Origin of the sequence: Actinoplanes awajinensis subsp. mycoplanecinus, assembly GCF_001509495.1 — a bacterium.
GTDB classification, from domain to species: Bacteria; Actinomycetota; Actinomycetes; order Mycobacteriales; family Micromonosporaceae; genus Actinoplanes; species Actinoplanes palleronii.
This window is the reverse complement of the sequence record NZ_LLZH01000025.1, coordinates 1-55,530: the sequence shown is the minus strand read 5'-3', so window position 1 is coordinate 55,530 and position 55,530 is coordinate 1. Positions and strand designations below refer to the sequence as shown.

58 protein-coding genes and 3 tRNA genes are annotated in these 55,530 nt (G+C 71.1%); 34 read left to right on the top strand and 27 right to left on the bottom strand.

The annotated features are described in order from the left end of the window. Positions 1-103 precede the first annotated feature (103 nt). Positions 104-844 (bottom strand): tyrosine-protein phosphatase, encoded by a 741-nt coding sequence (locus tag ADL15_RS06365; protein WP_067685668.1) that lies wholly within the window; start codon positions 842-844, stop codon positions 104-106. Positions 845-1,038: 194 nt separating this feature from the next. Between ADL15_RS06365 and cimA the strand changes: the two genes are divergently transcribed. Then, complete coding sequence (gene cimA / locus ADL15_RS06360) at positions 1,039-2,613, top strand: citramalate synthase (protein ID WP_067685667.1); 1,575 nt, start codon at positions 1,039-1,041, stop codon at positions 2,611-2,613. Here the strand turns inward: cimA and thrS are convergent. The 5 genes from thrS to ADL15_RS06335 form a co-directional block, all read right to left on the bottom strand. Next, the gene (gene thrS, locus ADL15_RS06355) at positions 2,592-3,797 is read right to left on the bottom strand and encodes a threonine--tRNA ligase (RefSeq protein WP_067685924.1); all 1,206 of its coding nucleotides are present in this window, start codon (positions 3,795-3,797) and stop codon (positions 2,592-2,594) included. The genes cimA and thrS overlap by 22 nt on opposite strands. A 134-nt stretch (positions 3,798-3,931) precedes the next feature. After that, positions 3,932-4,468 carry a GNAT family N-acetyltransferase gene (locus tag ADL15_RS06350; RefSeq protein ID WP_067685666.1) on the bottom strand — a complete coding sequence of 179 codons (537 nt, stop codon included), beginning with the start codon at positions 4,466-4,468 and terminating at the stop codon, positions 3,932-3,934. Further along, positions 4,465-5,460 carry an endonuclease/exonuclease/phosphatase family protein gene (locus ADL15_RS06345; RefSeq protein ID WP_067685665.1) on the bottom strand — a complete coding sequence of 332 codons (996 nt, stop codon included), beginning with the start codon at positions 5,458-5,460 and terminating at the stop codon, positions 4,465-4,467. The genes ADL15_RS06350 and ADL15_RS06345 overlap by 4 nt, the downstream gene beginning before the upstream one ends. A 203-nt stretch (positions 5,461-5,663) precedes the next feature. Further along, entirely contained in the window at positions 5,664-7,004 is a 1,341-nt protein-coding gene (locus tag ADL15_RS06340; protein WP_067685664.1) for a M16 family metallopeptidase, read from the bottom strand. After that, positions 7,001-8,347 carry a M16 family metallopeptidase gene (locus ADL15_RS06335; protein WP_067685663.1) on the bottom strand — a complete coding sequence of 449 codons (1,347 nt, stop codon included), beginning with the start codon at positions 8,345-8,347 and terminating at the stop codon, positions 7,001-7,003. Before ADL15_RS06335 ends, ADL15_RS06340 begins: the two co-directional genes overlap by 4 nt. A 65-nt stretch (positions 8,348-8,412) precedes the next feature. Here ADL15_RS06335 and arfB point away from each other — a divergent pair, with 65 nt between their 5' ends. Beyond that, positions 8,413-8,853 carry an alternative ribosome rescue aminoacyl-tRNA hydrolase ArfB gene (gene arfB, locus ADL15_RS06330; RefSeq protein WP_067685662.1) on the top strand — a complete coding sequence of 147 codons (441 nt, stop codon included), beginning with the start codon at positions 8,413-8,415 and terminating at the stop codon, positions 8,851-8,853. Between the two features lie 90 nt (positions 8,854-8,943). Here arfB and ADL15_RS06325 read toward each other — a convergent pair whose 3' ends face one another. Continuing rightward, positions 8,944-9,885 carry a 3-methyladenine DNA glycosylase gene (locus ADL15_RS06325; protein WP_067685661.1) on the bottom strand — a complete coding sequence of 314 codons (942 nt, stop codon included), beginning with the start codon at positions 9,883-9,885 and terminating at the stop codon, positions 8,944-8,946. A gap of 280 nt (positions 9,886-10,165) precedes the next feature. Here ADL15_RS06325 and ADL15_RS06320 point away from each other — a divergent pair, with 280 nt between their 5' ends. From ADL15_RS06320 to ADL15_RS06285, 8 genes are all read left to right on the top strand, one after another. Next, complete coding sequence (locus ADL15_RS06320; RefSeq protein ID WP_373873081.1) at positions 10,166-11,089, top strand: ABC transporter ATP-binding protein; 924 nt, start codon at positions 10,166-10,168, stop codon at positions 11,087-11,089. Beyond that, the gene (locus tag ADL15_RS06315; protein WP_067685660.1) at positions 11,086-11,925 is read left to right on the top strand and encodes an ABC transporter permease; all 840 of its coding nucleotides are present in this window, start codon (positions 11,086-11,088) and stop codon (positions 11,923-11,925) included. The genes ADL15_RS06320 and ADL15_RS06315 overlap by 4 nt, the downstream gene beginning before the upstream one ends. Before the next feature lie 7 nt (positions 11,926-11,932). Next, positions 11,933-12,175, top strand: coding sequence for a helix-turn-helix transcriptional regulator (locus ADL15_RS06310; protein WP_067685659.1), 243 nt, complete (start codon positions 11,933-11,935; stop codon positions 12,173-12,175). Positions 12,176-12,215: 40 nt separating this feature from the next. Next, positions 12,216-13,010, top strand: coding sequence for a fumarylacetoacetate hydrolase family protein (locus ADL15_RS06305; RefSeq protein ID WP_083970956.1), 795 nt, complete (start codon positions 12,216-12,218; stop codon positions 13,008-13,010). Positions 13,011-13,143: 133 nt separating this feature from the next. Beyond that, positions 13,144-13,215 (top strand) — tRNA-Gln (locus ADL15_RS06300). A 59-nt stretch (positions 13,216-13,274) separates the two neighbouring features. Continuing rightward, positions 13,275-13,347, top strand: a tRNA-Glu gene (locus ADL15_RS06295). Between the two features lie 165 nt (positions 13,348-13,512). Beyond that, positions 13,513-13,585 (top strand) — tRNA-Glu (locus ADL15_RS06290). Positions 13,586-13,688: 103 nt separating this feature from the next. Further along, on the top strand, positions 13,689-14,357 hold the full coding sequence (locus ADL15_RS06285) for an N-acyl homoserine lactonase family protein (protein WP_067685657.1): 669 nt from the start codon (positions 13,689-13,691) through the stop codon (positions 14,355-14,357). A gap of 339 nt (positions 14,358-14,696) precedes the next feature. Here the strand turns inward: ADL15_RS06285 and ADL15_RS06280 are convergent, their stop codons facing one another. Continuing rightward, on the bottom strand, positions 14,697-15,383 hold the full coding sequence (locus ADL15_RS06280; protein WP_014447202.1) for an IclR family transcriptional regulator: 687 nt from the start codon (positions 15,381-15,383) through the stop codon (positions 14,697-14,699). A 49-nt stretch (positions 15,384-15,432) separates the two neighbouring features. Between ADL15_RS06280 and leuC the strand changes: the two genes are divergently transcribed. The 4 genes from leuC (at position 15,433) to ADL15_RS06260 (ending at position 18,944) form a co-directional block, all read left to right on the top strand. Further along, on the top strand, positions 15,433-16,887 hold the full coding sequence (gene leuC / locus ADL15_RS06275; RefSeq protein WP_067685656.1) for a 3-isopropylmalate dehydratase large subunit: 1,455 nt from the start codon (positions 15,433-15,435) through the stop codon (positions 16,885-16,887). A gap of 15 nt (positions 16,888-16,902) precedes the next feature. Continuing rightward, a complete protein-coding gene (gene leuD / locus ADL15_RS06270) occupies positions 16,903-17,493 on the top strand; it encodes a 3-isopropylmalate dehydratase small subunit (protein WP_067685655.1) in 591 nt (196 codons plus the stop codon). Positions 17,494-17,653: 160 nt separating this feature from the next. Then, on the top strand, positions 17,654-18,424 hold the full coding sequence (locus ADL15_RS06265) for an HU family DNA-binding protein (RefSeq protein ID WP_067685654.1): 771 nt from the start codon (positions 17,654-17,656) through the stop codon (positions 18,422-18,424). Positions 18,425-18,518: 94 nt separating this feature from the next. Next, positions 18,519-18,944, top strand: a complete 426-nt coding sequence (locus ADL15_RS06260) for a hypothetical protein (RefSeq protein ID WP_067685653.1) — start codon at positions 18,519-18,521, stop codon at positions 18,942-18,944. Here ADL15_RS06260 and ADL15_RS06255 read toward each other — a convergent pair. Genes ADL15_RS06255 through cofC form a run of 4 tightly spaced genes read right to left on the bottom strand, consistent with a single transcriptional unit; the run spans position 18,901 to position 22,942 of the window. Beyond that, positions 18,901-19,779, bottom strand: a complete 879-nt coding sequence (locus ADL15_RS06255) for an NUDIX hydrolase (protein ID WP_067685652.1) — start codon at positions 19,777-19,779, stop codon at positions 18,901-18,903. The genes ADL15_RS06260 and ADL15_RS06255 overlap by 44 nt on opposite strands. Continuing rightward, positions 19,779-22,043 carry an RNA degradosome polyphosphate kinase gene (locus ADL15_RS06250; RefSeq protein WP_067685651.1) on the bottom strand — a complete coding sequence of 755 codons (2,265 nt, stop codon included), beginning with the start codon at positions 22,041-22,043 and terminating at the stop codon, positions 19,779-19,781. Before ADL15_RS06250 ends, ADL15_RS06255 begins: the two co-directional genes overlap by 1 nt. Before the next feature lie 55 nt (positions 22,044-22,098). After that, entirely contained in the window at positions 22,099-22,296 is a 198-nt protein-coding gene (locus ADL15_RS06245) for a cold-shock protein (protein WP_067685650.1), read from the bottom strand. Positions 22,297-22,306: 10 nt separating this feature from the next. Next, positions 22,307-22,942, bottom strand: a complete 636-nt coding sequence (gene cofC, locus ADL15_RS06240; RefSeq protein WP_083970954.1) for a 2-phospho-L-lactate guanylyltransferase — start codon at positions 22,940-22,942, stop codon at positions 22,307-22,309. A 173-nt stretch (positions 22,943-23,115) separates the two neighbouring features. Between cofC and ADL15_RS06235 the strand changes: the two genes are divergently transcribed. Genes ADL15_RS06235 through ADL15_RS06220 form a run of 4 tightly spaced genes read left to right on the top strand, consistent with a single transcriptional unit; the run spans position 23,116 to position 26,316 of the window. Continuing rightward, positions 23,116-23,838, top strand: a complete 723-nt coding sequence (locus ADL15_RS06235) for a lysophospholipid acyltransferase family protein (RefSeq protein ID WP_067685648.1) — start codon at positions 23,116-23,118, stop codon at positions 23,836-23,838. Continuing rightward, positions 23,835-24,827: an NAD(P)H-dependent glycerol-3-phosphate dehydrogenase gene (locus ADL15_RS06230; protein ID WP_067685647.1), complete on the top strand. Its 993-nt coding sequence runs from the start codon at positions 23,835-23,837 to the stop codon at positions 24,825-24,827. The genes ADL15_RS06235 and ADL15_RS06230 overlap by 4 nt, the downstream gene beginning before the upstream one ends. After that, a complete protein-coding gene (locus ADL15_RS06225) occupies positions 24,824-25,927 on the top strand; it encodes a cystathionine gamma-lyase (RefSeq protein ID WP_067685646.1) in 1,104 nt (367 codons plus the stop codon). Before ADL15_RS06230 ends, ADL15_RS06225 begins: the two co-directional genes overlap by 4 nt. Next, positions 25,924-26,316 carry a hypothetical protein gene (locus tag ADL15_RS06220; RefSeq protein ID WP_067685645.1) on the top strand — a complete coding sequence of 131 codons (393 nt, stop codon included), beginning with the start codon at positions 25,924-25,926 and terminating at the stop codon, positions 26,314-26,316. The genes ADL15_RS06225 and ADL15_RS06220 overlap by 4 nt, the downstream gene beginning before the upstream one ends. A gap of 433 nt (positions 26,317-26,749) precedes the next feature. On the opposite strand, the gene ADL15_RS06215 is transcribed toward ADL15_RS06220, so the two are convergent. Further along, entirely contained in the window at positions 26,750-27,142 is a 393-nt protein-coding gene (locus tag ADL15_RS06215) for a hypothetical protein (protein WP_232343930.1), read from the bottom strand. A 162-nt stretch (positions 27,143-27,304) separates the two neighbouring features. On the opposite strand from ADL15_RS06215, the gene ADL15_RS06210 reads away from it, so the two are divergent. Then, entirely contained in the window at positions 27,305-28,402 is a 1,098-nt protein-coding gene (locus tag ADL15_RS06210) for a D-alanine--D-alanine ligase family protein (protein ID WP_067685643.1), read from the top strand. A gap of 7 nt (positions 28,403-28,409) precedes the next feature. On the opposite strand, the gene ADL15_RS06205 is transcribed toward ADL15_RS06210, so the two are convergent. Continuing rightward, positions 28,410-29,063: a DUF3515 family protein gene (locus ADL15_RS06205; protein ID WP_067685642.1), complete on the bottom strand. Its 654-nt coding sequence runs from the start codon at positions 29,061-29,063 to the stop codon at positions 28,410-28,412. A 2-nt stretch (positions 29,064-29,065) separates the two neighbouring features. Beyond that, positions 29,066-29,299, bottom strand: coding sequence for an Lrp/AsnC family transcriptional regulator (locus ADL15_RS06200; RefSeq protein WP_067685920.1), 234 nt, complete (start codon positions 29,297-29,299; stop codon positions 29,066-29,068). A 99-nt stretch (positions 29,300-29,398) separates the two neighbouring features. Here ADL15_RS06200 and ADL15_RS06195 point away from each other — a divergent pair, with 99 nt between their 5' ends. Continuing rightward, positions 29,399-30,343 (top strand): thiamine-phosphate kinase, encoded by a 945-nt coding sequence (locus tag ADL15_RS06195; protein ID WP_067685917.1) that lies wholly within the window; start codon positions 29,399-29,401, stop codon positions 30,341-30,343. A 9-nt stretch (positions 30,344-30,352) separates the two neighbouring features. Continuing rightward, positions 30,353-30,832 (top strand): GNAT family N-acetyltransferase, encoded by a 480-nt coding sequence (locus ADL15_RS06190; protein ID WP_067685641.1) that lies wholly within the window; start codon positions 30,353-30,355, stop codon positions 30,830-30,832. Between the two features lie 55 nt (positions 30,833-30,887). Here the strand turns inward: ADL15_RS06190 and rpmB are convergent, their stop codons facing one another. Then, a complete protein-coding gene (gene rpmB, locus ADL15_RS06185; RefSeq protein ID WP_067685640.1) occupies positions 30,888-31,079 on the bottom strand; it encodes a 50S ribosomal protein L28 in 192 nt (63 codons plus the stop codon). Positions 31,080-31,239: 160 nt separating this feature from the next. On the opposite strand from rpmB, the gene ADL15_RS06180 reads away from it, so the two are divergent. From ADL15_RS06180 to ADL15_RS06170, 3 genes are read left to right on the top strand one after another with little or no spacing between them, the layout of a single operon-like run. Next, positions 31,240-32,832, top strand: coding sequence for a DAK2 domain-containing protein (locus tag ADL15_RS06180; RefSeq protein WP_067685639.1), 1,593 nt, complete (start codon positions 31,240-31,242; stop codon positions 32,830-32,832). After that, a complete protein-coding gene (gene recG / locus ADL15_RS06175; RefSeq protein ID WP_067685638.1) occupies positions 32,829-35,051 on the top strand; it encodes an ATP-dependent DNA helicase RecG in 2,223 nt (740 codons plus the stop codon). Before ADL15_RS06180 ends, recG begins: the two co-directional genes overlap by 4 nt. After that, positions 35,048-35,395 (top strand): DUF952 domain-containing protein, encoded by a 348-nt coding sequence (locus ADL15_RS06170; RefSeq protein WP_067685637.1) that lies wholly within the window; start codon positions 35,048-35,050, stop codon positions 35,393-35,395. Before recG ends, ADL15_RS06170 begins: the two co-directional genes overlap by 4 nt. A 32-nt stretch (positions 35,396-35,427) precedes the next feature. Here ADL15_RS06170 and ADL15_RS06165 read toward each other — a convergent pair whose 3' ends face one another. Both ADL15_RS06165 and ADL15_RS06160 read right to left on the bottom strand, forming a co-directional pair. Next, entirely contained in the window at positions 35,428-36,627 is a 1,200-nt protein-coding gene (locus ADL15_RS06165; protein WP_067685636.1) for a hypothetical protein, read from the bottom strand. Between the two features lie 93 nt (positions 36,628-36,720). Further along, a complete protein-coding gene (locus ADL15_RS06160; RefSeq protein WP_067685635.1) occupies positions 36,721-37,752 on the bottom strand; it encodes an LPXTG cell wall anchor domain-containing protein in 1,032 nt (343 codons plus the stop codon). A gap of 324 nt (positions 37,753-38,076) precedes the next feature. On the opposite strand from ADL15_RS06160, the gene rsmD reads away from it, so the two are divergent. The 8 genes from rsmD (at position 38,077) to ADL15_RS06120 (ending at position 43,459) form a co-directional block, all read left to right on the top strand. Further along, positions 38,077-38,637 (top strand): 16S rRNA (guanine(966)-N(2))-methyltransferase RsmD, encoded by a 561-nt coding sequence (gene rsmD / locus ADL15_RS06155; RefSeq protein WP_067685634.1) that lies wholly within the window; start codon positions 38,077-38,079, stop codon positions 38,635-38,637. Next, positions 38,634-39,113 (top strand): pantetheine-phosphate adenylyltransferase, encoded by a 480-nt coding sequence (coaD, locus tag ADL15_RS06150; RefSeq protein WP_067685633.1) that lies wholly within the window; start codon positions 38,634-38,636, stop codon positions 39,111-39,113. The genes rsmD and coaD overlap by 4 nt, the downstream gene beginning before the upstream one ends. A gap of 101 nt (positions 39,114-39,214) precedes the next feature. Next, complete coding sequence (locus ADL15_RS06145; protein WP_067685632.1) at positions 39,215-39,712, top strand: SPFH domain-containing protein; 498 nt, start codon at positions 39,215-39,217, stop codon at positions 39,710-39,712. A 74-nt stretch (positions 39,713-39,786) separates the two neighbouring features. Beyond that, positions 39,787-40,389: a YceD family protein gene (locus ADL15_RS06140; RefSeq protein ID WP_067685915.1), complete on the top strand. Its 603-nt coding sequence runs from the start codon at positions 39,787-39,789 to the stop codon at positions 40,387-40,389. 5 nt (positions 40,390-40,394) lie between these two features. Continuing rightward, a complete protein-coding gene (gene rpmF / locus ADL15_RS06135) occupies positions 40,395-40,568 on the top strand; it encodes a 50S ribosomal protein L32 (protein ID WP_067685631.1) in 174 nt (57 codons plus the stop codon). A 111-nt stretch (positions 40,569-40,679) separates the two neighbouring features. Then, complete coding sequence (locus ADL15_RS06130) at positions 40,680-41,546, top strand: phosphate acyltransferase PlsX (RefSeq protein ID WP_232343935.1); 867 nt, start codon at positions 40,680-40,682, stop codon at positions 41,544-41,546. Next, positions 41,539-42,276, top strand: a complete 738-nt coding sequence (gene rnc, locus ADL15_RS06125) for a ribonuclease III (RefSeq protein WP_067685629.1) — start codon at positions 41,539-41,541, stop codon at positions 42,274-42,276. Before ADL15_RS06130 ends, rnc begins: the two co-directional genes overlap by 8 nt. Beyond that, complete coding sequence (locus ADL15_RS06120; RefSeq protein WP_067685628.1) at positions 42,254-43,459, top strand: mannosyltransferase family protein; 1,206 nt, start codon at positions 42,254-42,256, stop codon at positions 43,457-43,459. Before rnc ends, ADL15_RS06120 begins: the two co-directional genes overlap by 23 nt. Here the strand turns inward: ADL15_RS06120 and ADL15_RS06115 are convergent. The 6 genes from ADL15_RS06115 to ADL15_RS06090 are packed head-to-tail and all read right to left on the bottom strand — an operon-like array spanning position 43,434 to position 47,450. Then, positions 43,434-44,468, bottom strand: a complete 1,035-nt coding sequence (locus ADL15_RS06115; RefSeq protein ID WP_067685627.1) for a hypothetical protein — start codon at positions 44,466-44,468, stop codon at positions 43,434-43,436. The genes ADL15_RS06120 and ADL15_RS06115 overlap by 26 nt on opposite strands. After that, complete coding sequence (locus ADL15_RS06110) at positions 44,465-45,526, bottom strand: hypothetical protein (RefSeq protein ID WP_067685626.1); 1,062 nt, start codon at positions 45,524-45,526, stop codon at positions 44,465-44,467. The genes ADL15_RS06115 and ADL15_RS06110 overlap by 4 nt, the downstream gene beginning before the upstream one ends. Then, positions 45,523-46,506 carry a hypothetical protein gene (locus ADL15_RS06105; RefSeq protein WP_067685625.1) on the bottom strand — a complete coding sequence of 328 codons (984 nt, stop codon included), beginning with the start codon at positions 46,504-46,506 and terminating at the stop codon, positions 45,523-45,525. Before ADL15_RS06105 ends, ADL15_RS06110 begins: the two co-directional genes overlap by 4 nt. After that, positions 46,503-46,829, bottom strand: coding sequence for a hypothetical protein (locus ADL15_RS06100; RefSeq protein WP_067685624.1), 327 nt, complete (start codon positions 46,827-46,829; stop codon positions 46,503-46,505). The genes ADL15_RS06105 and ADL15_RS06100 overlap by 4 nt, the downstream gene beginning before the upstream one ends. Further along, positions 46,822-47,202, bottom strand: a complete 381-nt coding sequence (locus ADL15_RS06095) for a YbaB/EbfC family nucleoid-associated protein (protein WP_067685623.1) — start codon at positions 47,200-47,202, stop codon at positions 46,822-46,824. Before ADL15_RS06095 ends, ADL15_RS06100 begins: the two co-directional genes overlap by 8 nt. Next, complete coding sequence (locus ADL15_RS06090) at positions 47,199-47,450, bottom strand: YbaB/EbfC family nucleoid-associated protein (RefSeq protein ID WP_067685622.1); 252 nt, start codon at positions 47,448-47,450, stop codon at positions 47,199-47,201. Before ADL15_RS06090 ends, ADL15_RS06095 begins: the two co-directional genes overlap by 4 nt. Positions 47,451-47,562: 112 nt before the next feature. On the opposite strand from ADL15_RS06090, the gene mutM reads away from it, so the two are divergent. Beyond that, the gene (mutM, locus tag ADL15_RS06085) at positions 47,563-48,408 is read left to right on the top strand and encodes a bifunctional DNA-formamidopyrimidine glycosylase/DNA-(apurinic or apyrimidinic site) lyase (RefSeq protein ID WP_067685621.1); all 846 of its coding nucleotides are present in this window, start codon (positions 47,563-47,565) and stop codon (positions 48,406-48,408) included. Positions 48,409-49,276: 868 nt separating this feature from the next. On the opposite strand, the gene ADL15_RS06080 is transcribed toward mutM, so the two are convergent. The 3 genes from ADL15_RS06080 to ADL15_RS06070 are packed head-to-tail and all read right to left on the bottom strand — an operon-like array spanning position 49,277 to position 54,314. Further along, a complete protein-coding gene (locus ADL15_RS06080) occupies positions 49,277-49,846 on the bottom strand; it encodes a spherulation-specific family 4 protein (RefSeq protein ID WP_067685620.1) in 570 nt (189 codons plus the stop codon). After that, positions 49,843-52,803, bottom strand: coding sequence for a hypothetical protein (locus tag ADL15_RS55045; RefSeq protein WP_232343929.1), 2,961 nt, complete (start codon positions 52,801-52,803; stop codon positions 49,843-49,845). Before ADL15_RS55045 ends, ADL15_RS06080 begins: the two co-directional genes overlap by 4 nt. Before the next feature lie 2 nt (positions 52,804-52,805). Next, a complete protein-coding gene (locus ADL15_RS06070; protein ID WP_067685619.1) occupies positions 52,806-54,314 on the bottom strand; it encodes a DUF3492 domain-containing protein in 1,509 nt (502 codons plus the stop codon). A gap of 756 nt (positions 54,315-55,070) precedes the next feature. Here ADL15_RS06070 and ADL15_RS06065 point away from each other — a divergent pair. Further along, complete coding sequence (locus tag ADL15_RS06065) at positions 55,071-55,265, top strand: hypothetical protein (protein ID WP_067685618.1); 195 nt, start codon at positions 55,071-55,073, stop codon at positions 55,263-55,265. Positions 55,266-55,530: the final 265 nt, after the last annotated feature.

The following is a 55,530-nucleotide window of genomic DNA, read 5'->3' as shown; positions in this document are numbered from 1 at the left end:
GACGCGTAGCGGCCAGCGAAGCCCGCAGGGGTCCCGGCGGGAGCGGCGGTCTGTACCCCGGCGGACGCACGACAAAAAGACCTTGAATGTGATCTTCGCGCGGTCAGGCGAGCAGGTGGCGGCGCAGACTGGCGAGTTCGGTTTCGGTCAGGCCGAGCTCGCGGACATAGCCCTCGACCGAGCCGTGCAGCGCGCGCAGGTCGTCGAGGAACAGCAGCATCGCGGCCGGCGGCGAGTCGAACATGTGCTCGTTGCCGCGGATCGTCTCCGGGTTCGACGCGAGCAGGGACGCGGTCAGCGGCGCCATCGCCGCGGTGGTCAGCGCGTAGTCGGTGGCGATGTCCTCGTCGGAGACACCGAGCAGGGACAGGGTCAGCGCGCAGATCGTGCCGGTGCGATCCTTTCCGGCCATGCAGTGCACGACGACCGGTCCGGCGGCCGGGTCGGCGATCAGGCGCAGCGAGTCGAGGATGCCCTCGCGGCCGTCCTCGGCGAAGTTCAGGTAGCGGTCGGCGAGCCAGCGCTCGTGCACCGTGCCCTCCGGGTACGCGATCTGCTCCCAGTCCACATGGTTGATCACCAGGTTGCGGTAGTCGAGGCCGTAGCGTTCGTGCACCCGGCCGAACTTCTCCACCTCGAACGGGCGGCGCAGGTCGATCACGGTGCGGATGCCCAGCGCGGTGAACGCGGCGGTGTCGGCCTCGCCGATCCGGTGCAGTGAGTCGGCGCGGAACAGCCGGCGCCAGCGCACCGTCCGCCCGTCGGACCCGAGATAACCCCCGACGTCGCGGAAGTTGTAGGTCGCGGAGAAGCCCAGGTTTCGTGAGTACGATTCGGCAACCACGAGGTAGAACCTAGTCTCGATAGGTGGAACACCGCCTCCCGCGAACCCGGATAGTGGCATGCTTCATCTCGTGACCCACCTTGTGCTGATTATTCGCACCTAGCGCGCCGGCTGACTTCCGCCGACGCGCAGACCTCCCGCAACCGCGGGGGGTCTTTTTGTTGTGTGGGTGAACGACTGAAAGGACCTCCCCGATGGACTACCAGGTGTTCGACACGACGCTGCGCGACGGTGGGCAGCGCGAGGGAATCAGCTACACGGTCGCCGACAAGCTCGCCGTCGCGCGGCTGCTCGACGAGTTCGGCGTGGGGTTCATCGAGGGCGGCTGGCCGGGCGCGATGCCGAAGGACACCGAGTTCTTCGAGCGCGCGAAGACCGAGCTGGACCTCAAGCACGCGGTCCTCGTCGCGTTCGGCGCGACCCGCAAGGCCGGTGTGGACGTCGCGACGGATCCGCAGGTGCAGGCACTGCTGGACGCCGGCACCCCGGTGGTCTGCGTGGTGGCCAAGTCGGACATCCGGCACGTGGAACGAGCGCTGCGCACCACCGGCGACGAGAACCTGGCGATGGTCCGGGACACCGTGCGGCACCTGGTCGCCAACGGCCGCCGCGCGTTCGTCGACTGCGAGCACTTCTTCGACGGGTTCCGGCACGACCCGGCCTACACGGCGAGTGTGGTCAAGACCGCGATCGACGCCGGCGCCGAACGCGTGGTCATGTGCGACACCAACGGCGGCATGCTCCCCTCGATGATCACCAAGGCGATCACCGAGGTCGTCGAGCGCACCGGGGTGAGCCCGGAGCTGCTCGGCATCCACTGCCAGAACGACACCGCCTGCGCGGTTGCCAACACGGTCGCCGCGGTCGAGGCCGGTGTCCAGCACTTCCAGTGCACCGCGAACGGGTACGGCGAGCGCCCCGGCAACGCCGACCTGTTCGCCGTGGTCAGCAACCTGCAACTCAAGCTCGGGCGGAAGGTCCTACCGGACGGATGCCTGGAGAAGGCGACGCGGGTCTCCACCGCGCTCGCCGAGATCGCGAACATCGCCCCCGACACCCACCAGGCCTACGTCGGGGCCGCCGCCTTCGCCCACAAGGCCGGGCTGCACGCGAGCGCGATCAAGGTGGATCCGCTGCTGTACAACCACGTCGACCCGGCGGTTGTCGGCAACGACATGCGGATCCTGGTGACCGAGATGGCCGGCCGGGCCAGTATCGAGCTCAAGAGCCGCGAGCTCGGGATCGACCTGGCCGGCCATCCGGACACGCTGTCCACGGTCACCCGGCGGGTGAAGGACCTGGAAGCGGTCGGCTGGTCCTTCGAGGCCGCCGACGCCTCGTTCGAGCTGCTGGTGCGCGGTGAGCTGCCGGGCGCCGAGTACGCCCGCCCGTTCGCCCTGGAGTCCTACCGGGTGCAGGTCGAGCACCGCGAGGACGACACCGTGCTGTGCGAGGCGACCGTGAAGGTACGGGTGCACGGCGAGCGGGTGATCGCCACCGCCGAGGGCAACGGCCCGGTCAACGCCCTCGACGAGGCGCTGCGCACCGCGCTCGCCAACCACTACCCGCAGCTGAAGACGTTCGAGCTGGCCGACTTCAAGGTGCGCATCCTGGAGGGCAGCCACGGCACCAACGCGGTCACCCGGGTGCTCGTCGGCACGAGCGACCACAACCGCCGCTGGACCACGGTCGGCGTCCACGAGAACGTCGTCGAGGCGAGCTGGACCGCCCTCGTGGACGCGCTGACCTACGGGCTGGGCAAGAGCTGACCGGGCCGGCGGGCGGCGGCGACCTCGCTGATCAGCGCGATCGCCGCCGCCCCGGGCATCGGTTCGAGCCGGCGGCCGTCCCGCAGGCGCAGTGACACCAGGCCGGCCGCCGCCTCCCGCTCGCCGATCACCGCGACGTACGGGACCTTGGCGTTCGCCCGGATCCGCGCACCGAGCGAGCCCTCGCGGCTCTCCAACGCGCGCAGCCCCGCGGCGACCGCCTCCCCGGCGAAGGAGGACTCCGCACCGGCGAGCGGGAGCACGGCCACCTGGACCGGCGCGTACCAGACCGGGAACGCCCCGCCGTGCTCCTCGATCAGCAGCCCGAACAGCCGCTCCATCGACCCGGCCAGGCTGCGGTGCACCATCACCGGCCGGGCCTTGGCGCCGGACGCGTCGACGTAGGAGAGGTCGAACCGCTCCGGCTGGTGATGATCGATCTGGACGGTGGCGATGGTCCACTCCCGGCCGGCCGCGTCCACCACCTGCACGTCGATCTTCGGGCCGTAGAACGCGGCCTCGCCGGCCACCTCGTCGTACAAAATCTCCTGGGAATCGAGCGCGCCGCGCAGCAACGCCTCGGATCTCAGCCAGTCGGCGTCCCGGCCGCCGTACTTCTTGCCCGGCCCGCGCAGCGACAGCTGGTACGACGCCGGCCGCAACCCGAGCGCCGCGTGCGACTCCCGCATCAGCCGCAGCACCCCGGCCACTTCGCCGGCGGCCTGCTCGACCGGGCAGAAGATGTGCGAGTCGTTGAGCGCGATGGACCGCACCCGGGACAGCCCGCCGAGCACGCCGGAGCGCTCCTGCCGGTACATCTGGCCCAGCTCGGCGACCCGCAGCGGCAGGTCCCGGTACGACCGCTGCCGGGCCTTGAAGATCAGTGCGTGGTGCGGGCACATGCTGGGGCGCAGCATCAGCTCGTCCTCGCCGACGGCCATCGGCGGGAACATGTCGTCGGCGAAGTTCGCGAGATGGCCGGAGATCTCGTACATCTGCCGTTTGCCCAGCGCGGGCGAGTAGACGTGCTGGTAGCCGTTGCGGCGCTCGAGGTCGTACAGGTACGACTCGACCTCGTGGCGGGCGGCCGCGCCGGCCGGCAGCCAGAACGGCAGTCCCGCGCCGATCAGCGGGTCGGAGTCGAAGAGGTCCAGCTCACGGCCGAGCCTGCGGTGGTCGATCATCGGGGTCTCCTTGAAGAGCCCGGACGTCCACCCCACACCCCCGGGCAGATCGCCCGGGGGTCGGTGGTCAGTGCGACACGACGCCGGGACTTGCCGGCGTGGTCGTGTACGCGCTGATCTGCATGCCACTGAGGTTAGGACGGCGGCGGCACGTCCTCCACCCAGTTTTCCGCGGTGATCTGGAACAGGTAGTGGTCCTGCCACTCACCGGCGATCTGCAGGTAGCGCGGGGCCAGGCCGAACCGCTGGAAACCGTTCTTCTCCAGCACCCGCTGCGAGCGCACGTTGCTGAGGATGGTGCCGGCCTCGACCCGGTGCAGGGCGTAGTCGGTGAACGCGAGCCGCAGGATCTGCGCGACCGCGGCGGTCGCCAGCCCCCGGCCGGCCCGGTCGGCGGCCACCCAGTAGCCCAGGCTGCTGGACTGGAACGGGCCGCGGACGATGTTGTTCAGGTTGACCCGGCCGGCAATCTCCCCGTCGTCGAGGATCACGTGCGGCAGCGAACCGGTCGAGGCCAGCGCGCCGGCGATCATGGTCCGCTGCCCCGCCTCGGTGTAGAAGCTGTCCTCGCGGACCGGATCCCACGGGGCGAGGTGGGCCCGGCTGGCGGCCAGGACGGCGGTCAGCTCCGGGACGTCGTTCAGGGTCAGCGGGCGGATCGTGGCGGTCATGAGGCCGCCGGGAAGGTCAGCTCGGCGATCACCGCGCGGTGATCCGAGTTCGTCACGTCGTGCACGGACACGTCTCGTACTCCGATCTCTTCATCGACCAGTACATGATCGATGGTGACCGGCGGGATCGGGTCCCCGTCGTACGGCCCCCACGTGCCGATCAGCCCCTTGCCGACCGCGTCGGCGGAGTCCCGGTAGCCGTGCGAGACGAGTTTCCGCAGCGCACCGTGGTCGAGCGTGGAGTTGAAGTCGCCGAGCAGGATTCTGCGCGGATTGTCGCCGTCCGACTTCGGCTCGTTCGCCAGGTCGGTGCGCCAGCCGTCGAAGGTGTCCGGCGCGGACGGCGCGAGCGGGTGGACCGACTCGATGAAGACCGGGACGCTGCCGGGCGGCTGGACCGTGCCGTAGGTCTGCTGGAACCCGCCGTCGTTGCGCTTGGTGCCCGGCTCGGTCAGCGGATACCGCGAGTAGAGCCCGGTGCCGCTGGCCCACTCCTCCGGTGCGAGCTGGTGATAGGGGAGCAGGTCACCGAGACCGGCCGCGGCCAGCGAACTCTCCGCACGCGGGGCGAACTCCTGCACGGCCAGCACGGCCACGTCGTTCTCCCGGACCAGGCGGACGATCTCGCTCGCGTCGGCGCCGCCGAACAACAGGTTCGCCGTCATGATCTGGATCTTGACGCCCTCGGTGGCGCCGCGGTCCAGGTCCGGGAGGGCCCGAGGCAGGACGCACGCGGCGAGGGCGGCGGCGATCAGGGCCGCTGTCGCGCCGACGGTCCAGCGTCGCAGGATCAGCGCGAGGAGGGCGGGGATCCAGGCCGCCGCTGCGGCGTACGGGGTGAAGGCCAGCAGCTGGATCACCCGGCCGGGCTCCCAGCCACTGAACCGGAACACGGACCAGCAGAGCCCCGGCAGCACCGTGAGCCACAGGAAGACCGTGACACCGGTGCGGCGGCTTGCCCTGGTCTTGGCCGGCGCGTCGGTGATCGTCATGGCGCGACGTTATCCGGCCTTGGCTACCCCAGATGAGTGAACGCGGCCCAGCTCACAGTGCCAACTGGCTCCGCTTCGCTCCGCGGCAAAAACGCCTTTGGAGCCGACGTGTCGGTAGTTGATTTGCCGCCGCCCGCAAACCCCGCGGGCGTCGGAAAATCACCTGCCGACACGTCGGCGGCGTTTTTGCGGGGGTTGACGGGTTAGACGGTCGGTTCGGAGACCTCGCCGAACTCGGCCAGTTCCTTGCGGACGGCGTCGCCGTCGCCCTCGACGACCAGGGTCAGGCCGTCGACGGCGAGGTGCCGTTCGGCGGCCGCGGAGACCTGCTCGACGGTGGCCTCGAGATACTCCCGGCGCAGCGACTCGTAGTAGTCGTCGGGCAGGCCGTGCACCACCAGGGTGGCCAGCGCCCCGGCGATCGCGCCCGGCGTCTGCATCTCCACCGACAGCTGACCGGCCCGCCACGACCGCGCCACCGCCAGCTCCGCCTCGGTGACACCCTCCTGCTGGGTACGCCGGATCTCCCCGAGCGTGTCCCGGATCGCCGGCCCGGTCACCGCGGTCTGCACCCCGGCGGCCACCTCGAAGCGCCCGGCCCGGCGGGTCATCGCGTACGACCCCCGGATCCCGTACGTATAGCCCTTCACCTCGCGGATCAGGTGGTTCAGCCGGGACGTGAACGCCCCGCCGAGCACCGTCGCGGCCAGCGTCATCGGCACGTAGTCGGCGGTGGCCCGCTCCGGCGCCCGATGCCCGATCCGCAGTGTGGACTGCACCGAACCGGGCCGGTCCACCAGGATCACGTGCGGTTGTGCCGGCACGGCCAGCCCGAGCGGCCCGTCGGCGGCCAGCCCCTGCCCGGTGGTGCCGGCGAACGCGGCCTCGGCCAGCACGGCCAGGTCCAGCCCGTCCAGGTCACCGGCGACCAGCAGCACGCCGGGCCGGAGCATCCACTCCTGGTGGAACGCGAGCACGTCGTCGACGGTCACCGCGGCCACCGAGGCCGGGTCGCCGTGCAGCGGCCGGCTGTACCGGCCGTCCGCGGCGAACAGGTCGGCGCGCAGCGCGGCGTCGGCCCGCGGGCCGGGCTGCGCCCAGTCCATCCGCAGCGCGGTCACCTCGTCGTCGCGGACCCGGGCGACGTCCGCCGCGTCCAGCTTCGGGGTGCGTGCCGCCTCGGCGGCCAGCCGCACCGCGTCGGCCAGTTGCGGGGCCGGCGCGGAGACACCGATCCGGAACGCGTCCCAGTCCACCGACGGGACCAGCTCGGCGCCGAGACCCTCGAGCGCCAGCGCGTACGCCGCCGAGTCCCGCTGCTTCGTCCCCTCCTCCAGGGACTTGGCCAGCACCGTGGCGGTGCCCTCACGGCCCTGCGACTCCCGGGCCGCGCTCGCGTCCAGCAGCAGCACCGCGGTGGCCAGCACCTGGCCCGGCAGGTGTGCGGCGATCACGGTGCCGCCGTGCGCGGTGACCCGGCGGACCGCGGGGAAGGCGTACGGCCGGGCGGTGCCCGGCTCGGGACGGCTGGTGACGAGGCTCATGCCTTCTCCTCCTCGGGCAGGTAGGTCAGGGTGACGCGGGAGTCGGGCTGCAGCGTGCGGGTGGCCGCCTCGGTGACGTCGTCGGCGGTGACCGCCTGCCACGCCGGAAGGCGGTACCCGGCGGTGGCCGGGTCACCGAACTGGGTGGTGTAGCGCCCCAGCGTGTCGGCCCGCCCGCCGACCGTGGACACCTGCCGCCACCAGCTGGTGGTCAGCAGCGCCTTGGCCCGGTTCAGCTCGTCGTCGGTGACCGGCTCGTCGACCAGGCTCTGCACCACCTCGACCAGCCCCTGCTCCAGCTGCTCCACCGGCACGCCGTCCTTCGCGGTCGCCGTGATGATCAGCGGGGCCGGCGCGTGTGCCAGATCGACACCGTACGACCCGATGTAGTCCGGCTGGGCGATCCGCTTGCCGTCGGCCAGCCGCTGGTAGAGCCGGCTGCCCCGGCCGCTGCCCAGCACGGTGGCGAGCACGGTGATCGCGTCGTACCCGGCCGTGCCGAACGGGAACGTCCGGTGGGACAGGTAGAGCCGCGGTGCCGGCACGGCGGCGGTGACCGTCTCGCGGACCGCGCTGGTGGCCGGCCCGGCGAGGTGCCCGGCCGGCGCCGGCGGGATGTCCGCCACCGGGTCGATCACGCCGAAGTACTTCTCGGCCAGCGCGAACACCTCGGCCGGCGACGCGTCCCCGGCCACCGTGAGCACACAGTTGTTCGGCGCGTAGTACTGCTGGTGGAAGGCCTTGAAGGTGTCCAGCGCCGCCCCGTTCAGGTCTTCCATCGACCCGATCGTGGAGTGGTGGTAGGGGTGGCCCTCCGGGTAGAGCAGCGGGAGCAGGCGCAGCCAGGCATCCCCGTACGGCACGTTGTCGTACCGCTGGCGGCGCTCGTTCTTCACCACCTCGCGCTGGTTGTCCAGGGTCTCCTGGGTGAGCGCCGGGACCAGCCCGCCCATCCGGTCGGCTTCCAGCCAGAGCGCCAGCTCCAGGTGCTCGGACGGCATGCTCTCGAAGTAGTTCGTCCGGTCCGGGTTGGTGGTGGCGTTCAGCGAGCCGCCGTTGCCCTGCACCAGTTTCATGTGCTCGGTCTTCTTGACGTGCTGCGAGCCCTCGAACATCAGGTGCTCGAAGAGGTGCGCGAAACCGGTCTGACCGGGCGGTTCGTGGCGGGAGCCGACGTCGTACCAGAGATTGACGCAGACGACCGGAGCGGTCCGGTCCTCGCTGACGACGACACGCAGGCCGTTCGCCAGCCGCGTGGTTTCGATGGGCCACGGATACCCGGTCGTGGCGACCGGTGCGGTTGGGGACGTCACCCCACCCACTATGCCCTGTCCGCTTTTCATTTCGGCCCCGCTGCGCGGGTCCGTTCGATCGATAACCCCATGGCGGTCCGCCGGTTCCGGGTGGGATGCTGGTCGACGTGCTTGAGGACGTACGGGTGAACGACCGCCTGACCATCCCCGCGGCGGAGCTCTCCTGGCGATTCTCCCGTTCCAGCGGTCCCGGTGGTCAGGGCGTCAACACGACCGATTCCCGCGTCGAGCTGTCCTGGGACATGCTCGGCTCCGACCTGCTGCCCGCGTCCCTGAAGGACCGTGCGGTCGAGCGCCTCGGTGCCCGCCTGCTCTCCGGCGTCCTCACCGTGACCGCCTCGGAGCACCGCTCCCAGCTGCGCAACCGTGAGGCGGCGGCGGCCCGGCTGGGCGCCCTGATCGCCTCGGCGGTCGCCGCGCCGCCGCGGGCCCGCCGGGCGACCCGCCCGACGAAGGGCTCGGTGGAGCGGCGCATCGGCGCCAAGAAGCGCCGCGCCCAGACCAAGAACAACCGCCGGGTCGACCCCGGCGACTGACCGCGGCCCGGTCACCCTCTCCGGCTGGTTCTCAGGTGTGCTTCCGGTGCCGCGAGGCACCCCTGAGGGCCAGCCGCTGCGTTGCGCCGGTCAGCGGTGGTTGTGCGGTGCGACGGCTTCGCGGTTGCGGGCGGCGTCCTCCGGGCCGAGCAGGGCGTCGCAGACCCGGATCAGGCGGCTGCGCAGGCCGGCCGCGCGGCGGGCCAGTTCCCGCTGGCGGGCGACGTACTCCGCCTTGCCCTCCGGTGTCTCGATCTTCACCGGCGGGTGGCCGTAGGAGGCCAGATCGTACGGGCTGGCCTGCATGTCCAGCAGGCGGATCTCGCCGGCCAGGGCGAAACAGTCCAGGGCCAGCGCGCCGGGGACGGCCGGGCCGAGCTTCTGCGCCCACTTGTGCACGTCCATCGCGGCGTGCAGGCAGCCCGGCTGGTCCAGGTCGACCTGGGTGGCGCGGGTCGGCTGGAGACGGTTGAGGCCGACCGCCTCCGGGGTGAAGAAGCGGAACGCGTCGAAATGCGTGCAGCGGATGGTGTGCCCCTCGACCACCTTGTCGGTCTCGGACTGGCCCAGGCGCAGCGGCAGCGCGTGCCGGTGCTCCGGGTCGCGGTAGACCATGGCCCACTCGTGCAGGCCGAAGCAGCCGGAGAAGACCGGGCGGGACGCGGTCGCGGTGAGCAGGCCGTGGATGTACCGCACGCTCTCGCCGCGGGCCTGCATCAGGGCGTCCTCGTCGAGCGCGACGATGCCGTCCTCGTGGGTGGCGTAGAACTTCCACCCGGCGTGCTCGGCCAGGCCGTCGGGCGCCGAGGCCAGGCCGGCGCCGACGCCCGGGTGCCATCGCCGCAGCATCGAGGGCCGGGTGCTGTAGTAGTCGTACAGAAAATCTTCGATCGGATGTTTCTCGCCGGCCGCCCGGCGGGCGCGGTGGTCCGCGGTCATCTGATCGGCGCGCTCGGCGTGCGCCCGGGCCAGGGAAATCCAGGTGACCGAGGGCAGCGTGGTGGTGAGTGCCCTCACCTGCTTGATCCCCATGGCACCAATGTATCTAGCCGAAGCGATCAACACGATCACCGTTAGGCGCGAATGAGGTCCGCCACGGCAGGTTCTTGGGATACGGCCGCGGCGATGTTTCGTTTTTCTTCGGATATAGCAGGATTTGCCGCAGCGGGCCGGGGTCGCACCGGCCAGCCGAACCCGGGCGCGCCGGGCAGTGCGAAGCCCCACCGGGGACCGAGTCCCAGAGACAGGGCGACTACAGAAGGCATGCTCAGCAATGTAGTACATCTACTACGACTTTGATAGCTTGATGGACATGACGGAGACCGCACTGACGAGCGCGGGCCAGGAGCTTCCGGTCGGCGATCCGGTCCTCGAGGTCCGCGACCTGCGGATGAGTTACGGGCCGAAAGAGGTTCTCGGCGGCATCGGGTTCACCGCGCGTCCCGGCGAGGTGATCGCGCTGCTCGGGCCGAACGGTGCGGGCAAGACCACCACGATCGAGATCCTGGAGGGCTTCCGGCGCCGGTCGGCCGGCCACGTCCGGGTCCTCGGCGTCGACCCGGAGCACGGCGACGAGCGGTGGCGGGCCCGGCTCGGCGTGGTCCTGCAGTCCTGGCGCGACCACGGCAAGTGGCGGGTCCGTGAGCTGCTGGAGCACATCGGGTTGCACTACGCGGCGTTCGGCACCGAGCGGACGCCCCGGCCCTGGCCGGTCGACGACCTGCTCGAGGCGGTCGGCCTGACCGCCGCCGGCAAGACCCGGGTGAACCGGCTCTCCGGCGGCCAGCGCCGCCGGCTGGACGTGGCGATCGGCATCGTCGGCCGCCCCGAGCTGCTGTTCCTGGACGAGCCGACGGTCGGGTTCGACCCGGCCGCCCGGCGTGAGTTCCACGACCTGATCCACGAGCTGACCGACCTGGCCGACACCACGGTGCTGCTCACCACCCACGACCTGGACGAGGCGGAGAAGCTCGCCGACCGGATCCTGATCCTGTCCGGCGGGCAGATCATCGCGAGCGGCTCGGCCGACGAGCTGTCCCGGCGGGTGGCCGGCGAGACCGAGATCCGCTGGACCCGGGACGGGCAGCGGTTCGTGCACTCCACCGCGGACGCCACGGCGTATGTGCACGACCTCTTCCGGCAGCACGGTGCGGCGATCGGCGACCTCGAGGTGCGCCGGTCCAGTCTGGAGGACACCTACATGAAGCTGGTCCAGGACTCGGAGCGGGACCGATGACCCCGATCACGGCGGGCCTGCGCCGCGGCTGGATCGAGCTGCGGCACACCGTCACCACGCCGATGGACCTGTGGTCCTATCTGTTCCCCGCGCTGCTGCTGCTCGGCACGATCTTCTTCATGCGGGACGCGCAGGTGCCCGGCACGTCGTTCTCGCTCGGCGCCCGGACGCTGCCCAGCGTCTTCGGGATGAACTTCGCGCTGGGCGGCCTGATGACCACGGCCCAGCTGCTGATCATGGATCGGGAGGACGGCACGCTGCTGCGCGCCAAGGCCCTGCCGCGCGGGATGAGCAGCTATCTGATCGGCAAGGTGGTGCTGGTCGGCGGGATGTCGCTGGTCGTGTTCCTGCTCCAGTTGGTCCCCGGCCTGTTCCTGGTGAGCGGGCTGCACGTCGGTCTGACCGGCTGGCTCACCCTGCTCTGGCTGGTGCCGGTCGGCTTCGCGGCGACCCTGCCGCTCGGTGCGGCGATCGGCTCGATCTTCGACGACCCGCGGAACGTCGCCCTGGTGAACCTGCCGATCTTCGGGCTGATCGCGGCCTCCGGCATCTTCTACCCGATCACCGGCTTCCCCGGCTGGCTGCAGGGCCTGGCGCAGGCCTTCCCGATGTACTGGCTAGGGTTGGGCATGCGTTCGGTCTTCCTGCCCGATTCCCTGGCAGCGGTGGAGATCACGCACTCCTGGCGGCACCTGGAGACGTTCGGGGTGCTGACCGCCTGGGCGATCGTCGGGCTGCTGCTGGCGCCGATGCTGCTGCGCCGGATGGCCGCCCGCGAGTCCGGCTCGGCGGTGGCCGCCCGGCGCGAGCGGGCCCTGTCCCGGATCGGGCGCTGAGCCGGTCATGGCGAGTGAGATCACGTACAACCGGATCGCCATGCTGCGCGCCGAGCGGGGCATCTCCCGGCGCCAGCTGGCCGACGCGCTCGGTGTGCACTATCAGACAGTCGGCTATCTGGAACGCAGTGAGTTCAGTCCCAGCCTGCACCTCGCGTTGCGGATCTGCGCGTACTTCGAGGTGCCGGTCGAGGTGGTGTTCGCCCTGGAGCCGTTCCCGCGACTCGGCGCGGAGTCCCGCCCGGCGTAGATTCCAGGGGAATCCGTCCTTGTGGAAGTTGGGGTTACCCGTGCGTTTCGCCCGTTTTGTTCATGCCGCTGGGGTGTCGTTCGGCGTCGTCGAGGGTGACGGCGCCTCCGGCCTCACGGTGGCCGAGATCAGCAGCCTGCCGTTCGAGAAGGTGGTGCCCACCGGTCAGCGGTGGGCGCTGCCGGACGTCCGCCTGCTCGCGCCGATCTTCTCCAGCAAGGTGATCGGGGTCGGCCGCAACTACGCCGAGCACGCCGCCGAGATGGGCAACGAGGTGCCCAAGGAGCCGCTGATCTTCATCAAGCCCTCCACCTCGGTGATCGGCCCGAACGACGCGATCCGGATTCCCTCGGTCACCACCCAGGTCGAGGAGGAGGCCGAGCTCGCCGTCGTGATCGGCGCCACCGGCGCCCGCCGGGTGGACCGGGCCGGCGCCGAGAAGGCGATCTTCGGCTACACCGTCGCCAACGACGTCACCGCGCGCGACCTGCAGCGCAAGGACCCGCAGTGGACCCGGGCCAAGGGGTTCGACTCGTTCTGCCCGCTCGGCCCGTGGATCGAGACCGAGCTGGACGTCAGCGACCTGGAGGTGCGCTGCGAGGTCGGCCGCGACCCGAACAACATGGAGGTGCGGCAGATCGGCCGGACCAAGGACATGGTGTTCGACATCCCGACCCTGGTTTCGTACGTCTCGCACGTGATGACCCTGCTGCCCGGCGACGTGATCCTGACCGGCACGCCGGCCGGGGTGAGCCAGATCGTCCCCGGCGACACCGTGTCGGTGAGCGTGCAGGGCATCGGGGAGCTGCGCAACACCGTGGTGGCCCTGGACTGAGCGGGTCTCGCAGGCGCTGACATCGGGTTACCCGGAGTTGTCGCGGAGTCACGCAGACGAGTTTGGGTAACCCGATTTGGTGGGACGGGAGGGCTCAGGTAAAGTTCTCCACGGCCCGGCAAACAGGGCCGAATGGGGTATGGGGTAATTGGCAGCCCAACTGGTTCTGGTCCAGTTAGTCTAGGTTCGAGTCCTGGTACCCCAGCGTTACCAATCCTCGGGTTGGTTTCGCTGGAACGTGAAGTTTAGCGTGACAGCAGTTCTGGTCCCATCGTCTAGTGGCCTAGGACGCCGCCCTCTCACGGCGGTAGCGCGGGTTCGAATCCCGCTGGGACTACGCTCTTGAAACGGCCCGCATCTCTGGATGTGGGCCGTTTTGCGTGGTGGGTCCCGATCCGGGTGGGGTGGATCACGGACTGCCCGTGCCGCGCAGCCGATTCGAGGAATCCGCCGGGCGGCTGATAGAGTTCATCCGTCGCCGAGCAAGATCGCGGTGACATGAGGTCCCATCGTCTAGTGGCCTAGGACGCCGCCCTCTCACGGCGGTAGCGCGGGTTCGAATCCCGCTGGGACTACCGAGAAACACCGGCCCGCACCGATCACGGTGCGGGCCGGCGTCGTTTCTGCTGCCCGCAGATTTTCGCCGCCGGGCTGAGCCGGCGTGCGGATACTGCGACGATGACCGACATCACTGTCCGGCGCGTCGACTACGGGTACTTCGTGCGGCCGGCCGAGGAGACCGGTGCCGGAGCGCCCCGCGTCGAGCCGGCGCTCGGCTATCTGATCGACCATCCCGGCGGCCGGATCCTCGTCGACACCGGAATGGGACACGACCCCGGCGTCGACGCCCACTACCGGCCGCGGCGGGTCCCACTGCAGGCGGCCCTCACGGCCGCGGGGACCAGGACCGACGAGATTTCGTACGTGGTGAACTGCCACCTGCACTTCGACCACTGCGGTGGCAACGCCGAGCTGCCGGGGGTGCCGGTCTTCGCCCAGCGCGCCGAGCTGGCGGTGGCCCGGAGCTCGGAGCAGTACCTGCCCGGCCTGGTCGACCATCCCGGCGCGGTGCTGCAGGAGCTGGACGGCGACGCGGAGATCTGCCCCGGGGTGCTGATCGTGCCGACTCCCGGCCACACGCCCGGTCACCAGTCGGTGGTGGTCACCACCGGCGACGGCACGGTGATCGTCGCCGGTCAGAGCCACGACCACGCGACCGCGTTCACGAGTGACGTCCTGGGCCGCCGGGCCGGGGTCGGCCTCACGCCGGCCTGGCTGGACCGGTTGCTGGCCCTGGACCCCCGCCAGGTCCTCTTCGCCCACGACAACGCCATCTGGACCCCGTGAGCGCGCGAACCGCACCGAAAGTCCCCACGCACCGCGCCAACCCCGTGTGCGTGTGAAGTTGGGGTGCGGTGCGCGCCGAAAGTCCCCACGCAGCGGGTCAGCCCTGTGTGCGTGTGAAGTTGGGGTGCGGTGCGCGCCGTAAGTCCCCACGCAGCGGGTCCGCCCTGTGTGCGTGTGAAGTTGGGGTGCGGAGCGCGCCGAAAGTCCCCACGCAGCGGGTCAGCCCCGTGTGTGTGAAGTTGGGGTGCGGAGCGCGCCGAAACTTCACACGGGCTGGGCGTGGAACCGCCCGGTCGGCGGGTGGGCCGGACCGGGCGGGGAAGGCGGGGGAGGGTTCTGCTACAGGCCGGACAGGCGCTGACCGGCGCGGACGACGGCCATCGCGTGACGCTCACCGGGACGGCGGCCGAGTCGTTCGATCGGACCGCTTATCGAAATCGACGCGATCACGCGTCCGGTCCGGTCCCGGATCGGCGCCGAGACGCTCGCCACACCGGGCTCGCGCTCGGCCACGCTCTGCGCCCAGCCGCGCCGGCGCACCTCGGCCAGCGTGCGGCCGGTGAACTTGCAACGCGGCAGCAGCGGCATCACGGCCTCCGGCGGCTCCCAGGCGAGCAGGATCTGCGCGGCGGACCCGGCGACCATCGGCAGCACCGAACCGACCGGCACGGTGTCCCGCAGACCACTGGCGCGCTCGGCCGCGGCGACGCAGATCCGTTCATCGGCCCGACGCAAGTAAAGCTGCGCGCTCTCTCCGGTCGCGTCCCGCAATGCGGAAAGCAGGGGCTCCGCGGCGGTCAGCAGAACGTCCGGCGCCGCGTTCGCCAGCTCGCCCAGACGAGGCCCGGGACGCCACCTTCCCTGGGTGTCCCGGACCAGCATCCGATGGATCTCCAAGGCCTGGGCCAGGCGATGTGCTGTTGCCCGCGGAAGCTTCGTGCGCTCTACCAATTCGGCCAGACTGGCGCCGTCAACACATGCGGCGAGGATGACAACCGCCTTGTCGAGAACGCCTACACCGCTCATACTGTGTCCCACAAGCCGAAACATACATTCCAGAATTTAGGATGTCCAGATGGTGGGAGTCACTCCCCAGGGCGGGAAACCCAGGACCCTGGCCGAGAAGGTCTGGGATGACCACGTGGTGCGCACGGCCGACGGCGAGCCCGACCTGCTCTACATCGACCTGCACCTGCTGCACGAGGTCACCAGCCCGCAGGCGTTCGACGGTCTCCGGATGGCCGGCCGCCCGGTCCGCCGGACCGACCTCACGCTCGCGACGGAGGACCACAACACCCCGACCGGGTATGCGGATCCGGCCTTCAACACCCGCCGTGGCGACCTGCTGACCATCACCGACACCGTCTCGCGCACCCAGATCGAGACGCTGCGGAAGAACTGCGCCGAGTTCGGCGTCGAGATCCGCCCGCTCGGTGACGTGAACCAGGGCATCGTGCACGTGATCGGCCCGCAGCTGGGCCTCACCCAGCCGGGCACCACGATCGTCTGCGGTGACTCGCACACCGCGACGCACGGCGCGTTCGGCGCGCTGGCCTTCGGCATCGGCACCAGTGAGGTCGAGCACGTGCTCGCCACGCAGACGCTGCCGCAGTCGAAGCCGAAGACGATGGCCGTCACGGTCGTCGGCGAGCTGCGTCCGGGCGTGAGCGCGAAGGACCTGATCCTCGCCCTGATCACGCAGACCGGCACCGGCGGCGGCAACGGCCACATCGTGGAGTACCGCGGGTCCGCGATCCGGGAGCTCTCCATGGAGGGCCGGATGACGATCTGCAACATGTCGATCGAGTGGGGCGCCAAGGCCGGCATGATCGCGCCGGACGAGACCACGTACGCGTACCTCAAGGGCCGCGCGCACGCCCCGCAGGGCGCGCAGTGGGACACCGCGCTGGCGTACTGGAACACCCTCGCCACCGATGAGGGCGCCGAGTACGACACCGAGATCATCCTGGACGCGTCGGCGATCAGCCCGTTCATCACCTGGGGCACCAACCCGGGTCAGGGCGCCGCGCTGGACGGCGTCGTGCCGAGCCCGGACGACTTCGTGGACGAGCAGGAGCGTGGCGCCGCCGAGCGCGCGCTGGCGTACATGGATCTCACCCCGGGCACGCCGTTCCGGGACGTCCCGGTGGACGTGGTGTTCGTCGGCTCGTGCACCAACGGCCGGCTCGAGGACCTGCGGGCCGCCGCCGACGTGATCCGTGGCCACAAGGTCGCCGACAACGTCCGGATGATGATCGTCCCCGGCTCCTACGTGGTGCGCGAGCAGGCCGAGGCCGAGGGCCTGGACAAGATCTTCACGGAGGCCGGCGCCGAGTGGCGGTTCGCCGGTTGTTCGATGTGCCTCGGCATGAACCCGGACACGCTGAGCCCCGGGCAGCGCGCAGCGTCCACCTCCAACCGCAACTTCGAGGGCCGGCAGGGCAAGGGTGGGCGTACCCACCTGGTCTCGCCGCAGGTCGCCGCCGCCACCGCCGTGGTCGGCAAGCTGGCCGCCCCCGCCGACCTCTGAGTTAGGGGATCAGACATGGACAAGTTCGTCACCCACAGCGGCAAGGTCATGCCGCTGCGCCGTTCCGACGTGGACACCGACCAGATCATCCCGGCGGTCTACCTGAAGCGGGTCACCCGTACCGGCTTCGAGGACGGCCTGTTCAGCGCGTGGCGCGAGGACCCGGGCTTCGTGCTGCACAACCCGGCCCACGCGGGCGCCACGATCCTGGTGGCCGGGCCGAACTTCGGCACCGGCTCGTCCCGGCAGCACGCCGTCTGGGCGCTGCGCGACTGGGGTTTCAAGGCGGTGATCGCGGCCCGGTTCGGTGACATCTTCCGGGGCAACGCGCTCAAGGAGGGCCTGCTGCCGGTCCAGCTCGACCAGAAGGTCGTGGAGAGCCTGTGGGACCTGGCCGAGAGCGAGCCGGAAAAGCTGATCACCGTCGACCTGGCCGAGCGGGTGGTGCGCGTGGACGACGCCGCGTACCCGTTCGCGATCGACGATTTCAGTCGCTGGCGCCTGTTGGAGGGGCTCGACGACATCGGACTCACGTTGCGCCACGAGGACGCGATTAGCGCGTACGAGAAGGACCGCCCGGCTTTCAAGCCGGTCGTCGTCCTTTAGTCCGCGACGTTGATTTCGCCCCCGCCGGGTAACTGGTGGGGGCGAATTTCGTTGGGACACAACGGATTTTTGCCGCGAATGTTTGTGTAACCAGGTCACAGGGCATACCGTGCGCGCAGAATGGCCTGCGTGGGCCAGTTCTCACGTCCGGGAGGAAACCGTGAACAAGGCCGAACTCATTGAGGCGCTCGCCGTCAAGCTGGGCGACAAGAAGACGGCGACGATTGCGCTGGACGCGTTCATCAGTGAGGTGCAGAACGCGGTCGCCAAGGGAGACAAGGTCTCCCTCACCGGCTTCGGATCGTGGGAGAAGCGGACTCGCAATGCGCGGACGGCGCGGAATCCGCGCACCGGCGAGGCCGTGAAGGTGAAGAAGACGTCGGTCGCCGCATTCCGGCCCGGCAACACCTTCCGCGAACTCGTCGCCGCGGGCAAGCCGGCAAAGGTGGCCAAGGCGGCCACGGTCAAGAAGGCGGCCGCCACACCGGCGGCGAAGAAGACCACGGCGACCGCACCGGCGAAAACGACGTCCGCCACGGCGGCCAAGAAGACCGCGGCCACCAAGACCGCGGCGGCCAAGACGGCACCGGCGAAGACCACCGCGGCGAAGAAGACCGCGACCTCCGCCAGCAAGGCGACGCCGGCCAAGGCCACCAAGACCGCTACCGCCACCAAGGCGACGGCGACCAAGGCCACGGCTCCGGCGTCGAAGAAGAGCGCGCCGGCCGCGGCGAAGAAGACCACGGCGGCGAAGACGGCACCGGCGAAGACCACGGCGGCCAAGAGCACGGCCACCAAGGCCGCGGCGACCAAGACCGCTGCTCCGGCGAAGAAGACCACCACCCGCAAGACCGCGACACCGGCGGCGGCTCCGGCCCGGGCCAAGGGCGCCGCGACGGCCAAGGCCGCTTCGACCCGCAAGGCCCGCTGAGCACCAGGTTCTCCGGAGAAAAGGCGTCCATCGTACGGGTGGACGCCTTTTCGTTCCCCGGGAGCGAAACGCCTACCGGGCCTACCGTGCGGGCATGGAACGCAGACCGCGGGGCCTGGTCGCCCGCGCGAGCATCGCCGCCGGCCTGTTCGCGGTGGCGGTCGTGCCGGGCTGGACGCTCGGCGACCTGGCCGAGCAGGCGACCGGCTGGCCGGCGCTGGACTGGCTGCTCACCTGTGGCTGGTCCGGCCTGGTGGTGGCCGCCGTCGCCCCGCGGACCTCACACCGCGCCCGGGACGGCCTGGCCGGCGCCGTCCCGCTCTACGGCTGGTATCTGGCCGGCGTGCTGAGCTGGCGGTTCGCCCTGCTGCCCTATCGGGACTGGGAGCCGCGCCGGGACGAGCTGTGGCGGGCCCGCTGGCTCAGCGGCGACCTGGTCGGGTACTGGCGGGCCGACCACGCGCCGGCCCGCCCGGTCACCAGGGCGACATCCCCAGCAGGCGCTCGCCGGACCAGGTGAGCAGCCAGCCGTCGCCCTTACGGGTGGTGTACGGCTCGGCGTCGTCGTCCGCGTTCAGCAAGGCCAGCAGCGGCGGCATCACCTTGCCCTGGCTGCACACCACCACACGCTCGGTGGAGCGCAGCTCGGCCAGCCGGTTCCGGGCGGCGGCCAGCCGGGCGGGCAGCCCGGCCGCGTCCTCCGGCTCGGCGAACGCGTTGTCCACCACGATCGGCAGCCGGGTCGCGGCGGCCAGCGGCTGCAGGGTCTGCGAGCAGCGCAGCGGGGTGGCCGCGACCAGCCGCTGCGGCCGGAACGTGGCGAGCCGCTCGGCGACCTGTTCGGACTGCCGGCGGCCCTTCGCGCTGACCGGGCGCAGCGCGTCCGGCCCGGACCAGGTCTTGCGCTCGCCGGCGTGCGCGTGCCGGACGAACGCGGTCACCGACGTGATCGGCGGCAGACCGGCCACCAGGGCGAGCAGCGTGCGCTCGTCCGGATAGGTGAGCCGTTCGGCGGCCTCCGGCAGCGGCAGCCAGGCGGTCGCGTCCACCTCGGCGGTGTCCTGCACCGGGCCGTCGCCGCCGGCACGCATCAGCCAGAACCGCACGGTCTTCGGCCGCCCGTCCGGCAGCCGGTACGCCACCTCGGGCAGCCCGAACTCCGGCAGGCCCGGCGAACCGGTCTCCTCGGCCACCTCCCGGATCGCGGCGGCCAGAGCCGGCTCGTCGGGTTTGAAGGTGCCCTTGGGCAGACTCCAGTCGTCGTAGCGCGGGCGGTGCACGAGGCAGATCTCGCGCACGCCGTTCGCGCCCGGGCGGTAGAGGACCCCACCCGCGGCGCGTTCCGGTTCGAGCATCAGCTCCCCTTGATGACCCGCTTGAGCAGAGCCGCCTGCAGATGGACCTGCGGCTTGCCGGGGGTGCCGTTGTTGCGGTGCCAGATGCCGTCGGCGTCCAGGTCCCAGCCCTCGGTGCCCTCCGCCATGGACAGCTCCAGGACGTTGCGCATCTCGGCGCGGGCCGACGGCAGGGTGACCCGGACCAGCGCCTCGACCCGGCGGTCCAGGTTGCGGTGCATCAGGTCGGCCGAGCCCATCCAGTATTCCGCGTCGTCGCCGGCACCGAACCGGAAGACCCGGGAGTGCTCCAGGAACCGGCCGACGATCGAGCGGACCCGGATGTTCTCCGACAGGCCGGGCACACCCGGGCGCAGCGCGCACATCCCGCGGATGATCAGGTCGATCTTCACGCCGTCCTGCGAGGCGCGGTACAACGCGTCCGCGGTCTCCTCGTCGACGAGCGAGTTCACCTTGAACTGGACCAGGCCCTGGCCGCCCGCCCGGGCGATCTCGGCCTGCTGCTCCAGTCGCTCCAGCAGGCCCCGGCGCACGCCGTGCGGCGCCACCAGCAGCCGCCGGTACGTGGTCTGCCGGCTGTACCCGGTGAGCACGTTGAACAGGTCGGTGACGTCCGCGCCGACCTCGGGATCGGCGGTCAGCATGCCGAAGTCCTCGTAGAGCCGGGCGGTCTTCGGGTGGTAGTTGCCGGTGCCGATGTGGCAGTACCGCCGCAGCTGGTTGCCCTCCTGCCGGACCACCAGCGAGGTCTTGCAGTGCGTCTTGAGCCCGACCAGGCCGTAGACCACGTGGCAGCCGGCCCGCTCCAGGGTGCGTGCCCAGGCGATGTTGGCGACCTCGTCGAACCGGGCCTTCACCTCGACCAGCACCACCACCTGCTTGCCGGCGGCGGCCGCGTCGACGAGGGCGTCGACGATCGGCGAGTCACCCGACGTGCGGTACAGCGTCTGCTTGATGGCCAGCACGTTCGGGTCGGCGGCCGCCTGCTCGATGAACCGCTGCACACTCGTCGAGAACGAGTGGTACGGGTGGTGCACCAGGATGTCCGACTCGCGCAGCCGGTTGAAGACGCTGCGCGGCACCTCCCCGTCCGCCAGCTGCGGATGGGTCGCCGGTACGAAAGGGCGGTCCTTCAGATCGTCGCGGTCGCACTCGCCGAAGACCTGCCACAGCGCGGACAGGTCGAGCAGGCCGGGCACCCGCAGCACGTCGTGACTGTCCATGTCGAGCTCGCGGACCAGCAGGTCGAGCACGTGGTCGCTGATCGAGGCGGCGACCTCGAGCCGGACCGGCGGACCGAACCGGCGCTGCGCCAGCTCCCGCTCGAGGGCCTGCAGCAGGTCCTCGTCGCGGTCCTCGTCGACCTCGAGCTCGGCGTTGCGGGTCACCCGGAACGCGTGCACCTCGAGGATCTGCATCCCCGGGAAGAGCTGGTCCAGGTGGTTCGCGATCAGGTCCTCGATCGGCAGGAAGCGCACCCCGCGACTGTCGTTCTGCACGGTCACGAAGCGGGGCACGTTGTTCGGCACCTTGATCCGCGCGAACAGCTCCGGGTTGTCGCCGTCCGGGTAGCGCAGCGCCACGGCCAGGTTCAGCGACCGGCTCGAGATGTAGGGGAACGGGTGCGCCGGGTCCACCGCGAGCGGGGTCAGCACCGGGAACACCTTCTCCCGGAAGAAGGCGCGCAGCCGGCTCTGCTCCGGCGCGTCCAGCTCCTTCCAGCCGACCAGCTCGATGCCCTCGGCGGCGAGTTTCGGCCGGACCTCGTCGGCGAAACAGGCGGCGTGCCGGGTGACCAGATCGGCGGTGCGCGCGGTGATCATCTCGATCTGGTGGCGCAGCGGGGAGCGGTCACCGCCACGGACCGGAAGACCGGCGCTCAGCCGTCGTTTCAGCCCGGCGACCCGGACCATGTAGAACTCGTCGAGATTGCTGGCGAAGATCGCCAGGAATTTTGCGCGTTCCAGCAGCGGGGTGCCCGGATCCTCGGCGAGTGCCAGCACCCGCGCGTTGAAATCGAGCCAGGACATCTCCCGGTTCAGGAAACGATCATCCGGAAGGTAGTAGCCGTCCTCGGCCACGACGGATTCGTCCTCGACATCTGCGGAGATCTCAACCACCTCGGTGCTTTCCACTTCGACCTCCACCACTGGTTCGGCGATCGGCTCGGTTACGTCGACGGCCTCGCCGGGCGTGGCAGGGGGGAGAAAGCGGCCGTTCGGGCCACGCCGGCGGGTCTCGGGGGTCCGGGGCGGGGTTTGCATGGGTCCATCATTGCCGGTTCGAGCGGAACGTGAAACGAACTAGCTAATGATCAACTTAGACGATTCCAGGAATTAACACCCGGTGTACCTGCCCGCCCGGTTCGGCCTCGATCGAGACCCGCTGCCCGAGTCGCAACAGCCGGAGTCCGGAGCGGCCGAAGGCCTCCGACCCGAAGGCCAGCTCAGAGCCGTCGTCGAGGAGGAGGGTGCCGCTGCGGGTGCCGGCGTCGAAGGTGGCGATGGTGCCCTGCATGTGGTTGACGCTACCCGGAGCATGCGGCCGGTGTGCAGGCCTGGCTGAGTCCGAGATCACCCAGCAGCGCCCGGGTCCACTCCCCGGCGCCCAGATCGAGCACCGCCGCCAGGTCCGCGGCGGTGTCCACGTCCTGCCGGAAGCCCGGCCAGTCACCGGGCAGCGCGGTCGCGCCGGAGGCCCGGTGCGCGGCCGCCGAACCCGGTCCGAAGCGCGGGTCGAGCAGCTCACCGGGCGGCACGGCCAGCAGGACGGTGCCGGTGCCGGCCGCGTCCGGCACGAAGCTGCGGGACCGGGCCGCGCCGAGGGCGGCGTCCAGCTGCCCGGGCCGCAGGGCCGGCAGGTCGCCGGTCAGCACCACGCGGTGCGCGGCCCGGCCGGCCACCTCGTCGGCGCCGAAGCGCAGGGCAGCGTTGAGCCCGGCGCCGGGATCCGGCGCGACCTCGCCACCCAGCTCCCGCACGACCGCGGCCACCACCGGATCGCCGGTCACCACGATGAGGCCGGCCACCGAGCCGGCGCCCAGCACCGCCGCGGCCGTGTCGCGCACCATGGCGAGCACGAGATCGGGATGCCGGTCCTCCGGCACCGCGCCCCGCAGCCGGCTCTTGGCCGCATCGAGCCCTTTGACCGGGATTACGGCCATCCACTTCCTTGCCACCCGGCAAGTCTGCCGTATCCATGGCTCCGCCTCGCTCCGCCGGCGGCGGCTTGCGGGGTAACCGGTAACACCCCTACCTGGTACGCGGGGCGGTGAGGGGGCATGATTTCGTCGCAGACGACGGGCGACGTGGTCGCCGACGAGGGACGGGGGAAACCGTGGCGCAGCAGAGGCTGGGATTCTGGCAGCGCTTCGCGGTGGCGCTGGTCGTCCCGACCATGACCCTCTGGTCCAAGCGCAGCTGGCACGGCATGGACAAGATCCCACCCGGCGGTGTGATCCTGGTCCCCAACCACGTCTCGCATTTCGACCCGCTGGTCGTGGCGCACTACGTCTACAAGGCCGGCCGCTGGCCCCGGTTCCTCGGCAAGGCCAGCCTCTGGCGGGTGCCGATCATCGGGCCACTGTTGCGCAAGACCCGGCAGGTCCCGGTCGAGCGGGGCAGTGTTGAGGCGGTGAAGTCGCTGGAGGCACTGGCCGAGGCGTTGCGCGAGGGCGGCGTCGTGGTGGTCTACCCGGAGGGCACCACCACCCGGCACCCCGACCTGTGGCCGATGCGCGGCAAGACCGGCGCGGCCCGGCTGGCCCTGCTCACCGGCGCCCCGGTGGTCCCGGTCGCGAACTGGGGCGCCCAGGACGTGTTCGACCCGCGGACCAACAAGTTCAAGTTCACCCGGGCGGCCGTCACGGTCACCACCGGCGACCCGGTCGACCTGAGCCGGTGGGCCGGCGCCGAACCGTCCCGCGCGGTGCTCGAGGCGATGACCGAGAAGATCATGCTGGACATCCGGGACCTGCTCGGCACGATCCGCGACGGCGAACCGCCGGCGCTCTACGACCGGCCCGCTCGGCGGGCCACGACTGCGGAGGACGCGTCATGAAGGCGGCCGTCATCGGATCCGGTGCCTGGGGCACGGCGTTCGCCAAGGTGCTCGGCGACGCGGGTTCGGAGGTGACCATGCGGGCCCGGCGCGAGCAGGTGGCCGCGGAGATCCGCGACCAGCACGGCAACGAGGGCTCGCTGCCCGGCATCCGGCTGTCGAAGCGGATCACCGCCACCACCGACCTGGCCGAGGCGGTGGACGGCGCCGAGCTGATCGCGATCGCGGTGCCGTCGCAGACGCTGCGCGCCAACCTGGCCGACTGGGCCGGGTTCTTCCCGAAGGACGCCACGGTCGTCTCCCTGATGAAGGGCATCGAGCTGGGCACGCTCAAGCGGATGAGCGAGGTGATCGTGGACACCGCCGGGGTGGCGGCCGACCGGGTGGTGGTGGTCTCCGGCCCGAACCTGGCTCCCGAGATCGCCGCCGAGCAGCCCACCGCGACCGTGGTGGCCTGCCTCGACGAGGACCGCGCCCGGCAGGTGCAGCACGCCCTGGCCACGCCGTACTTCCGGCCGTACACCAGCGACGACGTGCTCGGCTGTGAGCTGGGCGGCGCGGTGAAGAACGTGATCGCGCTGGCCTACGGGATGGCCTCGGCGATCGGGCTCGGTGACAACACCAAGGCGTCACTGATCACTCGCGGTCTGGCCGAGACGTCCCGGCTCGGGGTGGCGCTCGGCGCCGACCCGCTCACCTTCGCCGGGCTGGCCGGTCTGGGTGACCTGGTCGCATCCTGCTCCTCGCGGCTGTCCCGGAACCGTACGTTCGGTGAGCACCTGGGCCGCGGCGAGAGCCTGGAACAGGCGCAGGTGGCCACCCGGCAGACCGCCGAGGGCGTGAAGAGCTGCCTGTCCATCCGGGACCTGGCCCGCGCACACGGCGTCGAGATGCCGATCGTGGAGCAGGTCGAGAAGGTCTGCCACGAGGGCGCCGACCCGCGGGTCGCGGTCAAACTGCTGATGACACGAGAGATGAAACCCGAGTGAGCTACTCCGACGGGACCCGATCGGTCCATGCCGGCCTGCCCGAGCCGGTGGTGGGCGAGCCGTTCCTGCGCGGCCCGGTCTTCGCCGCGCCGTACCACCTGGACCCGGTCACCGGACCCGGCGAGAACGGTTACGCCCGGACCGAGCACCCCACCCGGGAGGCCCTCGAGGCCGCGATCGGCGAGCTGGAGGGTGGTCCGGCGCTGGCTTTCGCCAGCGGTCAGGCGGCGATCACCGCCATGCTGTTGTCGCTGGTCAAGACGGGCGATCGGGTCGCGCTCCCGGGCGACGGCTATTTTCCGGTACGAGCGTTCGCCGGTGGCGCGCTCGCCGATCTCGGTGTCGGGAGTGTGCTGGTGCCGACGGCCGGCCCCTACCCGGATCTGACCGGGCTGCGGCTGGTGCTGCTGGAGACCCCGGCCAACCCGGGCCTGGACGTAGCCGACATCCGGGCGCTGGCCGACGCCGCGCACGCCGCCGGGGCGTTGCTCGCCGTGGACAACACCGCGGCCACCCCGCTCGGGCAGACCCCGCTCGCGCTCGGCGCGGACCTGGTCGTGGCGTCCGGGACCAAGGCCCTGACCGGTCACTCCGACCTGCTGCTCGGCTACGTGGCGGCGCGCGACACCGCCCTGCTGGACAAGGTGGAGAACTGGCGGAAGCTGACCGGCGGGGTGCCCGGCGCGTTCGACTGCTGGCTGGCGCACCGGTCGATCGCCACCATGGACCTGCGGCTGGCGCGGCAGAGCGCCAACGCCGCCGCGATCGCCGAGCTGCTGGCCGGACGCTCCGATGTGACCGGGGTTCGCTGGCCGGGGCTGCCGTCCGATCCGTCCTATCCGGTGGCCAGCAAGCAGATGCGCCGGATCCCCGGGATCGTGGCGTTCGACCTGGGCAGCGCGGAGCGGGTGGCCCGGTTCCTGGAGGCCGCGTCGCTGGTCTTCGCGGCCACCTCGTTCGGCGGGGTGCACACCAGCGCCGACCGGCGGGCCCAGTTCGGTGACGACACCGCGCCGGGCTTCGTCCGGTTCTCCTGCGGCATCGAGGACACCGCTGACCTGGTGGCCGACGTCAGTCAGGCCCTGGACAAGTCGCGGTGACCGCCTGGAGCAGTTTCGACGGTGACCAGGTGGCGGCGCTGACCCAGGGCGAGAGCTTCTTCGCGGCGCCGGGGGAGCGGGACTGCCCGTCCTGCGGGGAGCGGCGCCTGCGGGCCTACTTCACGGCGCCGGCGAACGCCCGCCGGCCGACGCTGGTCAGCTACGTGTGGTGCGCCGGCTGCGACAAGTTCGTCGGCACCCGGGCCAAGCACCCGGAGGGCCTGGTCATCTCCGACCCGCTGGCCACCCTCTCCACCGACGAGCGCCGCGAGCTGGAACGCAGCCTGACAGGCTTCCTGGCGCATCTCGACGAGCTCTGGGACGCCGGCGTGCTGCCCCAGACGGTGTCCGATGGCCGCGCCTCCGGCACGGCGGCATTGCGCCCCTGAGAGTCGGTGTCGAGTGCACCGAAAACGACCACGGCTTCGCCTAGCCGTTTCGGCACCCTCGACACCGGCGGGCGCAATGCGCGCTGCCTGACGGCCGCCGGTTGTCGGCGAGACAACCCTCAGCACCAGCCGAAGACCTGGCGGCGCGCTGGGGTCCGGGGTGGGCGCGGTTTGGCGGCTGGGCCTCGGGGGTGTCTCACGGGACGTGAGGCACCCCCGAGCGCCAGCTGGGTTTTGATCTTTGGGTGAAACCGCTACCACGCACGGGCAGTGAAGGGGCCGGCGATCGTTCGGGACGCGCCAGCGGCCTGATCGCCGGGCCCGGCCCGCGCGGGAGCAAACGGTCCGGACCACGGCGGACGCGCGTATATGACGTTCTTGAAGTTGATCTTCGGGTTGGCCGGCTACGAAGGGTTGGCCGGCGACGAAGGGCCTATCCGGCGACGAAGTCGTGCAGCCAATCCTGGGGGACCGGTTGGCCGGGGGTGATGCCGATGCGGCGCAGGGCCTCGCCCGGACGGATGCCGAGAAGCGCCAGGGTCATCGTCGCGAGCAGGGTCGTCCGGCCGAGATCGGCGGCGGACTGGGTGACCACGAAGCGACCGGAACGGACCTCCCGCGCCAGCCGGGTGGCCAGCGCGACCATCTCGGTGGCCTCCTTGCGCGGGGCCGACGTGTCCGGAACCGGGTAGGCGACCAGCTCGATGCCGGCGCTGTCCGCGTCCGGCGGCCGATGAGCGGTGGTGCAGACCAGGACGTGGACGCCGGCCCGGGCCAGCGCGCCCAGTTCCTGCGATGACCACGGCTCGTCACGGGGCCGTGCCATGGTGGCCAATTGCCCCGGTCCCGGGCCCGCGATCACGTGGAGTGCTGGTCCCATTTACTGTTCGTCTCCCCCTGCCTAGGGCAGCGCCGCCGCATCCCGAATCTGGCCTACGCAGAGTAGGGTCACCCCCGGCTAACCCGCTAGCGAGAGGCGCAGAGAAGAGTGACAACCCCCCGGAAGACCCGTGTGGCGATCGTGTTCGGCGGACGCAGCACTGAGCACGCCATTTCCTGCGTGAGCGCGGGTGCCATCCTGGGTGCGCTGGACCCTGATCAGTACGAAGCGGTCCCGGTCGGAATCACCCGGGAGGGTCGCTGGGTGCTCGCCGGTGGGGACCCGTCGTCGTTCGCCATCGCCGGTTCCACGCTGCCCGAGATCACCGCGGCGTCCGGCAACTCGGTGGTGCTCGCGGCCGACCCGACGACGACCGAGCTGATCGTGCGCGACCCGGCCGAGGGCGTCTCCGAGCTGGCCGGTGTCGACGTGGTCTTCCCGGTGCTGCACGGCGCGTACGGCGAGGACGGCACGATCCAGGGGATGCTGGAGATGGCCGGTATCCCGTACGTGGGCGCGAACGTCTTCGCCTCGGCGGCCGCCATGGACAAGGAGTTCACCAAGAAGCTGGCGGTGGCCGAGGGCATTCCGGTCGGGCCGTACGCGGTGCTCCGGGCCGGTGTCTCGCTCGCCGACGAGGACAAGGAGCGGCTCGGGCTGCCGGTCTTCGTGAAGCCGTCGCGGGCCGGCTCGTCGCACGGGATCACCAAGGTCAGCGACTGGGCCGACCTGGACGCCGCGATCGCCACGGCACGGGAGATCGACCCGAAGGTGCTCGTCGAGGCCGCGATCGTGGGCCGCGAGATCGAGTGCGGCGTGCTGGAGGGCGAGGCCGGTGGCGCGCCCGAGGCGTCACTGCTCGCCGAGATCCACGTGGACGAGGCCGCCGACTGGTACGACTTCGAGACGAAGTACCTGGTCGGCAGCCGGTACACGATCCCGGCCGGCTTGCCGGACGAGGTCACCCGGCAGGTCCGGGAGTTCGCGCTGCGCACCTTCACCGCGCTGGACTGCGCCGGTCTGGCCCGGGTCGACTTCTTCGTCACGGCCGACCACCAGATCTACCTCAACGAGATCAACACGATGCCGGGCATGACGCCGACCTCGATGTTCCCGCAGATGTGGGCGGCCACCGGGCTGGAGTACCCGAAGGTCGTGGACCGGCTGATCCGTACCGCGCAGCGGCGTGGCACCGGCCTGCACTAGCCCGCGGTCAGGGGAAACATCCGCTCGGCACGCCCTCGGTGATCGACTTGTCGGTCTCGACGACCGTGTCGGAGAACTCGTTGGCCCACTGCGCCCGCTTGTCGTAGGTCGCCGGCACGATCACCTGCACCGGGATCTCGCGGTCCATCGTGGTGAAGGTGCTCTTGCCGGCGCCGTCCGAGTAGTACCAGCAGACCCGGTTCATCAGCAGCAGGTCGGCGACCAGCGGCACGCACGAGCCGGACGTGTCGTCGACGGTCTCGCACATCTTCGGCTGCGGTACGCCGCAGGAGACCGTGATCGGCGGTTCGCCGTACGCGGCGTTCTGCTCCGGGCCGGCGCTGACCTTGCGGGGCGGCAGGTTCCGGACCTGGGCCGGCAGCTGCGCGGTCACCGCGAGGCAGACCTGGGCGGCGCGCGCGGAGAGCTTGGGCGCGGCGACCTCGACCGCCGTGCCGGGCACGACGATCGGGCCGCTCGCGGCCGGCGCCGGGTCGGCCGCCGGCCGTGCCTTGTCGATCTGCAGGAACGCGACGAGACCCACGATGATCACCACCGGCACGGCCACCACGGTTGCCCAGATCGCGGCGATCCGCGTGGTGTTGTCCGGCTCGGTGGCCCCCTTCTCGGGGGCGTCCTTCGGGGTGTCTACGTCGACCATGCTCAGAGATTTACCACGGAGCAGGTGAGCGTCCTGGTGATGCCCGGTACGTATTGGACCTTGCTCACAATCAGGCTGCCCAGTTCGTCAACGGTGTGTGCCTCGGTCAGTACCACCACGTCGTACGGCCCTGTCACCGCGTCGACCCGGACCACCCCCGGTATTTTCTCGATCGCGGCGGCCACGTCACGGGCCTTCCCGACCTCCGTTTGAATGAGGATGTATGCCTGGACCACGATCCGACTCCTATCCGCCACCGCGTCGGTGATCCCCGATCGTGAAACTACCGTACGAAGCGACCCGGCAGCGGGCCGCCACCATCGAAGGACGTGGACGTGAGCATCGCAGAGTCCGGTGAATTCGGGCTGATCGGACGAATCGTATCCCGACTCGACTCCGGCACGGCCACCATCCTGGGACCGGGCGACGACGCCGCCGTGGTCCGCGCCGCCGACGGGCGGGTGGTGGCCTCCACCGACGTGCTCGTCGAGGGCCGCCATTTCCGCCGTGATTGGTGCGGACCGATCGACGTCGGCCACCGGGCCGCCGCCGCCAACCTGGCCGACATCGCGGCGATGGGCGCCACCCCGACCGCGCTGCTGGTCGCCCTGTGCGTGCCGCCGACCCTGGACAGCGCGTGGGCCGAGGGCCTGGCCGACGGGCTGACCGCCGAGGCCGCGCTCTGCGGCGCCGCCGTGGTCGGGGGGGACACCTCGTCCAGCCCGACCCTGACCATCGCGGTCACCGCGCTGGGCGACCTGGGCGGGCGGGAGCCGGTGCGCCGCAACGGCGCCCAGCCGGGCGACATCCTCGCGCTGTCCGGCCGGATCGGCTATGCCGCGGCCGGATACACCATCCTGTCCCGGGGCTTCCGGACGCCGAAGATGCTCGTCGAGGCGTACCGGCGGCCGGAGATCCGGTACGCGGCCGGCCCGGAGGCGGCCCGGCTCGGCGCCACCTCGATGATCGACGTGTCGGACGGGCTGCTGCAGGACGTCGGGCACCTGTCCACCGCCAGCCTGGTCGGGATCGACATCCGGACCGCGGCGTTCGACATGCCGGACCAGATGCGCGACACCGCCACCGCGCTCGGGCTCGACCCGTACCAGTGGGTGCTGGCCGGCGGCGACGACCATCCGCTCGCCGCGACGTTCCCGGCCGGGACCCGGCTGCCGGCCGACTGGCGGGAGATCGGCTCGGTGCACGACGGCTCCGGCGTCACGGTCGACCGCAAACCGTGGAGCGGGCCGCTGGGCTGGGACCACTTCAAGGTGAATTAATCTGGCGGCGTGGTTCAGATCAAGATCAGACAAGCACGGTACGACGAGCCGGCCGTGGTGGAGCTGGTCGCGGAGAACATGCGCGACCTCTCCGAGCGGTACGGCGGCACCGGCGACGACACCCCGATCGCGGCCGCCGACTTCCTCCCGCCGGACGGCGCGTTCTTCGTGGCCGTCCGTACCGGCGACGACGGCTCTGATGGTCCTTTGGTGGGCAGCGCGGGCTGGCGGCGGCACGGGACCGACGCCGAGCTGAAGCGGATGTTCACGCTGTCCGCGGCGCGCGGGCACGGTGTGGCCCGGCGGATGCTGGCCGTGATCGAGGAGTCCGCCCGGGACGCGGGGTGCACGCGGGTGATCCTGGAGACCGGTGACAAGCAGCCCGAGGCGATCGCCCTCTACCTGTCCGCGGGGTACGAGCGGATCGAGGACTTCGGGTATTACCAGGGGCACGAGGGCGTGCTGTCGTACGCGAAAAAGATTTTGTGACAGCAAAAGGCCGCCGGGTCAGTGACTCGGCGGCCTCTTTCACGCTTGGATCAGGTCAGGCGCGGACAACCTTGCCGGCCTTGATGCACGAGGTGCAGACCTTGAGCTTCTTGGTGGTCCCGCCACCGGCCGGGGTACGCACCGACTGGATGTTCGGGTTCCAGCGGCGGTTGGTCCGCCGGTGCGAGAAGGACACGTTGTGGCCGAAGCCCGGTCCCTTGCCACAGACGTCACACACGCTAGCCACGGGATACTCCTGGGTTTGATTCGAAGAACAGAAGACGCCCAGGAGCGAGACTCGCCCAGGCAACCCAGCGAGCTTACCCGACTCGACGAGTTCTCGACCAATCGCCCCCGGTCAGGGTGCGTACCCAGCGATTGTCGGGGGTGGTTAGTACGATTTTCGCGTGCTGGAAACCCTCGATGCCGCTGCCGTGCACCGCTGGTGCGACGGTGGGCTGGAGGCGCTCCGGGCCCACCAGCGTGAAATCGACGACCTGAACGTCTACCCGGTGCCCGACGGCGACACCGGGACCAACCTCGTCCTGACCCTCACCGCCGCGCAGGAAGCCGTCGTGTCCTTGCTGCACGAGGAGCCACGCACCCCGATCGGCGGGCTGATGAGCCGGATGGCGCGGGGCGCCCTGCTCGGCGCCCGGGGCAACTCCGGCGTGATCGTGTCGCAGATCCTGCGCGGCATGGCCGACTCGTTCGCCACCGCGGTCGCGGTCCGGGGTTCCGAGCTGGCCAGCGCCCTGCGGGAGGCCACCGACGCGGCCTACGCGGCGGTCGCCCGCCCGGTCGAGGGCACCGTGCTGTCCGTGGTGGCGGCCGCCGCCGAGGGTGCCGGGCGGATCAGGTCCGACAGCCTGGTCGCCGTCGCCCGGGCCGCCGCGCGCGCCGCCACCGAGGCGCTGGCCCGCACCCCGGAGCAGCTGCCGGTGCTGGCCCGGGCCGGCGTGGTCGACGCCGGCGGGCGCGGCCTCTGCCTGCTGCTGGACGCGCTGGTCGACACCGTGGAGGAGAACGAGTTCGTGACCCGTCCCCGGCCCGTGGCCGTCGTCACCCCGGCCGCCGAGCACGACCACGAGCACGAGCCGGAGGACTGCTCCGGCCTCGGTTACGAGGTGCAGTACCTGCTGGACGCCCCGCCGGAGGCGCTGCCCGGGCTCCGCGCCACCCTGGCCGGCCTGGGTGACTCCCTGGTGGTGGTCGGCGACCCCCCGACGTGGAACGTGCACGTCCACGTGGAGAGCGCCGCCATCGGCCCGGCGGTCGAGGCCGGTGTCGAGGCCGGCCGGCCGTTCCAGATCCGGGTCACCCCGCTGACCGAGAAACGGCCCGGCGCCGACTCGCGGGGCGCCGTGGTGGTCGCCGACGGCGACGGGCTCACCGCGCTCTTCGAGGCGGAGGGCGCGGTGGTGGTCGACCACAACCCGTCCACCGCCGAGATGCTGGCCGCTGTGCACGCCTGTGGGGCCTCCGCGGTGGTGCTGCTGCCCAACGACACCAACACCCAGGCGGTGGCGGTCTCCGCGGCCCGTGAGGCCGAGGCGGCGGGGGTCAGGGTCAGCGTGGTGCCGACCCGGTCGCCGGTGCAGGCCCTGGCCGCGCTCGCGGTGCGCGATCACGGCCGCCCGTTCGCCGACGACGTGATCGCGATGGCCGAGGCGGCCGGCGCCTGCCGGTACGGCGAGGTCTGCACCGCCCAGCGCGACGCCCTGACCGTGGCCGGCCCGTGCCGGGCCGGTGACCTGCTCGGCCTGGTCGACGGCGAGGTGCACGTGATCGGCAGCGACCTGACCGACGTCAGCCACCGGCTGCTCGACCGGATGCTCGGCGGCGGCGGCGAGCTGGTCACCCTGGTGCTCGGCGCGGCCGTCCCGCCGGGCATGGAGGACGACCTGCGCGGTCACGTGCACCGCACCTGGCCGTTCATCGAGTTGCAGTGCTACGCCGGCGGCCAGCCGCGTTACCACCTGTTGGCAGGAGTCGAATGACCACGACCGACACCCCGTTGACCAAGGTCACCACGGAGGTCCCGCTGACCAAGGTGCTCGGCGCGAAGACCGCCAAGGCCCTGGAGGAACACCTCGGCCTGGTCACCGCGGGCGACCTGATCTACCACTTCCCCCGGCGCTACGACGAGCGCGGCGAGCACACCGACCTGCGCCAGCTCGAGGTCGGCGAGCAGGTCACCGTGCTGGCCCAGGTGCAGGGGATCGGCGTCAAACCGATGCGCCAGCGCAAGGGCAACATGCTCGAGGTGACCATCGGCGACGGCTCCGGGGCGACCCTGACCTGCACGTTCTTCAACCAGGCGTGGCGCGAGCGGGAGCTGACCCGGGGGCGCTGGGGGCTGTGGGCCGGCAAGGTCACCGACTTCCGCGGCAAGCGCCAGCTGAACGGCCCGGCCTATCAGCTGCTCAAGGCGGACGCCACGCAGGACGAGGCGGCCGAGGAGATCGAGGAGTTCGCCGGCGCGCTGATCCCGGTCTATCCGGCCGCGCAGGCGGTGCCCACCTGGACCATCGCCAAGTGCGTGCGGACCCTGCTCGACGTGTTCGAGCCGCCCGCCGACCCGATGCCGCCGGAGGTCCGGGCCGGCCGCAACCTGATCGGCATCGGCACCGCGCTGCGTGAGATCCACCGGCCCAGCGCCGAGCCCGCGCTCTACTCGGCGAAGCACCGGCTGAAGTGGGACGAGGCGTTCGCCGTGCAGCTGACCCTGGCGCAGCGCCGGGCCCGGGCCGCGGCGTCGCCCGGCACCGCCCGCCCGCGCCGCCCCGGCGGCCTGCTCGACAAGTTCGACGCCGGCCTGCCCTACGAGCTGACCGAGGGCCAGGCCACGGTCGGCGAGGAGATCGCCGAGGACCTGACCCGGGCGCACCCGATGCACCGGCTGCTGCAGGGCGAGGTCGGCTCCGGCAAGACGCTGGTCTCGGTGCGCGCCATGCTCCAGGTGGTCGACGCCGGCGGGCAGGCCGCGCTGCTGGCGCCCACCGAGGTCCTGGCCACCCAGCACTTCCGCGGGATCGGCGCGCAGCTCGGCGCCCTGGGCCGGGCCGGCGAGCTCGACGGTGACCTCTCCGGCACGCAGCTCACCCTGGTCACCGGCTCTCTGGGCGCGGCGGCCCGGCGTGCGGCGCTGGCCAAGGTCGCCGACGGGACCGCCGGGATCGTCGTCGGCACACACGCCCTTCTGTACGAGGGTGTCGACTTCCACGACCTCGGACTGGTCGTGGTCGACGAGCAGCACCGGTTCGGGGTGGAGCAGCGCGACGCGTTGCGCGCCAAGGCGAACCGTCCGCCGCACGTGCTGGTCATGACGGCGACCCCGATCCCGCGCACGGTGGCGATGACCGTCTACGGCGACCTGGAGACGTCGATCCTGTCCCAGCTGCCGCGCGGCCGGTCGCCGATCGCCACCCACGTGGTCCCGGCCCTGGAGAAACCGGCCTATCTCGACCGCGCCTGGCGCCGGGTCAAGGAGGAGGTCGCGGCGGGCCATCAGGCGTATGTGGTGTGCCCCCGGATCGGCGACGGTCCCGAATCTTCCTTCGAGGACGGTGGCGAGCCGCCGCCGGAGACCGAGTCGGCCCGCCGCCCGCCGCTGGCCGTCACCGAGGTGCTGCCGGCGCTCCAGCAGGAATATCTCAAGGGCCTGCGGATCGAGATGCTGCACGGCAAGATGCCGGCCGACGAGAAGGACGCGGTGATGCGCCGGTTCGCCGCCGGCGACGTCGACGTGCTGGTGGCGACCACGGTGATCGAGGTCGGTGTCGACGTGCCGAACTCCACCGTCATGATCATCATGGATGCCGACAGGTTCGGGGTGTCCCAATTGCATCAGCTGCGCGGCCGGGTCGGCCGGGGCTCGGCGCCCGGGATCTGCCTGCTGCACACCGAGGCCGTGGAGGGCTCCGCAGCCCGCGAGCGACTCGACGCGGTGGCCTCCACCACCGACGGCTTCAAACTCTCCGAGATCGACCTGGAGCAGCGGCGGGAGGGTGACGTGCTGGGCGCCTCACAGTCCGGCAAGCACTCGCACCTGCGGCTGCTGTCCCTGCTGCGGGACGAGAAGTTGATCAAGGAGGCCCGGGTCGAAGCCGCCGAGCTCGTCGGCGACGACCCCGACCTGTCCCGCCATCCCGCGCTGGCCGCCTCGGTGGCCGCGCTGGTCGACGAGAACCGCGCCGAGTACCTGGAGAAGGGTTGATCCTGCACCTGTGCCCACGAGACGACTGGGCGACTGTTTCTGATCACTACGAGCCGGCGTCGCTGGGTGTGGAGGGCTTCATCCACTGCTCGGATCCGGCGTGGGTGCACGTGCCGGCGTCGCTGTTCTACCGCGGCCGTACCGACCTGGTGCTGCTGGAGATCGACGAGGCCGCTGTCGACGTCCCGGTGGTCTGGGAGGACGGCAGTCCGCCGGACCCTTCGGGCCGCCAGTTCCCCCATGTGTACGGCCGGCTGCCGGCCCTGGCGGTGACCGCGGTGCACGAGTACCAGCCCGCGGCTGACGGGTCGTTCCCCCCATGGCAAGGGGGCGCCGACCGTTAGGTCGACGCCCCCTTGTTCAGGGCCTAGGCGGATCAGGCCTTGAAGTTCACCTTGCGGCGACGGGCCATGAAGAACAGGCCGGCGCCGACGATGAGCAGCAGGACCGCGCCACCGGCGATCGAGCCGCCGGCGGCGCCGGTCAGGGCCAGCTCACCGCCCGGGGTCTTGCTGGCGCTCGGGGTCGCGGCGGCCGGGGAGGTCGACGTGGACGCGCTCGCCGAGGGCGAGGTGGCGGCGGTCGGCGGGAGGCTCACCGGCGGGGAGGTGCTGGCGCTGGTGCTCGGCTGCGGCTCGGCGCACTCGCCCAGCGTGACCTCGACGGTGATGTCCTGCAGGCGGGTCTCGGGGAACTTCACCGTCGCGCTGGTGGTGGCGGTGGCGGAGTCGAACGTGACGGTCTGCGACTTGCCGGACGGCACGGTCACGGTCTTGGTCTTGCCGTTGTAGGTGACCTCGGCCGGGACGTCACCGTTGCCAGCGGGGTTGTTCACCGTGACGGTGGTGACCTTGCAGTCGTTCACGGCGGTGGCCGACGGCTTGCAGTTCTCCGGCAGCGCCCAGTCGATCGTGGTCGTCTCGAGCTTGTCGGCGGTCACCGTGATCTTGCCGCTGCCGGCCGGGACGGTCAGGTCCTCGCTGGCGCCCTTGGCGACCTTGACGACCTTGGTTTCGGTGCCGTACTTGACGGTGAAGTCGACGCCGTAGGCGCTCAGCGTGCCGTTGTTGCTCAGGTTCAGCAGCGTGCTGCCGTCACAGGCCGTCGTGTACTGCACGGCGGGCTGGACACAGTTGCTCGTGCCGCCGTTCCAGTAGGCGATCTTCTTCTTGTCGTACCGCAGGCCGCCCTCGACCAGCTCGGGGATGACGGTCTCGTCGCCACCGAGGAAGAGGTCCGCCTGGGTGTTGCAGTTGGGCAGATCGACCTTGAAGGTGTTGCTCGCGCCCTGCTTCGCGAAGGTGAACTTCTCCTTCGCGAACAGGTACTGCGGGACGTCGAAGTTCGGCTTCGGCGCCAGGTAGGTCACCAGGGTGACCTCCTGCGGCGCGCAGGCGTCCTTCATCGTCGCGGAGATCTCGGCCTTGCCGTTCTCGAACTTCCAGTCGGTGTGGCTGAAGTTCTCGGACACACAGGGGGCGAGGGAGGCGGCGTGGGAAGCCGTGGCCACGGTGCCGGCGCCGAGAACGGCGCTGACGAGCACGAGGGCCGCGCGGAGGAAGCGCGCTTTCTTCAAGAGGTGCTCCAGGAACGAGGGGAAAAAGGGGGTATGACGAAGCGCGCCGACCCGTGTGGGTCGGCGCGCCCCGGGTGTTGCTAGGTCTGGCTATCAGGCGGTGAAGCGGATCTTGCGGCGGCGGGCCATGTAGAAGAGGCCGGCGCCGAGGACCAGGGCCAGAGCGGCGCCACCGGCGATGGTGCTCGAGTTGGCACCGGTCAGGGCCAGCTCGTCGTCGTCACAGTCGGCCGGGGCCTTGTAGGTGATGGTCGCGACCTCGTCCTCGTAACCCTTGGGGGTCGCGACGACCTTCAGGCCCTTCGAGGCCTTGAAGTCGACGGTCTTGGTCTCGCCCGGGGCGGCCGTGACGGTCTTGGAGTCGCCGACGGACGGCTTGAAGGTGACCGTGACGGACTCCTTCCAGTCGACCGGGACCTCGATGCCGACGGTCAGGGTGTCGCAGGTGGTGTCGTAGATGAACTGCGGCTCGGTGACAGGGGTGTCCTCCGCGGGGAGCGAAGTGGTGCTCGACGGCGAGACCGGAGCCGACGGCTCGGTGGAACCGGTGGTCGACGGCGACGGGCTCGACGGAACCGTGGACTCGGACACCGACGGCGACGGGCTCGACGGAACCGTGGACTCGCTCGGCTCCGGCGACGGGCTCGACGGGGTCGAGGCGGACTCGGTCGGCTCCGGCGTGTCGCACTTCTCGGTCGGCTTGGAGGCGGACACCGGGCCCTTCTGGAAGCCGCCGACGTAGAAGCCGCCGTTCGGCTTGTTCCAACGGCCGTTGACCTGAAGGGTCGCCTCGGTGGCCTCACCCGTGAGCGTCTGGGTCGCCTTGAGGTGGGTGGAGTGCGACAGCGTGTCCTCGGCGTTGATGCCGGTGAAGCTGATCGTCCGGCCGTCGTTCGGCGTGTACTCCACCGAGTCGACCTTGCCGTCGCCGAAGGCGTTGTCGGTGGTCGTCACGTCCCACTGCACGACCCAGGAGCCGTCGGTGTTGAGGCAGGTGGTCGTGTCGCCGGCCTTGGGGTAACAGGCCAGAGCGGGCATGGCCGTGGACATCACGCCGATGAGACCGAGGGCCGCACCGGCGACAACGGTGCCGGTCCGACGGAACGGGGTTTTGAACAGGTTCACGCCTACTCCAAGGAACGGGGGTCAAGGAGATGAAAAAAGAGCGCGAAGAGACCGCGCGGCCGCCGCCGGTGGATTCAAGCGGAGCTGCGACGACGCCTCCCCACGTCGTCTGCGGACTGTCCCAGGGGGACATCCGCAACGAGGCCTGACCCTAGCCATTTCGGGCACGCAAAGAAACGTCTCAGCGGCGGCTAAGGCTCTTGATATCAATCCGTGATCTTCCATCACTGCAACGGGACGGGACCGTCGCGCGCAGTGCCTGCGACGAGGGAATTGTTAACGCGCCCGTGGCGTGATCACGGTGGTGAAGTAGCGTCGGACCTGATGACGAGGATTATCGCCGGTGCGCACGGCGGGCGGCGGCTGTCCGCTCCCCCCGGTGCGCTCACGAGGCCTACATCGGACCGCGTCCGTGAGGCTTTCTTCAGTTCCCTGCACACGATGACGGATCTGTCCGGTGCGCGATTCGTTGATCTTTATGCCGGGTCCGGTGCCGTCGGTTTGGAGGCGTTGTCCCGCGGTGCGGTCCACACGCTTCTGGTCGAGGCCGAGCCCAAGGCGGCCCGGGTGATCCGGGAGAACATCGCGACGCTGCGGGTCACCGACCAGGCACGCCTGGTCACCGCGAAGGTGCTCCAGGTGGTCGGCGAGGCGCCGACCGGCGGACCGTACGACGTGGTCTTCGCCGACCCGCCGTACGCGCTGGGTAACGACGAGATCGACGGTGTGCAACAGGGACTGCTTGCCAACGGCTGGCTGGCCCCGGACGCCGTCGTGGTCTTCGAACGGTCCAAGCGGACCGAGCTGACCTGGGTGGACGGCCTCGAGGAGGACCGCACCCGGCGTTACGGCGAGACCACAATTTGGTACGGTCGCCGATCATGAGACGAGCGGTGTGCCCCGGCTCCTTCGACCCGGTCACGAACGGTCACCTCGACATCGTCGGGCGTGCCAGCCGGCTGTTCGACGAGGTGATCGTCGGAGTTCTGATCAACCAGTCCAAGGCCGGGCTGTTCACCGTCGAGGAACGACTCGAGATGCTCGGCGAGGTGACCGCCCCGTACGAAAATGTCCGGGTCATGGCATTTCGCGGGCTCCTGGTGGACTTCTGCCGTGATCAGGGCGCCGCGGTGGTGGTCAAGGGCCTGCGCGCGGTGAGCGACTTCGATTACGAGTTGCAGATGGCGCAGATGAACGTCGGTCTCTCCGGTGTGGAGACGTTGTTCATGCCGACCAACCCGCTCTATTCGTTCTTGTCTTCCAGTCTGGTCAAGGACGTGGTCAAGTGGGGTGGCGACGCGTCGTCCTACCTTCCGGACCCGGTGCTGGCCCGCTTGGTGACCCGGCTGAAGCAGAATTAGCGGCCACCGGCGCGGGCGTGCCGGGATCCGGCGCGACGGCAGCACAAGTAACGTGATCGCACCACGCTGGGTGGCGGTTCGACGACGGGAGTGAGGCACCGGTGGATCCGCTCGACCGTATCGACGAGCTCATCGAGCACATCCAGGACGCCCGTTCGGTGCCGATGTCGCGGACGAACTTCATGTTCGACCGCGGCGAGATGATCGAGCGTCTCGAGGAGCTGCGTGCCGAGCTCCCCTCCGAGCTGCGCAAGTCCGCCGCTGTGCTGGACGAGCGGGACCGGATCGTCGAGGCCGGCCGCCGCGAGGCGGACCGGATCATCAGCGAGGGTGAGGCTGAACACTCCCGCCTGGTCTCGGTCAACGAGATCACCGTCTCGGCCGAGCACGAGGGCGCCCGGATCATCGCCGAGGCGCGGACCGAGGCACAGCGCCTGCGGGAGGAGGTCGACGACTACGTCGACACCGCGCTGGCCAACTTCGAGCAGTTCCTGACCAGGGCGCTGGCGTCGATCGAGCGGGGCCGTGACAAAATGCATGCGCTCCGCGAGATCGGAACCTTCCAGGGTGAGGACGCGGAGCGGCCACTGCCGTTCTGAGCCGAGCCGATTCGACGATGTCGGACAAGCTCAGGTAATGTTTTCGGCTGGCCTACCCACGGCTGAGGAACATGATGCCCAAGTCACCGCAGAGTCACCTGAACCCCAGGCAGCCGCTGGTCGTCGACACGACGAAACTCCCCCGGCAGCCTGGTGCGACGCGTGCCCTGAAGCGGGTGGACGCGGCGCCGGCAGACCTCGGTGTGGAGTTGATCTCGGTCCCCGTCGGTTCCGACCTCGAGCTCGATCTGAGCCTGACGTCGGCGTCCGAGGGGGTCTTCGTCAGCGGTCTCGTCCGTGGCTCGCTTCAGGGCGAGTGCGGCCGGTGCCTCAACGAGATCGACAGGCCGTTCACGGTTCGCATCGGGGAGTTGTACGCCTACGCGGACAGCTTCACGGAGGAGACCGAGGATGATGACGAGGTAGGCCGGATGCAGGGCGACCTGCTCGACCTCGAGCCGGCGGTGCGTGACGCGGTGGTCCTGACCCTGCCGACCAACCCGCTGTGCCGACCGGACTGCCCAGGGCTGTGCCCCGACTGCGGGGTGCACTTCGACGACCTCCCGGCCGATCACAGCCATGAGGACGTCGATGCCCGCTGGGCCGCTTTGCGCAATCTGTCAACCGAGTCGCCAGGGGCGGCTTCGCCGCACCAAAAGCAAGATTCTAAGGAGTAGGAACCGTGGCCGTCCCGAAGCGCAAAATGTCGCGCAGCAACACCCGCTCGCGCCGGGCTAACTGGAAGGCGACCGCGGTTTCGACCGTGGCCTGCCCCCAGTGCAAGTCCCCGAAGCTGCCGCACGCCGCCTGCTCGGTCTGCGGTACCTACAACGGTCGTCAGGTCCTCGAGGTCTGACGTCGCCGAGTGACGCGCCCGATCATCGGGCGGGTCGTACCTGAGCAGTGGCGTTCCACCGGTGCCACGGCTCCCGGACAGCGGTCTGTCGGGGAGCCGGGCACCGCGCGGATCGCCGTCGACCTCCTCGGCGGGGACCAAGCTCCCGCCGTCGTGGTTGACGGCGCTCTGCGTGCCGTCCAGGACGATCCGACCCTGCACCTGACTCTCGTCGGACCGGCTGAGGCCTCCGACGCGGTGCTGGCTGCCCTGCACCCGGCCCAGCGCCATCGCATCACCGCCGTACTCGGCGGCAGCGCCGTCCAGGCCGTCGCCGACGGCCTCGCCGATGCCGCACTCTCCGCCGGCGACACCGGGATCACCGTGGTGTCCGCCGCGCGCGTCCTGGGCCGCTGGCCCGGCGTACGCCGCCCTCCGCTCGCCGCCGTGCTGCCCACCGTCGCCGGCCGCCTGGTCCTTCTCGACGTCGGCTCCACCGTCGACCCCGACGAACAGACCCTGGCCGTCCACGCCCGGCTCGGCGCCGCCTATGCCGCGGCCGTCCACGACATCCCCACCCCTCGGGTCGGGCTGCTCACCATCGGCACCGAGCTCGGCAAGGGTGACCGCCTGCGCCGTGCCGTTCCCGCACTGCTCGCCGACCGCCCGCTGCCTGCCGGAGCCCGGTACACCGGTCTGGTCGAGGGCGGCGACGTCGTGCTGGGTCATGGTGTCGATGTCGTGGTGACCGATGGATTCACCGGAAATGTCCTTTTGAAGGCGCTGGAAACCACCTACGCGAGATCCGGCCACGGCGCGGCACGGACGCCGCGCGCCGCCGTCCTGCTCGGGGTCGGCGGCACCGTGGTGGTCTGCCACGGTTCCGCCACCGGTGCGGATCTCGCCGGTGGCATCGCCTTCACCGCCCATCTGCACCGCCGTTCCGCACTCGCGGCGATCGTCGATCTGCTGACGTACAACGAGGTATCGCATGAATGACAAGCGTCGCCGTCCATCCACCGCCCCCTTGGAAGAGGCGTTCGACGTCCCCTTCACCCCCGAGATGCTGGAACGGGCCCTGACCCACCGCTCGTACGCGTACGAGAACGGCGGCCTGCCCACCAACGAGCGCCTGGAGTTCCTCGGCGACTCGGTGCTCGGTGTGGTGATCACGTCTGCGCTCTTCCACAACCACCCGGACCTGCCCGAGGGGCAGCTCGCCAAGCTCCGGGCCAGCGTGGTCAACATGCACGCGCTCGCCGACGTGGCCCGTGGCCTGGGCCCGGCCGGCCTCGGCCCGCACCTGCTGCTCGGCAAGGGCGAGGAGACCACCGGCGGCCGGGACAAGGCCAGCATCCTGGCCGACACCCTGGAGGCGCTGCTCGGCGCGATCTACCTGGAGCACGGGCTGGAGACCGCCGGCGAGGTGGTGCACCGGCTGTTCGACCCGCTGATGGCCGAGTCGGCCGGCCGGGGCGCCGCCCTGGACTGGAAGACCAGCCTGCAGGAGCTGACCGCGGCGCTCGGGCTGGGCGTCCCGGACTACGTTATCGAGGACTCCGGCCCGGACCACGCGAAGACGTTCACCGCCTGGGTGGTGGTGGCCGGCGAGCGGTACGGCGGCTCCGACGGCCGCAGCAAGAAGCAGGCCGAGCAGCGGGCCGCCGCTGCCGCGTGGCGCACGCTCACCGAGCGGAACGAGGCCGATGGCGACGACAAGCCCGAGTGAGACCGTGCCGGTGACCGCGGACGACGCGGAGCCCCCGGAAACGCTCTGGGAGAAGGCCGGCGGCGGCCGTGGTGTCGCCGTCGCCGTCGGGCTGCTCGCCCTGACCCGGGTCGGCCAGTTGCTGATGGTCTGGTGGCTGGGCAACGCGTCCGGGTCGACCACCGGCGTCTGGCATCGGCTGCTGGTCTGGGACGGCGGCTGGTTCATCCGGGTCGCGGTGGACGGGTACCCGCACGGGTTCACCTACGACGACAACCACGTCCTGCAGGCGAACGAGCTGGCCTTCTTCCCGCTCTACCCGATGCTGCTGCGGCTCGGCACGGTGCTCGGCCTGTCGCCGGGCGTCGCCGGGGTCGGTGTGGCCTGGCTCGCCTCGATCGGGGCCGCGGTCGGGCTGCACCTGCTCGGCACCACGCTGCGGGACAAGCGGGCCGGGTGGGCGCTGGTGGCGATCGTCTGCTCGGCGCCGGTCTCCGTGGTGCTGTCCATGGCGTACTCGGAAAGTCTTTTTCTCGGTCTGGTGGCGGGCATGCTGGCGGCAGCGCACCGCCGTGCCTGGGGATGGGCCGGTTTCCTCGGCCTGTGCGCCGCGCTGACCCGCCCGACCGGCGCGGCGGCGGCGATGGCCCTGGGTGTCGCCGCGCTGCTGGCGCTGCGCGACGTGCCCCGCAGCGACCTGGCCGGCCGGGTGAAGCCGCTGGCGGCCGCCGCGGTCGCGCTGGCCGGGGTGCCGCTGTTCCTCGGCTGGGTCGGCTGGCGGGTCGGTGACTGGACCGCCTGGTTCAAGATCCAGACGGCCGGGTGGGGCACGTCGTTCGACTACGGCAGCAGCACGCTGAAGTTCCTCGACGACACGTTCACCGGCGCGGACGGCTGGGTCCAGGTCAGCGTCGGCCTGATCCTGCTGGCCGCGCTGGCGGCGGCCGGGGTGGCGCTGGCACAGAAGCTGTGGCCGCCGCTGATGGTCTACGGCGTGGTCGCGATGATCCTGGTCTACGGCCAGGCCGGTTTCTACCACTCCAAGCCGCGGCTGCTGCTGCCCGTGCTGATCACCCTGGTCCCGGCGGCGTTCGCGGCGGCCCGCGCCCGCCCCCGGGTCGCGATCCTGTCGATCACCGCCTGGGCCGTCTTCGGGCTCTGGTACGGCGCCTACCTGATCACGATCTGGCCGTACACGATGTAGTCACGGTGAATCCGGTGATCTCGGCGTAGGCCTCCGGATTCGCGTACGCCGACCGGGTCACCACGCGAGCCGCCACGTGCAGGCCGAGCCGGGTGACCCGGCCGGCCGTGACGGTCACCCGGCGGGTGACCTGCTCCGCCGCGAACCGTTCGGCCGCCGGCCGCGGTGGCCGGACGGTGAACGTCACGTCGTGCTCGCCGGGCGGCAGGCGGTAGCACCAGGTCTGCCAGGAGAGCGGCCGCTGCACGCCGTCGACGGTGAGCTCCGGCCACGGCACCCAGCCGTTCTCGTCCACGTGGTTGCGGTCGCGCTGGCCGTTGCGGGTGCGCTCGAGCGCGTGCGTCCCGGTCACCACGAGCAGCCCGTCGGCCGTGCCCTCGAGCAGGTGCGCCGGCGGTTCGGCGTCGCCGAGGAACCAGCCCGCGGCATCGGTCCGGCCGGCTTCGGCGGCGGCTTCCGCGGACGCGGCCACGCGGTACTGCTGGTCACCGCGCCGCTTCCACCAGATCGCCAGCACCGCGGCCAGCACCGGCACCGCGAGCAGCGCGAGGAAGAACCCGTTGAGCGGGACATCGAGCAGCGTGAACGCCAGCATCAGGCCGATCGCGGCGAGCCACCCCCAGACCAGGTAGCGGCCGGTGCCGGGCCGCCGTCGTCCGGGTGCCGGCACCAGGGTGCCGCGCGTGCTGCTGCCGAAACTTGCGGCCGGGGTCCAGAAGTCGAGCTCCACGATCTCGCCGGCGGCCACCCGGACCCGGCGGGTGCTCTCCACCGCGAGCCGCCCCCGCACCTCGACGAGGTGCTCACCGGGCTCGACGACCGCGATCATCCGGCCGAGACCCCACCACACCGGGCGGTCGTCGATCCCGACGGTGAACAGCTTCGAGAACTGCGCGATGTCCCGTGACTTGGTGCGGATCCGCACCGCGATGCCACCGGTCCCGACGGCCGGCCGCACCCGGGCATCCGGGAACGGGGTTGGCGGCCACTGCTTCTCCCAGCTGTTCACGTCGTGCAGGAGACGGTCGCGCTGAATCCGGTGATCTCGCTCGGGGCCTCCGGATCCAGGGACGCCGACCGGACCTCGACCCGGCCCGTCACTCCCACGTCGAGCCGGGTCACCTGGCCGGCCGTGACGGTCACCCGGTGGGTGGCCCGGTCGCCGGCGAACCGGTCGGCGGCCGACTCCGGCGCCCGGACGGCGACCGTGATCTCGTGCGGTCCCGGCGTCAGGCGGTAGCACCAGCTGTGCCACGAGAACGGGCGCGGCTCGCCGTCGATCGTGAGGTCCGGCCACGGCATCCAGGCGTTGACGTTCGTCGCCGGCATGTGGTTGATGAACCGGCGGCCGTTCCAGGTGTAGTCCCGCGTCAGCGCGCCGGTCACCACCAGCACGCCGTGACCGTCGTCAGCTAGACGTGCCGGCGGCTCGCCGTCCCCGAGGAACCAGCCACCAGGCCCGTCCCGGCCGGCCTCGGCCGCCTCCACCGAGGCGGCGACCCGGTACCGTGCGTCACCGCGTCGCTTCCACCAGATCGCCAGCAGGGCCACCGCGATCGGCACGGCCACCAGGGCGGCGAAGCCGCGCCCGTCCGGCCGCAGATTCGCGATCGAGGTCAGGATCAGCAGGGTGAAGGCCACGAGATAACCGAGCACGAGGTATCGCCCGGTGCCGGGGCGCCGCCGCGCCGGTGCCGGCACCAGGATGCCCCGCACCTTGCTGGTGGCGCTGGCCCGGGGCGTCCAGAACTCCAGCTCCGCGATCTCCCCGGCGGCCACCCGGACCTGCCGGGCGGTGTCCGCGGCCCGCATGCCCCGCACCTCGACCAGGTGCTCACCGGGCTCGACGACCGCGATCATCCGGCCGAGACCCCACCACAGCGGCCGGTCGTCGACACCGACGGTGAACAGCTTCGGGTACGGGGCCGGGTCGCCGGCCTTCGACCGGATCCGCACCGCGATGCCGGCCTTCCCGGCGGGCAGCACCGGGGCCGGCCGGTCGTCCGGCCAGAGCAGCATGTCCGTTCCGGGGAAGGCGATCGGTGGCCAGACCGTCCGGGCGCTCACTTCCGCACGTCCAGCGCCTCGTCGATCGCCGCGCCGTCCTCGGTGTACGCCGTCTTCCCGTTCTCCTGGCTCCCGCCCGCGACGCCGGACAGCGGGCTGACGTAGTTGCCGGGGTCCTTGAGCACCACCGCGGCGACCTGGCCGAGCGTCTTGACCGTCACGGCCTTGCCGACACCCACGATGCCCTCCTTGACCGCGCCTTGGAGCGCGTCCGGCAGGATCTTCGCGAGCAGCGCGCCGATCTTCTCGAGCAGGATGACGACGCGGTCCACGACCGCCACCGCGCGGGAGGTCGCGATCGACGCCTCCACACCCGTCGCGGCGCCGGCGGCGGCGACCGAACCACCCAGGGTCTCGGGCGCGAGCGCCAGCGCCGTGCCCCACGTGACGATGGCCCATTCGACCAGGGTGGCCATGATGCCGATGATGATCTGCTGGGCGGCAGTCATGATCTTGGAGAAGAGGACCAGCAGACCGGCGATCGAGTTCGCCTCGCCACCGGTCGCCCGGATGCCCCAGCCGAAGTCCATCAGCCGGGCCTTGGCCGCGTCCGCGTCGCGCCCCTCCCACTCGATCAGGTGATCGGCGGCGGCCTGCTGCACCGCGTCGGCGAGTGGCCCCAGAGCCGCGCCGAGCCGCTGCCATTCCTTGGCGTACCCCTCGATCCGCTCGGCGTTCCCGGTGAACAGGCTGAGCAGGTCCTCGAGCGGCTGGAAGAAGTCGATGACGAAGGTCAGGCCGGCCGAGATCAGCCAGTTCAGCGGGTCGGCCTCGAAGGCGATCGCGTTGCCCAGCAGGTCACCGGCACCGGCCGTGAGGGCGGCGATGTCGCCCTCGGTGACACCCTTGTAGACGTTCGGGATCGTCTCGCCGAACGGCAGCGCGGACACTTCCGGGTTGATGGTGTTCGTGATGCCCAGGTCACCGACGTACGGGCTGCTGGTCCCGTCGTTGCTGAGGTAGGCGTCGGAGTCGCTCATCCGTCACCCGCAAGCCGGTCCTGGAACCGTTGGAACGCCTGCTGCAGGGCCTGGTCCAGCTCCTTGTGGCCCTGCGCCGTCGCCCGGATCGCCTTGCTCTGCGAGTCGAGCGCGGTGCCGATCGTCGCGATGTGGTCGCGGGCCTCGGCGGACTTCTCGTCGTATTTCCACTTCATCAGCAGGCCGAGGGCACCCCACAGCACCTCCGGCGGGTTCGCGGCCGCCACCCCCGCCGCGATCTGCCCGGCGCTCGTGCTCAGCGCCTGGAACACCTCCGCCGTACTGGTCAGTTTGTCCGTCGGAACGACGATGCCGTCACCCATCGGATTCCCTTCGATAATCGTCCGGGATCGACTCGCGGACCAGGCCGGCGATCGCCGGGCTGCCGAGCCGCGCGCTCAGCTCGGCCAGCTGCCGGGTCCGCGCGGCCTGCGCCTCCCGGATCGCGGTCAGGATCATCTGGGCCAGGTGGGCGCCCCGGCGCAGCGCGGAGTCACCGATGTCGACCCGGGAGACGACGCCGCTCGCGTCCACCTCGGCCCGCACCGTACGGTCCGCGGAGAAGCCCTCGCCGGTGATCCCGCCGGCCTCGGCGGCGTACTCGGCGTTGCGCGCCATCGCCTGCCGGTTCCGCTCCCGGATCCCGTCCAGGAACTCCAGCACCTCACCCGGTTCGGTGAAATCCGGCCGGGTCATCGCGGCATCCGCGCCGCCACCTCGGCGGTCACCAGCGTGTTCGCCTCGTGGATCGTGCGCACCACGAGCGCGCCGAGCTCGGCGCCGGTCAGCCGGAACGCCCGGGAGCTCAGCGACAGGTCGCGCAGCACCCCACCTGGTCCGGCCACCACGGTGACCGCGTGATCGTCGCTGGTGTGCTCGACCGAGGTGCTGGTGACCACCTCGCGCATCAACCGTGCCCGCTCCGTGGCGGCGTCCAGATCCACGATGACCCCTTCCGGACTGTCGCGAGTTGTCGATCATACGAATCCCGGCTGTGGACCCGCAGTCCCGTACTGTTGACGCCGCCGTACCGAGCACGACCCCCGAGGACCCGCCTTGCCTGAACTTCCCGAAGTCGAGACCGTCCGGATGGGCCTGGCCAAGTGGGTGGCCGGCCGTACGATCGCCGCCGTCGAGGTGCACCACCCGCGGGCGATCCGCCGGCACCTGCCCGGCGACTCCCACTTCATCGCGATGCTGACCGGCCGCACCGTCCTCGACGTGTCGCGCCGCGGCAAGTACCTCTGGCTCCCGCTGGACTCCGGCGACGCGCTCATCGCGCACCTGGGCATGAGCGGTCAGCTGCTGATGCAGCCGGCGACCGCGGCGGACGAGAAACACCTGCGGGTCCGGTTCGCTTTCACCGACGGCGCCGCGCAGCTGAGGTTCGTCGACCAGCGTACGTTCGGTGGCTTGTCGGTCTCCGAAGGCGGCGGCGAGCTGCCTGACGAGATCGCACACATCGCCCGCGACCCGATGGATCCGCTCTTCGACGACGCGGCCTTCTCGGCCCGCCTGCGCGCCCGGCACACCGAGATCAAGCGGGCCCTGCTCGACCAGACGCTGATCTCCGGCGTCGGCAACATCTACGCCGACGAGGCCCTCTGGCGGGCCAAACTCCACGGCGCCCGCCCCACCGACAAGCTGACCCGCCCGGCCGTCGAGCGCCTGCTCGGCCACGTCCGCGACGTGCTCTCCGAGGCGATCGTCGCCGGCGGCACCAGCTTCGACGAGCTCTACGTCGACGTGAACGGCGACAGCGGCTATTTCGACCGCTCCCTGAACGCCTACGGCCGCGAGGGCGAACCCTGCAAACGCTGCGGCACGCTGATGCGCCGGGAGAGCTTCATGAACCGCTCGTCGTTCAGCTGCCCACGCTGCCAACCAAAACCAACCCCATAGGGTACGAATACCGAGCGCCCCGCCGCAGGCTACAAGCCACGCGCTGTGCCGGTCCCGCGCCAGGCCACCGCTGCTCACCGCGGTTGCCGCGCCTCCCGACCGACCCGCGCCCAGCCGCGCCTCCCGACCCGCGCCGTCCCGACGCCACGCCGTTCCGTTTCGTGCCCAGCCGCGTCTCCCGGCCGGGGCGGGCTGGGGTTGGCAGCCAGGCGGCGGAGGTGGCGGGTCGCGGTTCGTAGCGCCGCTCACCATCCGCGACGGGCGCGACCGCTCCGCGCGACGTCCCGCATCCCGGCACGGCAGCAGCCGCGCGTCGCCACCCCGGCTGGTTCACAGGGGTGCCTCAACAGCCTTGAGGCACCCCCAACCACCAGCCGAGCGAGTCCGGCTGGTTCACCGGGGTGCCTCAACGCTCTCGAGGGACCTCTGAGCACCAGCCGGGCCAGCTGCGCGAGTCCGGCTGGTGCTCAGGGTTGTCTCAGCGGCCTTGAAGCAGCCGTGAGCGCCAGCCGAGCGAGTGCGGCTGGTGCTGAGGGTTGTCTCGGCGGGCTTGAGGCAGCCCCCAGCGCCAGCCGGGTCGCTCGCGCCGGCTCGGGCGCGGGACATTGCGGGCTTACCGTCGTACCGTGTGCGCGGAGCGCCCCTGAATGCCCGCGCCGGACCAACTCCCGGGACCAACCGTCCACCTGTCGGGACAGCCGTGTCCGGCTGCGGGCGGTGACCGGCGCATCGGGCCGCGACCCCCGCTCCCTCGCCTGGCTAGCCAACCCAGCTGCCCGCCGCCCGGCGAGCGAACCGGCAGCCCAGCCAACCCAGCGGTCCGCAGCCCAACCGGACCAGCTGCCCGCCCCCGCCTGACCGGAAGTGGTCAGTCGGCGCTGTGGGCGCCGCTGCCCGGTGCGCCCGCCGGGCTCAGGTCCGGGTCGGCGTCCGTGGCCAGCCCGAAGCCCGCACCCCGGCGTCCCATCAGCCGCCGGGCCGCGGTGAGCAGACCGGCCGGCACCCCGTGCACGATGTGACCGTCCCCGGGGCGCGTCCCGTCGCCGTCCCAGCTCTGGTAGGCCGACCAGGGCCCCTCGAAGGTGCAGATCCGGGCACCGAGATCGCGGTAGAGCGGGTGCGTCGGCACACCCGGGTTCAGGACCACGCGGTGCAGGCCGCGGCGGGCGGCGAGTCGCACGGTCAGCGCGACCGGGCCGACGCCGCCGGAGCCGGCCGGGCAACGGTCCAGGAACAGGCCCTCGACGCCGTCGGCACGCCAGGCGTCCACGTCGACGAGGACGTCGGCGAGGGAGCGGCTGCCCCAGTCCAGGTCGATCCGGCCGAGCGACTGGTGCAGGGTGCGCCGGTCACCGGGGTGCTCGCGCACGATCCAGGTGTCGGTGTCCAGCGCGAGTTCCGGGCCGGGATGCGCGTACGCGGGGAACAGGGTCTTCACGGAGTCCTCCGAAGATCGGCGGCGGTCAGGGCGACGATGAGCAGGCCGGCCACGTGTGTCGCGGCCAGCACCGCGACGGCGATCGGCAGCGGGCCGGCGGCGGGCTGCGGTAGCAGCGGCAGTGCCAGGGTGGCCAGCGGCGGAGCGGTGGCCAGGGCGGCGGCGATCCCGGTACGGGAGCGAGCCGCGAGCAGGAACGTGATCGCGAAGACCCCGCCGAGCAGGGTGCCGGCCGAGAGCGCGAGCACCGCGTCCTGTGTGCCGCCCAGCCCGGTCAGGCTGTGCGGGAGCTGGTACGAGGCCAGGGCGAGCGCCGCACCGGCGGCCAGCGGCGGCAACAGCCCGGCCAGCGTGATCACCGTGACGTTGCGGACGTGCCGGTCCAGGTCGGCCGGGCTCTCCGCGGAGTCCAGCCCGGCGTCGATCCGGTTGGTGTGCCAGCCGATCAGCGCTTCCAGCAGCGGTACGGCGAGCAGCAGCGGCAGCGCGGCCGGCGCCGGGGTGACCGCCGGTCCGGCCTGCCAGAGCAGCGCCACGCAGATCGCCTGTGCGGCGCCGATGACCAGGTACGCGCCGGCCCGCCGACGTTCCACCGCGGTGAGCCGCGGGATCCGGCACTGTTTGCCGACCAGCACCGCCGGCCGGAACGCCCGGATCAGCACCGCCACGACCCCGGCCGGCAGCAGGGTCTCGACCGGGACGTACCCGGCCCAGCCCGCCCCGCCGGCCGCGGCGACTGCCGTGCCGGCCAGCAGCCAGCAGGGCAGGTACCAGCAGATCACCGCGGCTTCGGCGCGGGTGACCAGGGCCGCGGTCACGGTGGCCAGCGTGGCCAGCCCGCCGAGACCGACCGCCGCGGCGAGCAGCCGGTCCGGTCCGAGCAGCGCGGCCGGGGTGATCCAGACGAGCGCGCACCAGAGTGCGGCCATCGCGGCGAAACCCGCGCCGACCAGGCGTACCGCGGCTTCCGCGCCGGCCCGCCGGGTCACCGTGACGCCGACGCTGGTCAGCGCCTGCGCGGCGGCCCAGCCGAGCAGCAGGGTGGCGGCCGGTACGGGCCAGGCGACCCGTCCGAGCGCGCCGATCCCGGCGATCGCGACGCTGAGCGGCCCCAGGTAGAGCAGGCAGCGCAGCAGCACCGGCCAGACGAAGAGCGGCCGTTTCGGCGCGACCTCGACGCCTTCCGGCGCCGCGCCGGCCCCGGTGATCGTGGACATCCAGCGGCTCTTCGCGCGGCGGCCGGTGCGGATCTCGGCGCCGGGTTCCCGGTCGCCCTCGGAGAAGGCCCGCCAGGCGGCTTCGGAGGCGGCGGCCTTGGCGAGCCGTTCCGGGCTCAGCGACTCCTCGGCCCCGAACCCGAGCGATTCATCGATGCCGAACTCCTGCGAGCCGTCCGCGTCGATCCCCTGCACCTCACCCACGGGATGACCCGACGCGGGGTAGTCCACCAGCTCAGCATCGGGACAGGCCGGGTCAGTCACGGGGTAGTCCACCGGCTCGGGCGTACCGAAATCCTCGTCATAGTCCGCGCCGGAGTCCCGGTCGAAACCCTCGGCCAGCGCCGTGTCCTGCGGATATCCGGTGTTCCAGAAGCCCTCGGCCACGTTCTGATCCGCCTGAGCGGCCCGGCTCCGTTTCCGGTTCACCACCCGCCCGGGCCGGCCGATCCCCGCCGCCCCGGCACCCCACTGCTCCGGGAACCCGTCCCGGCCGCGCTTCGGCCCGGGCCGCCCGGCATCGGGATCAAGATCCCTCTCTCCGAACCGAGGCTGCGGCGCATTCCGATCAAGATCCACCCAAGACCGCGGGCGGTCCGTCTTCACGCTTTCCCGGTACGGCAACCCGCCTCGAAAACCGTCCCCGCCGTCGATCAGCCCGGAGCGCGCCTCGGCCACATCACGGTTATCCGGCGCCCATCCCACCCCGTCCTCATGGTGCGACGGCATGTCCCAGATCACATCGGCGGCCTCCGCCTCGGCGTGCCACCCGTCCGCGCTGATCTCGGCTAGCTGCACCGGCTCACCGTCGGCCGTGGCCATCGCCCGGGCCAGCCCCGCGAACAACAGCGTCTCGGCCGCCCCGTCGATCGGCGACCGCGGCTCCTGGGCATGCTGTCGCGCCGGCGCCCCGAACAGGAACGTCTCGGTCATCGGGCTGACGTCCCGCCGCACGGGCCGTTCCACCTCACCCGAACCGTCCTCGCCCCGATCCGCAAACTCCCGCCCGTGGAACCGGGCGAACAGGATCGTCTCCACCCCCGCCCGCTCCCCGCCGTCGAAGTCCCCAACCGGGTCCCCGCCGTCGAAGTCCCCAGCCCAGTCCCCGCCGTCAAAGTTCCCAGCCCGGTCCCCGCCGTCGAACGCCCCGGCCCGGTCCCCGCCGTCGAACGCCAACGGCCGCTCAGCGGCGTCGAACGCCAGCGGTCGCTCAACACCGGCGAACGCCACCGGCCGTTCCGCGGCGATGAACTCCGGCACCTGCTCGACGACGTCGACCTCCGGGGCCCGGTGCCCGCGAACCGCCCGCCGCCGCCCGGGCTTCCAACTCCACCCCGACCTCCCGGCCGGCGCGACCGGCTCGGCCTCCGGCAGCAGTGCCGGCCCGGCCTCGGGCAACAGCCCGAAGCCGTACCCGGGCTCGCCGACCGGCGACGGCACCTCGTACCCCGGTGGTTCCTCCTCGTCGAAGGCCGGCTTCACGAACAGCAGCGTCTCGGCGACCGCGGTCTCCCGCTCCGAGTCCGAGAGCGTCTGATAGAGCCGCGCACCCAGCCCGTCTGCCACCGCCGGCAGCTCCGGACGTACCTCGTCAAGAGGCTTCCCGGAGCGGCGTCGCGGCGCCGGAGCCTCCTCGGACGCCGGCCCGCCGCCGGCGGCATGGCGCGGCTCGCCCGGCAGCTGGGGCCGGCGACGCCGGTTGCGGGTTCCGGTCGTCCCGCGTGGGGGAGTGATCGTCACTTTCAGTCCTCCCTGGTCAGCCAGCGCAACGTGGCCGGCGTGGGGGTCCGCGGCGCCGGTACGGCGAGCGCCAGTTCGAAGGCCGGTGCCGGTGGCGGCGCGGCCAGGTCGGTGTAGATGGCGCCGTAGACCCGTACCAGCCGGTCCACGGTGAAATGGTCGAGGGCGCGTTGCCGGGCGGCGTCGCCCAGTGCCCGCCGCCGCGGGGTCGCCTTCAGCAGGTCGACGATCGCGATGGCCAGCTCCGACGGGTCGTCGGCGGGCACCACGACACCGGTCTCGCCGAGCGTCTCCCCGGCCGGGCCGACGTCCACGGCGACCACCGGCCGGCCCGACATCATCGCCTCGACCAGCCGGTACGGCGGATCGGACGGTCCCGGCACGTGCGCCACCACCTGGCCGACGGTGAACCTGTCGAACGTGTCGGCGGGCAGCGGATACAACCGGACGGCGCGACCCAGCCCGGTCATCTCGATCTGGTCGGCGCAGTACTCCTCGTGCCGCGCGGTGATGCCGACCAGGTGCAGCACGGCTCGCGGCAGCGCGGCGGTGACCTCGGTGAACGCGTCGAGCACCTGGGTCAGCCCGCTGTCCGGGCCGCCGCTGCCGGCCCACACCACGGTGGGCAGCGAGTCGAGTTCGGCGGCGCCGGGGTACTCCCTCGGGTCCACCCCGGCGGGCACCTGGATCAGCTTGTTCGGGTCCGCGCCGTGCTCCAGCGCCCAGTCGTGGTGGTAGGTGCTCAGCGGCGCGATCAACTCCGCCTCGGCGTACCCGGTGCGGGCCACCGCGTTGCGGAACCGCCGCAGGATCAGCCGGACCGCGGGGGACAGCCGTTCCTCGGCCGGCCGCTGCCGGGTCACCGGCGTGCGAGCCTCGGTGATCAGCAGCGGCGTGCCGTTCTGCCACCGCCCGGCCAGCGCCGTCAGCAGCGGTTTCGTCCCGCCGACGCAGTGCAGCAGGTCGACTTCCGGAAGCGGCACGGCCAGGGCACGCAGGGCGTGCCGCAACAGGGTGGCCGCGGTCCGCGCGTCACGCACGCTCAGCTTCGGCAGAGGTGGCTCTTCTGGTACGTCGTTCTGCCGGGTCCGCCACGCCTCGACCAGCCGGTCGGCGAGTGGCAGACGGGTCAGCGGGCTGGGCCGGGTGCCGGCCATCTCGGCGATCGAGCGCAGCCCGTCGGCGAACCGGACGGTGTCCGACTCGTCCAGCAGTCCGTGGCAGAGCTCGGTGACGGCATCGGCGGCGCCCTCCGGGAGCTGGGCCCGGCGCCGCTGGGAGCGGGCCGGTTCGCGACCCAGCGCGATGGCGCGCGCCGAGCCGACATTGAAGGGCAGCGGGTACGCGGGCGCGGACGGCAGTTCCCGGTCCGTGACGGTGAGCAACTCGAAGCGGAACCGGTGCAGACCGTCGACGAGCGTCCGGCACCAACCTCCGAGAGCGTCCCTCCGGTACGGGTACCCGCCGCCGGTGAGCAGGCAGATGCGCTGGCGCGACGGGGTCGGATTCACGCTGGGGGCAACGAGGAAGAGGGGGCCCGCCAGCGAAACATGTCAGCTAGGCGACAGAAATACGTCCCTTTTGCCCTACTTTGTCGCCCATATTTGCCCGAATTTGCCCGAAAGGTTGTGGTGTTCCGGCCGAAATTCCTGGTAGGTCGGATCGAGCAGCATGGGAGCAGCCGGTCGAACGGCGTCGGAGCGGCCGATCGAGGGACGTCGGATCCGCCGATCGTGGGCCGGCCGGGTCTCCGGGGGCGGCGGATCGAGGCCGATGCGAGTGGCTGATCGAAAATGGTCGCGCGTGGCCGGGCGGCGGTTGTTCCGTACCCTCATGATTTTCTTGATCAAATGAGTGGCCTGCGAGCCGCATTGCTGCGTATGGTGTTGATCGAACTTCGTCGAGTGACTTGTCGGTCAGTGTCCCACTAAGATCGGCAAAGCGCCGCAAACGTGCATATTCGCAGTTCAAGAACCCCTGGTGGCGTGATTCACTGACGTCAGCCGGGCGGCGGCGCGTGCTCGGCTTGACGGAGCCCGAGTTCCGGCGGACTATGGAGTAGTCGCCAGTCGCGCCCACTCATGCCCCGGTTCCGTTCGTGGCTTGAGCATCTGCACCTAAGAGAATCCCACAGCAATGGCGGGATTCTGTGCTCACGCGTGCCCGTGAGTCCTTCGGTGCAAAAATTCGCGCTGGACGCATGTTTGGCCGGCCGATCTCCGGCAAAGAATTCACATATGAGACGCATCGCGTCACAAGGAGTCACGATGGCGAAGGCCCTCTACGGCCACGTAGGTGCGGCGCCCGATCGGCGCCTGCTCGACGAGGTCACCCGACTGCGTTCCCGGGTGCAGAGCTTGGAGTTCGAGGTCACCCGCCTCCGGGCGGAGAACGATCGTCTCGCGGCCGCCGCCGCGGAGGCCGACGATCTGATGCGGCTGCACGAGCCCGCACTGACCTGATCCTCACCGATCGCCGGACCGTCGCTGCGGGGTGACTGGCCGGCGTTCATCCCCCCTCGCACCACAAACGCACCAAAGAAAAGCGCGCCTCCACTCTTGTGGCGGCGCGCAGTTTTTTTGCCCCCAAGTTTCACCCAGCAGGCGCCTTAATAAATCTGGCAAGCGCCCCCAACACATGAGGCCCACCCCGAGCCGCCCGCACCACCCCTCACCCACCCCCGAGCACCACCCGCCCCCCGAAGGCCCCCCGAGCACCACCCGCCTC

Bases quoted from the DNA above. Each gene is read 5' to 3' on its own strand.
- cimA (WP_067685667.1), top strand. From the start codon at position 1,039: ATGGACTACCAGGTGTTCGACACGACGCTGCGCGACGGTGGGCAGCGC.
- thrS (WP_067685924.1), bottom strand. From the start codon at position 3,797: ATGATCGACCACCGCAGGCTCGGCCGTGAGCTGGACCTCTTCGACTCC.
- ADL15_RS06350 (WP_067685666.1), bottom strand. From the start codon at position 4,468: ATGACCGCCACGATCCGCCCGCTGACCCTGAACGACGTCCCGGAGCTG.
- ADL15_RS06345 (WP_067685665.1), bottom strand. From the start codon at position 5,460: ATGACGATCACCGACGCGCCGGCCAAGACCAGGGCAAGCCGCCGCACC.
- ADL15_RS06340 (WP_067685664.1), bottom strand. From the start codon at position 7,004: ATGAGCCTCGTCACCAGCCGTCCCGAGCCGGGCACCGCCCGGCCGTAC.
- ADL15_RS06335 (WP_067685663.1), bottom strand. From the start codon at position 8,347: ATGAAAAGCGGACAGGGCATAGTGGGTGGGGTGACGTCCCCAACCGCA.
- arfB (WP_067685662.1), top strand. From the start codon at position 8,413: ATGCTGGTCGACGTGCTTGAGGACGTACGGGTGAACGACCGCCTGACC.
- ADL15_RS06325 (WP_067685661.1), bottom strand. From the start codon at position 9,885: ATGGGGATCAAGCAGGTGAGGGCACTCACCACCACGCTGCCCTCGGTC.
- ADL15_RS06320 (WP_373873081.1), top strand. From the start codon at position 10,166: ATGACGGAGACCGCACTGACGAGCGCGGGCCAGGAGCTTCCGGTCGGC.
- ADL15_RS06315 (WP_067685660.1), top strand. From the start codon at position 11,086: ATGACCCCGATCACGGCGGGCCTGCGCCGCGGCTGGATCGAGCTGCGG.
- ADL15_RS06310 (WP_067685659.1), top strand. From the start codon at position 11,933: ATGGCGAGTGAGATCACGTACAACCGGATCGCCATGCTGCGCGCCGAG.
- ADL15_RS06285 (WP_067685657.1), top strand. From the start codon at position 13,689: ATGACCGACATCACTGTCCGGCGCGTCGACTACGGGTACTTCGTGCGG.
- ADL15_RS06280 (WP_014447202.1), bottom strand. From the start codon at position 15,383: ATGAGCGGTGTAGGCGTTCTCGACAAGGCGGTTGTCATCCTCGCCGCA.
- leuC (WP_067685656.1), top strand. From the start codon at position 15,433: ATGGTGGGAGTCACTCCCCAGGGCGGGAAACCCAGGACCCTGGCCGAG.
- leuD (WP_067685655.1), top strand. From the start codon at position 16,903: ATGGACAAGTTCGTCACCCACAGCGGCAAGGTCATGCCGCTGCGCCGT.
- ADL15_RS06260 (WP_067685653.1), top strand. From the start codon at position 18,519: ATGGAACGCAGACCGCGGGGCCTGGTCGCCCGCGCGAGCATCGCCGCC.
- ADL15_RS06255 (WP_067685652.1), bottom strand. From the start codon at position 19,779: ATGCTCGAACCGGAACGCGCCGCGGGTGGGGTCCTCTACCGCCCGGGC.
- ADL15_RS06250 (WP_067685651.1), bottom strand. From the start codon at position 22,043: ATGCAAACCCCGCCCCGGACCCCCGAGACCCGCCGGCGTGGCCCGAAC.
- ADL15_RS06245 (WP_067685650.1), bottom strand. From the start codon at position 22,296: ATGCAGGGCACCATCGCCACCTTCGACGCCGGCACCCGCAGCGGCACC.
- cofC (WP_083970954.1), bottom strand. From the start codon at position 22,942: ATGGCCGTAATCCCGGTCAAAGGGCTCGATGCGGCCAAGAGCCGGCTG.
- ADL15_RS06230 (WP_067685647.1), top strand. From the start codon at position 23,835: ATGAAGGCGGCCGTCATCGGATCCGGTGCCTGGGGCACGGCGTTCGCC.
- ADL15_RS06215 (WP_232343930.1), bottom strand. From the start codon at position 27,142: ATGGCACGGCCCCGTGACGAGCCGTGGTCATCGCAGGAACTGGGCGCG.
- ADL15_RS06205 (WP_067685642.1), bottom strand. From the start codon at position 29,063: ATGGTCGACGTAGACACCCCGAAGGACGCCCCCGAGAAGGGGGCCACC.
- recG (WP_067685638.1), top strand. From the start codon at position 32,829: ATGACCACGACCGACACCCCGTTGACCAAGGTCACCACGGAGGTCCCG.
- rsmD (WP_067685634.1), top strand. From the start codon at position 38,077: ATGACGAGGATTATCGCCGGTGCGCACGGCGGGCGGCGGCTGTCCGCT.
- coaD (WP_067685633.1), top strand. From the start codon at position 38,634: ATGAGACGAGCGGTGTGCCCCGGCTCCTTCGACCCGGTCACGAACGGT.
- ADL15_RS06140 (WP_067685915.1), top strand. From the start codon at position 39,787: ATGCCCAAGTCACCGCAGAGTCACCTGAACCCCAGGCAGCCGCTGGTC.
- rnc (WP_067685629.1), top strand. From the start codon at position 41,539: ATGAATGACAAGCGTCGCCGTCCATCCACCGCCCCCTTGGAAGAGGCG.
- ADL15_RS06120 (WP_067685628.1), top strand. From the start codon at position 42,254: ATGGCGACGACAAGCCCGAGTGAGACCGTGCCGGTGACCGCGGACGAC.
- ADL15_RS06105 (WP_067685625.1), bottom strand. From the start codon at position 46,506: ATGAGCGACTCCGACGCCTACCTCAGCAACGACGGGACCAGCAGCCCG.
- ADL15_RS06100 (WP_067685624.1), bottom strand. From the start codon at position 46,829: ATGGGTGACGGCATCGTCGTTCCGACGGACAAACTGACCAGTACGGCG.
- ADL15_RS06095 (WP_067685623.1), bottom strand. From the start codon at position 47,202: ATGACCCGGCCGGATTTCACCGAACCGGGTGAGGTGCTGGAGTTCCTG.
- ADL15_RS06065 (WP_067685618.1), top strand. From the start codon at position 55,071: ATGGCGAAGGCCCTCTACGGCCACGTAGGTGCGGCGCCCGATCGGCGC.